Here is a 55,054-nt window from a genome sequence, read left to right on the forward strand (position 1 = left end):
TCCCGCGGCGGCCGGCCGGGAGCCCGCGTCCGGGGCGGCTACCGGAGCGGGCTTCGTTCCGGCCCCCGCCGCAGCAGCAGCGGCGCGGCGGGTCGGCGAAGGCCCCGTCCCGTCCCGCTGACCCCCCGCCCGCCCCCTGAGGATCCGTACCGCCCCGGAACGAGGAGCCCATGCGCAGACCCCGCAGAAGACCGGAAGCAGCGCCACCGCGGCGGCCCCCGCCGCGCGGCCGCCGCGCACACGCCGGTCCCCCCGCCGCGGAACCGCCGGAGCCCGGATCCCGCCGCCCCGCCCCGGCCGCGGGCGCCGGCACCGCCCGGGCCGGCGGGCCGTGGGAGCGGATGCGGCCCGCCACCGTCCGCGCGAAGATCGTCTCCCTGCTGATGGTCCCGGTCGTCTCCCTGCTCGCCCTCTGGGGCTTCGCCACCGTCAGCACCGCCCAGGACATAGCCCGGCTCAGCCGGGTCCGCCAGGCCGACGCCGAGATACGCACCCCCGTCGCCGCCGCCCTCACCGAGATCCAGGCCGAGCGCCGGGCCGTCGTACGCTTCCTCGCCGACCCCGCCTCCGGCGAGGCCTCCGCCCTCGAACAGCAGGCCCGCCGCACCGACGAAGCCGTACGCGCGCTGCGCCTCGGCGACCGGCACACCGTCGCCGACTCCGGCGACTACCGCACCGACACGGTCGCCCGCCTCGGGGCCTTCGTCGCCGCCGCGGAGGCGCTCGGCCCCGCCCGCACGGACATCGCCGCCCGCCGCGCCACCCCCGAGGGCGCCTACGAGACCTACACCCGCGTTGCCGACGCCGCCCTCGCCGCCGAGGGCGCCCTCTCCGGCGGTTCCGACCCCGAACTCGGCCCCGACGCGCGGGTGCTGCTGGAGTTCGCCCGGGCCGGCGAGCTGCTGTCCCGGGAGGACGCGCTGCTCGCCCTGCCCGGCCCCCGCACCGCCGACGCGGTGCGCCGCCTGGCCGGCGCCGTGGAGACCCGCCGCACCCTCACCGCCGCCACCGCGCGGGACCTGCCGGCGGCCCAGCGGTCCGTCTGGGAGGCCGTCTCGAAGGGAACCCCCTACGCCGAACTCACCGCCGCCGAGGACGGGGCCCTGGCGGCGGCCCCCGCGCCGGCCGCCGCGAACCCCGTCCCCGCCGCCGCGACCTCCGCCCCCGCGGCTTCGGCGGCCGCCTCGGCCGCGCGCGAGGTCCGCGGGGTGCCCGCCGGCTGGGACACCGCCTACGCGGCCGTGAGCGGCTCGATGCGCGAAGTGCGGCAGGCCGCGCACGCCCGGTCCGCCGGGCGCGCCGACCCGCTCGCCGAAGGCGCGTTCAGCCCGGCCGGCGCCGCGGTGCTGCTGGGCCTGGCGGCGGTGGCGGCCTCGCTGGTGATCTCCGTACGGATCGGCCGCGCCCTGGTGGTGGAGCTGGTGTCGCTGCGCAACACCGCGCTGGAGATCGCCCACCGCAAGCTCCCGCAGGCCATGGAACGGCTGCGGGCCGGGCGGGCCGCGGACATCGACGTCGAGGCCGAGGCCCCGTCCGGGCCGCCCGCCGAGGACGAGATCACCCAGGTCGGCGAGGCACTGTCCACCGTCCACCGGGCCGCCCTCAGCGCCGCCGTCGAACGCGCCGAACTCGCCAGCGGGGTGAGCGGCGTCTTCGTCAACCTCGCCCGGCGCAGCCAGGTCCTGGTGCACAAGCAGCTCGACCTGCTCGACTCGATGGAGCGCCGCGCCGACGACCCGGGCGAACTGGGCGACCTCTTCCGCCTCGACCACCTCACCACCCGGATGCGCCGCCACGCCGAGAGCCTGATCATCCTCTCGGGCGCGGCCCCGGGCCGGGCGTGGCGGATGCCGGTGCCGCTCACCAACGTCGTGCGGGCCGCCGTCTCGGAGATCGAGGACTACCCGCGCGTGGAGGTCCGCCGGCTCGCCGAGGCGGCCGTCAGCGGCGGATCCGTCGCCGACCTCACCCACCTGCTCGCCGAACTGATCGAGAACGCCACCCAGTTCTCCCCGCCGCACACCAGGGTCCGCGTCAGCGGCGAACCCGTCGGCGCCGGCTACGTCCTGGAGGTCGAGGACCGCGGACTCGGCATGGGCCGCGAGGCGCTCGCGGAGGCCAACCGCCGGATCGAGCACTGCGAGGACCTCGACCTCTTCGACAGCGACCGGCTCGGCCTGTTCGTGGTCAGCAGGCTCTCGGCGCGCCACGGGATCCAGGTGCACCTGCGGCCCTCGCCCTACGGGGGCACCACCGCCGTGGTGCTGCTGCCCAACTCCCTCCTCCAGGGGGCGATCGAGGCCCCGACCGCCGCCGAGCCGGAGCCTTCGCACGGGTCCGCGCCGGAGTCCGCGTCCGGGCCCGCGCGCGCAACCGGGCCCGGGTCCATGTCCGCGGCGGGGCCCGGTGCCGGACCGCGGCCGGCCCCGGTGCCCGTCCCCGTGGCGCCGCTGCGGCCGCGCGGCCCCGGCGGCACGGTCATCCGTACCGCACCGGCACCCGCGCCCGCGGCCGTACCGGAGCCGGTCGCTCCGGCCGCCTCGGTGACCGAACTGCCGCGCCGCGTACGCCAGGCCAGCCTGGTCCCGCAGCTGCGCGAGGCCCCCGCCGCCGCCCGGACCCCGGACGGTGCACCGCCCCCGGCGGACCCCCCGGACCGCAGCCCGGAGCAGGCGCGCGACCGGATGGCCGCCTACCGGGCCGGATGGGCGCGCGGCTCCCAGGACGATTCCCCCCACGCAGGCAGCGAAGGAGAAGTGTGATGACCGAACACCACAGGACCGCCCTCGACGGTGTCCGCAGATCCGGCGAACTGGACTGGCTGCTCGACGAGCTCGTCATGCGCGTCCGAGAGGTCCGCCACGCCGTGGTGCTGTCCAACGACGGGCTGGCGGTGGGCTCCTCCAGTGCCCTGGGCAGGGAGGACGCCGAGCACCTGGCGGCGGTCGCCTCCGGCTTCCACAGCCTCGCCAAGGGCGCCGGCCGGCACTTCCACGCCGGGAGCGTGCGGCAGACGATGGTCGAGATGGACGAGGGGTTCCTCTTCGTCGCGGCGGCCGGGGACGGCTCCTGCCTGGCCGTCCTCAGCACCGCGGGCGCCGACATCGGGCTGATCGCGTACGAGATGGCCCGGCTGGTCAAGCGGGTCGGCGAGCACCTCTACACGCCGCCCCGGTTCGCGGTCCGCCCCCCGGCAGCCGGGTGAGGACGGCGGTCCGGCACATGGACGGCCAGTGGTACGACGCCGAGGCGGGCCCGCTGGTCCGCCCGTACGCCATGACCGGAGGGCGTACGAAGCCGGGGCCGCACGGGGTCCGGTTCGACCTGATCGCCCTGGTCGTCGTGGACCCGGAGTCGGCCGGCGCGGGGGACGAGGCCCTGCTCGGCCCGGAGCACCGGACCCTGCTCGGGCTCTGCCGCTCCGAGACCCAGTCGGTCGCGGAGCTCTCCGCCGAGGCGGACCTGCCGGTGGGCGTGGTGCGGGTGCTGCTGGGCGACCTGCTGGAGGCGGGGCACGTGCGGGTCAGCCGGCCGGTGCCGCCCGCGCAGCTGCCGGACGAGCGGATTCTGCGGGAAGTCATCGAGGGATTGCGAGCACTGTGATGGGACTGCACGACAACGGCACGACGGGTCCCGGCGGTTCCGGCGCCGGCGCCGCGGCCGAGGAGGAACTCGCCGCGCTCGCCCTGAAGATCCTCGTGGCCGGCGGCTTCGGGGTCGGCAAGACCACGCTCGTGGGCGCGGTCAGCGAGATCAGGCCGCTGCGCACGGAGGAGCTGCTGAGCGAGGCGGGCGAACTGGTCGACGACACGGGCGGGGTGGACCAGAAGACCACGACCACCGTGGCCATGGACTTCGGCCGGATCACCATCCGGGCGGGTCTGTCCCTCTACCTGTTCGGGACGCCCGGCCAGGACCGGTTCTGGTTCCTGTGGGACGAGCTGTCGCAGGGCGCGCTCGGGGCGGTCGTCCTCGCCGACACCCGGCGGCTGGAGGACTGCTTCCCGGCGGTGGACTACTTCGAGCACCGGCGGATCCCCTTCGTGGTCGCCGTCAACTGCTTCAGCGGCGCGCGCAGTTACGCCTCGGACGAGGTGTCGCGGGCGCTGGACCTGGAGCAGGGGACACCGGTGGTGCTGTGTGACGCGAGGGACAAGGATTCGGGGAAGGAAGTGCTGATCAGGCTGGTGGAGTACGCCGGCCGGGTGCACACGGCCCGGCTGCTCGACGCCGTCGGGCCGTAGGCCGTGCCCTTCGGATCAGGCCGGGCCGTCAAGGGGCCGGATTCCTCCCCTTGACGGGCTTCTCGCCGGTGGTGAAGACGACGGGGCCGCGGTCGGGAACGGACCAGATGGGAGCGGTGTGCGGGCTTCCGTCCCCGCCGGGCGCGGACGGCGTCGGGGTGCGGACGGAGCGGCGGCCGAACGCCCGCCATTCCTCTTGAGTCATCTTCCGTGCCATGCGTCCATCTCCTTGCCGGAAAGCCCCTGGTGGGGAAGGCTTGCGGCACGACCAAGCGGGGTGGGGCGCGGCCGCGTCGGCCGGGTCAACGGGGAGGGGCTGGAAATGGCACTGGACAAGCAGCTCGACTGGCTGTTGGACGATCTGACGCGCAGGGTCCAGCAGGTCCGGCACGCGGTGGTCCTGTCGAACGACGGGCTGGTGACGGCCGCGAGCGCGGGTCTGGCGCGGGAGGACGCGGAGCACCTGGCGGCCGTCGCGGCCGGTTTGCAGAGCCTCGCGAAGGGCTCCGGCCGGCACTTCCGGGCGGGCGAGGTGCGTCAGACGATGGTCGAGTACGACGAGGGGTTCCTTTTCGTGGTGGCGGCCGGCTCCGGCAGCTGCCTGTGTGCGCTGAGTGCCGCGGAGGCCGACATCGTGCAGGTGGCGTACGAGATGACGCTGCTGGTCAACCGGGTCGGGGAGCACCTGGGCGTCGCGGAGCGGCGGATCACCGGGGGCTGACGGCCGCCGGGTCCGGTCCGGGGTTATCCACAGGCCTCGCGCGTCGCCGTCACCCCCGGTTACGGTCTTCACACAGAGTGATCGCCACTCGTGGGGGAGGACCGTGATGAAGACGAAGGTGGAGATGCCGGCGTGCGCGCCGCTCAGCGGGCTCCGCGCGGCCGGGGAACTGGGGCTGAGCCGGGGCGAGTTCGCCCGGGCCGTCCAGCTGGGGCTGGTCCGGCCGGGCCTCCGGTCGGCGAGCGGGGCCGTCCGTTTCACCCGGGCCGAGCTGGACCGGGTCAGGGCGGGGGAGGGCTTCCCGCGGGAGCTGCGCGCGCGGGTCGAGACCACGGCCGGCGCCGACGCGGGGGCGCGGGTGCTGGAGGTGGGGCCCAGCCGGTTCACCCGGCTCGCGCGCTGCGGGCACCTGACGCCCGTCGGCTACCGGATCAACCGCTACCGGGCCGTCGTCTGGCTCTACCTGGCCGCCGAACTGCGGGAGTTCGCCGCCCGGGAGCCGGGGATGCTGCGCGGGGCCGCGCCCCCGCGGGACCGGGAGCTGATGGCGGCCGGGGCGGACCTGCGCCCGCGCCGGTGGCGCGGGCGGCACGTGGGGCTGCTGCTGAGACGGACCGCCGACCCCTGGGAGCGGGCGGCCGTACTGGCCTCCGTGCTCCCGGAGGAGGAGGTGCGGGCGGCCGTGCCCGACCCGGCGGAGCGGATCGTGCTCGCCGCCCTCGCACCGCCCCCGCCCTACGGCCACCCCCGGGTTCCGGCGGCCGAGGCGGTGGCCCGGCGGCTGCTGCTGGCGGAGCCGGCGGAGGAGGTCCGCCACTACCGGGCCGGCCTGGACTCGGCCCTGGCCGGCGCGCGGGGTCAGTCGAACTCGACGGGGGAGAGGGGGCCGACGTAGACCCAGGCCCCGCCCTCGCGGGAGAAGGAGCTGTGCTCGTGCAGCGAGCCGGTGTGACCGCCCTCGCGGTAGTGGGCGCGGAACTCCACCGACCCCTCCGTCTCGAACATCCCGCCGCGCTCGGTGGCGAGGATCTCCAGGCGCTCCCAGCGCTGGTCCGGATCCAGGTCGAGCCGGCCCGGGCGGGTCGAGGGGTGCCAGGAGCGCATGAGGTAGGCGGTGTCGCCGACCGCGAAGGCGCTGAAGCGGGACCGCATCAGCAGCTCGGCGGTGGGCGCCTGCCCGGCGCCCGAGTGGAAGCGGCCGCAGCAGTCCGCGTAGGAGGCGGGCAGCCCGCAGGGGCAGGGGAGGGCCGGGGTGGGCATCGGTGCGATCAGCTCTTCGGTGAGGAGGGCGGGCGGTCAGGAGGGGTCGGGCGCCCGGGACGTCGCGGGCGCCCCGGATGTCACTGGGGCGAAACGGCGGGCCTGGCCTTCTCGGCCGGGTACGGGCGGAAGAGGCCCTCCTGCACCACGGACACCAGCAGCCTGCCCCGCACGTCGTAGATGCGGCCGCGGGCCAGCCCTCGGCCGCCGTGGGCGATGGGCGACTCCTGGTCGTACAGGAACCACTCGTCGGCCCGGAACGGCCGGTGGAACCACATGGCGTGGTCCAGCGAGGCCATGTCGAAACCGCGCATGCCCCACAGCGGCTCCACGGGGATGCGCACGGCGTCGAGGAGGGTCATGTCACTGGCGTAGGTGAGGGCGCAGGTGTGCACGAGCGGGTCGTCGCCCAGCGGGCCGACCGCGCGCATCCACACCGCGCTGCGCGGATCGGCGTCCTTGAGCTCGTCCGGAGTCCAGCGGAGCCGGTCCACGTACCGGATGTCGAAGGGCTGGCGGCGGGCCATCCGCTCCAGCGCCTCGGGCAGGGTGCCCAGGTGCTCGCGGATCTCGTCCGCGACCTTCGGGAGGGTGTCCGGGTGCGGGAAGTCGAGGCGGGGAGGCAGCTGGTGCTCGATGCTGCCCTCCTCCGGGTGATGGAAGGAGGCGGTCAGGTTGAAGATGGTCTTGCCCTGCTGGACGGCGGTGACCCGGCGGGTGGTGAAGGAGCGCCCGTCACGCACCCGCTCCACCTGGTACACGATCGGGACCCCGGGGATGCCCGGGCGCAGGAAGTACGAGTGCAGCGAGTGGACCGGCCGGTCGCTCTCGGTGGTGCGGCCGGCGGCCACCAGCGCCTGGCCGGCGACCTGCCCGCCGAACACGCGCTGGAGGGACTCCTGGGGGCTCGCCCCACGGAAGATGTTGACCTCGATCTGCTCCAGGTCGAGCAGATCGACCAGTCTCTCGGCGGGGTTCGTCATCAGAGGTTCTCCACTGTCGGGTCCGGCGGGCCGGGCGGGGCCGCCCGCGGTGGCTTGCGTATTCCGGTCAGAGCTGGCCGAGCTCGCCGACCGAGGTGACCCGGATGACGGCCCGGCCCTCCTCGTCGGACGCGGCGAGGTCGACCTCGGCGCTGATGCCCCAGCCATGGTCGCCGTTCGGGTCGGCGAAGGTCTGGCGGACGCGCCACAGGCCGTGCGCGGGGTCCTCCTCGATCTGGAGGAGCTTCGGGCCGCGCGCGTCGGGACCGGTGCCGAGGTCGTCGTACTCGTCCCAGTACGCGTCCATGGCCTCGCCCCAGGCGTCGGCGTCCCAGCCGGACTCGGCGTCCAGCTCGCCCAGCTGGTCGACGTGGTCCAGGGCCGCCAGCTCGACCCGGCGGAACATCGCGTTGCGGACCAGCACGCGGAAGGCGCGGGGATTGGCCGTGACCGGCTTGACCTGGTCGGCCTTCTCCTGGGCCTGCTCCGCCGTCTCCACCTCCGGGTTCGCCAGCTGCTCCCACTCGTCGAGGAGGCTGGAGTCGACCTGGCGGACCAGCTCGCCCAGCCAGGCGATGAGGTCCTCGAGGTCCTCGGACTTCAGGTCGTCGGGGATGGTGTGGTCCAGCGCCTTGTACGCGCTCGCCAGGTAGCGCAGCACGATGCCCTCGGTACGGGCCAGCTCGTAGAAGGAGGTGAACTCGGTGAAGGTCATCGCGCGCTCGTACATGTCGCGGATGATCGACTTCGGGGAGACGGGGTGGTCCCGCACCCACGGGTGGCTCTTGCTGTAGACGTCGTAGGCGTGGACGAGCAGCTCTTCGAGGGGCTTGGGATAGGTCACCTCCTGGAGGCGCTCCATCCGCTCCTCGTACTCGATCCCGTCGGCCTTCATCGCGCCGACCGCGATGCCCCGCTCCTTGTTCTGCTGGGCCGCCAGGATCTGGCGCGGGTCGTCCAGCGTGGACTCGACGACGGAGACCATGTCCAGGGCGTAGGAGGGGGACTCGGGGTCCAGCAGGTCGAACGCGGCCAGCGCGAAGGTGGACAGCGGCTGGTTCAGCGCGAAGTCCTGCTGGAGGTCGACGGTGAGCCGGATCGTGCGGCCCTCGGCGTCCGGGGTGTCGAGCTTCTCGACGACACCGCCGTCCAGCAGCGAGCGGTAGATCGCGATGGCCCGGCGGATGTGGCGCAGCTGGGCCTTGCGCGGCTCGTGGTTGTCCTCCAGCAGGTGGCGCATCGCCTGGAACGCGTCGCCCGGCCGGGCGATCACCGAGAGCAGCATGATGTTGGTGACCTTGAAGCGCGAGGTCAGCGGCTCCGGGTCGGCGGAGATCAGCTTCTCGAAAGTGGTGTCCGACCAGGCCACGAAGCCCTCGGGGGCCTTCTTGCGGACCACCTTGCGGCGCTTCTTCGGGTCGTCGCCGGCCTTCGCGAGGGCCTTCTCGTTCTCGATGACGTGCTCGGGAGCCTGCGCGACCACGAAACCGGCGGTGTCGAAGCCGGCCCGGCCGGCCCGGCCGGCGATCTGGTGGAACTCCCGCGCGCGCAGCGTGCGGACGCGGTTGCCGTCGTACTTGGTGAGCGCGGTGAACAGCACCGTGCGGATCGGGACGTTGACGCCGACGCCGAGGGTGTCGGTGCCGCAGATGACCTTCAGCAGGCCGGCCTGGGCCAGCTTCTCGACGAGGCGCCGGTACTTGGGCAGCATGCCCGCGTGGTGGACGCCGATGCCGTGCCGGACGTAGCGGGAGAGGTTCTGGCCGAACTTGGTGGTGAAGCGGAAGTTGCCGATCAGCTCCGCGATCTTGTCCTTCTCCTCGCGGGTGCACATGTTGATGCTCATCAGCGACTGCGCCCGCTCGACCGCCTGGGCCTGCGTGAAGTGCACGATGTAGACCGGCGCCTGCCGGGTCTCCAGCAGCTCGGTGATGGTGTCGGTGATCGGCGTGGTCACGTACTCGTAGGAGAGCGGGACGGGCCGGGTCGCGGAGCGGACCACCGAGGTCGGGCGGCCGGTCCGGCGGGTCAGGTCGTCCTCGAACCGCTTCACGTCGCCGAGGGTCGCCGACATCAGGACGAACTGCGCCTGGGGCAGTTCGAGCAGCGGGATCTGCCAGGCCCAGCCGCGGTCCGGCTCCGCGTAGAAGTGGAACTCGTCCATCACGACCTGGCCGATGTCGGCGTACTTGCCGTCGCGCAGGGCGATGGAGGCCAGCACCTCGGCGGTGCAGCAGATCACCGGGGCGTCGGCGTTCACCGACGCGTCGCCGGTGAGCATGCCGACGTTCTCGGTGCCGAAGAGCTTGCACAGGTCGAAGAACTTCTCCGACACCAGCGCCTTGATGGGCGCGGTGTAGAAGGTGACCTTGTCCTGGGCCAGGGCGGTGAAGTGCGCGCCGGCGGCGACGAGGCTCTTGCCCGAGCCGGTCGGGGTGGACAGGATCACGTTCGCGCCGGAGACGACCTCGATCAGCGCCTCCTCCTGTGCCGGGTACAGGGTGATGCCCTGGTCCTCCGCCCACGAGGAGAAGGCCTCGAAGAGGGCGTCGGGGTCGGCGGTCGGCGGGAGCTGATCAATGAGGGTCACGCCCCCCATCTTGCCTGGATTCCCCCCGGAAGAGGGAACCGGCGGACGGAGCGAAGATCATCACGGGTACGCTGGGCCGTCGAGGCGGCCCGACCGAATCCCTCCACAGGGCCCCACCACGACAGGACCGGGGCGGGAAACGACCATGATGGGTCCGGCGCACTCACTGTCCGGGGCGGCGGCCTGGCTGGGGGTGGGCGCGGCCGTGGCGGCGTTCGGACACCCGATGCCGTGGCCCGTGCTGGTCGTCGGCGCCCTCATCTGCGCCGGAGCGGCCCTCGCCCCCGACCTCGACCACAAGTCGGCGACGATCTCGCGCGCCTTCGGCCCCCTTTCCCGGGGCCTGTGCGAGGTGGTCGACAAGATCTCCTACGCCGTCTACAAGGCGACCCGCTCCCCGCGCGACGCCCGCCGCAGCGGGGGCCACCGCACCCTGACCCACACCTGGCTCTGGGCCGTCCTCATAGGCGCCGGATCCTCGGCCGTCGCGGTCGGCTTCGACCGCTGGGGCGTGCTGGCACTGCTCTTCGTACACCTGGTACTGGCCGTCGAGGGACTGCTGTGGCGGGCGGCCCGGATGTCCAGCGACATCCTGGTCTGGCTGCTCGGCGCGACCAGCGCGTGGATCCTGGCCGGGGTGCTCGACGAGCCGGGCAACGGCGCGGGCTGGCTGTTCACCGGCCCGGGCCAGGAATACCTGTGGCTCGGCCTGCCGATCATGCTCGGCGCGCTGGTCCACGACATCGGCGACGCGCTGACGGTCTCCGGCTGCCCGATCCTGTGGCCCCTGCCCATCGCCGGGAAGCGCTGGTACGCGGTGGGACCCCCGAAGATGATGCGCTTCCGGGCCGGCAGCTGGGTCGAGCTCAAGGTGCTCATGCCGGTCTTCATGCTCCTCGGCGGCATGGGCGGCGCGGCGGCCCTCGGCTTCATCTGAGCCCGCCCGCCCCGCCCGCCGCCCGCCCGCCGCCCTCCCCTGCCGCCCGCCCCGCCCGGACCCGGCGCGTCAGCCGTGCCAGGACCGCCACAGGGCCGCGTACGCCCCCTCGGCCGCCACCAGCTCGTCGTGCGAGCCGAGTTCGCTGATCCGGCCGTCCTCGACCACCGCGATCACGTCCGCGTCGTGCGCGGTGTGCAGCCGGTGCGCGATCGCGATGACCGTACGGCCGTCCAGCACCCGCGCCAGCGAACGCTCCAGGTGCCGGGCCGCACGCGGGTCCAGCAGCGAGGTCGCCTCGTCCAGCACCAGCGTGTGCGGATCCGCCAGCACCAGCCGGGCCAGCGCGACCTGCTGGGCCTGCGCCGGGGTCAGCGCGCTCCCGCCGGAGCCCACCTCCGTGTCCAGCCCCGACTCCAGGGCCCGCGCCCAGCCGTCGGCGTCCACCGCACCCAGCGCCGCCCACAGCTCGGCGTCGGCCGCACTCGTCCGGGCCAGGCGCAGGTTGTCCCGCAGGGTGCCCACGAACACGTGGTGCTCCTGGTTGACCAGCGCCACGTGCTCGCGCACCCGCTCCGCGGGCATGTGCGACAGCCGGGCCCCGCCGAGCGTGACCTCGCCCGTCCGGGGCGCGTAGATGCCCGCCAGCAGCCGGCCCAGCGTGGACTTGCCCGCCCCCGAAGGCCCCACCAGCGCCATCCGGGTGCCCGGCGGCACGGACATCGACACCCGGTGCAGGACGTCCACGCCCTCCCGGTAGCCGAAGCGGACCTCCTGCGCCCGGACGTCCCGGCCCTCCGGGGCGACCGCCCGGTCCCCCGCGTCCGGCTCGATCTCCCGCACGCCCACCAGCCGCGCCAGCGACACCTGGGCGATCTGCAGCTCGTCGTACCAGCGCAGGATCAGGCCGATCGGGTCGACCATCATCTGCGCCAGCAGCGCCCCCGTGGTCAGCTGGCCCACCGACATCCAGCCCCGCAGCACGCAGTAGCCGCCGATCATCAGCACCGCGCCGAGGATCGTCACAAAGGTGACGTTGACGACGGGGAACAGGACCGTCCGCAGGAACAGCGTGTACCGCTCCCACGCCGTCCACTCCTTGATCCGCCGCTCCGACAGCTCGATCCGGCGCCCGCCCAGACGGTGCGCCTCGACCGTGCGCCCCGCGTCGACCGTCTCGGTCAGCACGGCCGCGACCGCCGCGTACCCGGCGGCCTCCGAACGGTAGGCCGCGGGAGCCCGCCGGAAGTACCAGCGGCACCCGATGACCAGCACTGGCAGCGCCACCAGCGCGGCCAGCGCCAGCGGCGGCGCGGTGACCGCGAGGGCGCCGTAGAGCAGCCCGGCCCACACCACGCCGATCGCCAGCTGCGGCACGGCCTCGCGCATCGCGTTGGCCAGCCGGTCGATGTCGGTGGTGATCCGCGACAGCAGGTCGCCGGTGCCGGCCCGCTCCAGGACGCCCGGCGGCAGGCCGACCGACCGCACCAGGAAGTCCTCGCGCAGATCGGCCAGCATCTCCTCGCCGAGCATCGCCCCGCGCAGCCGCACCAGCCGCACGAAGCAGGTCTGCACGGCCAGCGCCAGAGCGAACAGCAGCGCCACGCGCCCGAGACGGAGTTCGCGCGCCCCCGTCGAGAGCCCGTCCACGACCTGCCCCAGCAGGTACGGGCCGGCCATGGAGGCGACCACCGCCACCGCGTTGACCGCCACCAGCACCACGAAGGCCCGCCGGTGCCGCCGCAGCAGCCCGCGCACATAGCCCCGTACGGTCGCCGGCGTGCCCACCGGCAGGGTGGCGGCCGTCTCGGGGGCCGCCGGATCGTATTGCGGCGGAGCCACGCCGATCATGCGGATTCCTCGATCCCTGTGAGTTCCTCGGCCGGCCCGGCCGCGCCGGACGCGGCCGACCGCTGTTCTTCTTCCGTCTCCCGGGTGACGACCGCCCGGTAGCGGGGTTCGCCGCGCATCAGCTCCCGGTGGGTGCCCGCCGCCAGCGCCCGGCCCTCGTGGACCAGGACGACCCGGTCCGCGCGGTCCAGCAGCAGCGGCGAGGAGGCCAGTACCACCGTCGTGCGCCCGGCGCGCAGCTCCGCGATCCCCTGGGCGATCCGCGCCTCGGTGTGCGAGTCCACCGCCGACGTCGGCTCGTCCAGCACGAGCACCTCCGGGTCGGTGAACAGGGACCTGGCCAGCGCGAGCCGCTGGCGCTGCCCGCCCGACAGGGACCGGCCGCGCTCGGTGATCCGCGCGTCCATCGGGTCCTCCACACCGTCGGGAGCCGACTGGAGCAGGGCGTCCAGGACGTCCCCGCACCGGGCGGCGGCCAGCGCGGCCCCCGCCGTGACCGACCCGGAGGCCGGTACGCCGAACAGCTCCCGCAGCGTCCCGGACAGCAGCACCGGATCCTTGTCCTGTACGAGGACCAGCCCGCGCGCCGCGTCCAGCGCGAGCTCGTCCAGCGCGACCCCGCCCAGCAGCACCGGGGGCGCCCCGCCCGCGCCGTCCACGGGGTGCCCGCCGAGCCGCTCCGCGAGCCGTCCCGCCAGGTCCGGGTCCCCGCACACGACCGCCGTGAACCGCCCGGCCGGGGCCAGCAGCCCCGTGGCGGGGTCGTACAGGTCCCCGCCCGGCGCCGGCGCGGCGGCCGGCGCGGCCGCGGAACCCTCCGCCCCGTCCTCCGTCCGCGTCAGCGACAGCACGCGGGCCGCGCGCGCGGCGGAGGGCCGCGAGAAGGAGTACGCCTGCGCGATCTCCTCGAAGTGCCGCAGCGGGTACAGCATCGTGGCCACGGCGCTGAATGCCGCGACGAGTTCGCCGACCGTCAGCCGGCCGTCCCGCACGAGCAGCGCGCCGTACCAGACCACGGTGATCAGCAGGGCGCCCGGCAGCAGCACCTGGATCGCGGAGATCAGGGCCCACATCCGAGCGCTGCGCACGGCCGCCTCGCGGACCTCCTGGGAGGCCTCCCGGTAGCGGCCCAGGAAGAGTTCCTCACCGCCGATGCCGCGCAGCACCCGCAGGCCCGCCACGGTGTCCGAGGCCAGCTCGGTGGCCTTGCCGGCCTTCTCGCGCTGGAGGTCCGCGCGGCGCGTGGCACGCGGCAGCAGCGGCAGCACCGACAGGGCGAGCACCGGCACGCCCGCCGCGACGACCACGCCGATGGACGGCGCGTAGAAGAGCAGGCCCACGCAGATGGCGACGACCGCGAAGGCGGCGGCGAGGAATCGGGACACCGCCTCGACGAACCAGCCGATCTTCTCGACGTCACCCGTCGAAACCGTCGTGACTTCTCCCGCCGCGACCCGCCGGGTCAGCGCGGAGCCCAGCTCGGCGGTCTTCCGGGCGAGGAGCTGCTGCACCCGGGCGGCCGCGGTGATCCAGTTGGTGACGGCGGTGCGGTGGAGCATGGCGTCGCCGGCCGAGATGGCCGCGCCGAACAGCAACAGCACTCCGCCGGCCAGCAGCAGCCCGGCGCCGTCGCGGTCCACGGCGGCCTCGACGCCCAGGCCGACCGTGTACGGGAGCCCGGCGACCCCGCAGAAGTGGACGAGGCCCCAGGCCAGGCTCCGGGCCTGGCCGCCGAGCTGCCCCCGGCCCAGCCACCAGAGGAAACGGGGCCCGGAGCGGGCGTCGGGTACCCCGGGATCCGGATAGGGAAGATCGCTGATCTGCATGACGCCCCACGAACTGGTCGATGACTGCAACCCGCGCAAGGTTCGTCCTCCGGACCGGACTCCGGCAATCGATTTTCCGGCCCGGGGGCGCGCGTACGGCGCCTGTTCCGGCGTACGCGCCTTCGTGCGCGCCGGGCGTGTTCAGGGGCGCGTCGCGCGCTCCAGCTCGATCAGCACCGAGTGGTAGTGGCGGCCCGTGGCCCGGTCCATGCCCACCTCGCACATCCGGTTCGCCGACAGGTGCGCGTCGAACTGGCGTGCCGTCACTTCCGCGGCCTCCCGCGCCGTCGCGGCGGCCGTCAGCTCCGGGTGCAGCATCCCCCGGTCGCCCGCGAAGGCGCAGCAGCCCGCGTCGTCCGGGACCACCACCTCCGCGGCGCAGGCCTCGGCCACGGCCCGCAGCTGCGGCTCGTCGCCCAGGTGCCGTGCCGAGCAGGTCGGGTGGAGGACCGCGGAGCCGACGGTGTGCCGGACCTCCAGGTGCGGCAGCAGCTCCTCCGCCGCCCACACGACGGAGTCGACGATCCGCAGCTCGGCGTGGAGGACGAGGTTGTCCGCGGTCAGGAACGGGACCACCTCCCGCGCGAGGCCCAGGGTGCAGGACGACGCGTCGACCACCAGCGGGAGCCGGCCCCCGGCCGTCCAGCCCCAGGCGGCCTCGACGATCCGGTTGGCCATCAGCCGGTTGCCGGCCTCGTAGCCCTTGGAGTGCCAGATCGTCGCGCAGCAGGTCCCGGCCACGTCGCGGGGGATCCACACCGGCTTCCCGGCCCGCTCCGACACGGCCACCACCGCCTCCGGCAGCGACGGACCGGGGTCCCCCGGGGGCCCGCCGAAGATCCGGTTGACGCAGGCCGGGTAGTACACGGCGGCCGCGCCCACCCGGCGGGTCGCGGGCAGCCGCCGCGCGGCGGCCCCGGGGACCTGCGGCAGCCACTCCGGCACCAGGTCGGGGCGTACGGCCTTGCGCGCCGCCCCCGTGACCGCGCCCAGCACCCGGTCCCCGAGGGTGTGCGCGATCTTCTCGGAGGCGGCCACGGCCAGCCGGGCACCGGCCTCGACGGTACGGAACCGCCGGGCGGCCAGCTCGGCGGCCCGCTCCTCGCGCGCGCCGTGCCGGCGGTGGCGGAAGTCCCGCATGAGCGCGCCGGTGTCGATCCCGACCGGGCAGGCGAGCTTGCAGGTGGAGTCGCCCGCGCAGGTGTCGACGGCGTCGTAGCCGTAGGCGTCGAGCAGTTCGGCGAGCACGGGGGAGCCCGGCTGCTGGCGCGTCATCTCGCGGCGCAGCACGATCCGCTGGCGCGGAGTGGTCGTCAGGTCCCCGCTGGGGCAGGTCGGTTCGCAGAACCCGCACTCGATGCAGGGGTCGGCCACGTCCTCCACCCTCGGGATCGTCTTCAGGCCGCGCAGGTGGGCCAGCGGGTCGCGGTCGAGGAGGACGCGCGGGGCCAGCACCGAGTCCGGGTCGAGGAGCCGCTTGGTGCGCCACATGAGGTCGGCCGCCACGGGCCCCCACTCCAGTTCCAGAAAGGGGGCCATGTTGCGGCCGGTGGAGTGCTCGGCCTTCAGGGAGCCGTCGAACCGCTCCACCGTGAGGTGGCAGAAGGCGTCCATGAAGGCCGCGTACCGGTCGACGTCGGCGGGCTCGGCGGCGTCGAAGGCGAGCAGGAAGTGCAGGTTGCCGTGGGCCGCGTGACCGGCCACGGCCGCGTCGAAGCCGTGCTCCGCCTGGAGCGCGAGCAGAGCCTCGCAGGCCTCCGCCAGACGCGACGGCGGCACCGCGAAGTCCTCGGTGATCAGGGTGGTGCCGGGCGGGCGGGCCCCGCCGACGGCGGTGACGAAGGCCTTGCGGGCCTTCCAGTACCCGGCGATGGCGGCCGGGTCGCTCGTGAAGGCGTTGGTGACCGAGGCGACGGGCGCGACCAGCTCCAGCGCGGGCAGCACCGCGGCCGCGCGGCGCTCGTACTCGGCGCGGCCCGCCGCGTCCGGCGCCCGGAACTCCACCAGCAGCGCGGCGGTGTCCTTCGGCAGCTCCGCCCAGTCGGCGGGCACGCCCGCGACGCTGACCGAGGCGCGCAGGGTGTTGCCGTCCATCAGCTCGACGGCGAGGGCGCCCGCGTCGTTGAAGAGCGGTACGGCGGCGGCCGCGGCGGGCAGGGACGGGAAGAAGAGCAGCGCGGTCGTGAGCTCGCGGTCCAGGGGGAGCGTGTCGAAGACGACCTCGGCGATGAAGCCGAGCGTGCCCTCCGAGCCGACCATCAGCCCGCGCAGGATCTCGACGGGCGTGGTGCCGTCCAGGTAGGCGTCGAGACGGTAGCCGGTGGTGTTCTTGATCTCGTACTTGGCCCGGATCCGGGCGACCAGGGCCGGATCCGCCTCGATCTCCCGCTTGAGCTCCATCAGCCCGTGGCACAGGCCCGGTTCCGCGCGGGCCAGCTCCTCGTCCGCGAGCGGGTCGGCGGTGTCCACGACGGTGCCGGTCGGCAGGACCAGGGTGAGGGAGGACAGGGTGCGGTACGAGTTCCTCGTGGTCCCGGCCGTCATGCCGGAGGAGTTGTTGGCGACGACCCCGCCGAGGGTGCAGGCGACGGCGCTGGCCGGGTCGGGGCCGAGGATCCTGCCGTGCCGGGCCAGGGCTGCGTTGGCCCGGAACACGGTGGTGCCGGGCCGGATCCGGGCGCGCCGGCCCTCCTCCAGGACCTCGATGCCGGCCCAGTGGCGGCGTACGTCGACGAGGATGTCCTCGCCCTGCGCCTGGCCGTTCAGGGAGGTCCCGGCGGCGCGGAAGACCACCTCGCGCTGCTTGCCGTGGGCGTACGAGAGGACCGCGGAGACGTCGTCGATGTCCTCGGCGACCACGACGACCTGCGGGACGAACCGGTACGGGGAGGCGTCGGTGGCGTAGCGGACCAGGTCGGAGACCTTCCACAGCACCTTCTCGGCGCCGAGCAGCTCGCTCAGCTCGGCGCGCAGGGCCGGCGGGGTGCCCCCGGCCAGCCGGTCGGGGACCCGGTCGGGGGCGGGGGCGCGCATGCCGCGCGGGCGCAGGGCTCCCGGCTTCGGTTCGAGCAGCGGCATGAGCAGCCCCTTCGTCCGTCGCGGTCCGGCACGGGCGCCGGGGCCGGCGCCCGTGCCGCCCGTCTCAGCAGCGGCGCTCCGCGGGAGCGTCCGCCAGCGCGTTCAGCAGGCCGCCGAGCACCTCGCGCTGTCCGGCGGTCAATGGAGCAAGGATCTCCTCTGCGGCGTCGGTCCGCGCGTTGCGCAGACGGCGCAGCGTGGCGCGACCGGTTTCGGTGAGCTCGATCCGGATCACGCGGCGGTTCGCGGGGTCGGGCACGCGGCGCACGCAGTCGGCGGTCTCCAGCCCGTCCACCAGGGTGGTCACGGCTCGCGGTACGACCTCAAGGCGCGTTGCCAGGTCGGCCATCCGGGGCGGCTGGTCCCCGCCGTAGTGCGAGACGAGGCGCAGCAGCCGGCCCTGGGCGGGGGTGATCCCGAGCGGCTCCATGTGGCGCTTCTGGATGCGGTGGAGCCGGCGCGTGAGGCGCAGCAGCTGCTCGGCGAGGACGCCGTCGGTGGAATCGCGGGTGTCGGTCTCGGAACCGGTGCTCATACTGGGAACAGTATCAGGACCGGATTCATTGTGAGCGTAGGTAACAATGAGCTAAGCTCATCACAGTCCCGCCTGAAGGAGGCACATGCCCCACGACGAACCGAAGTGGACCCCATCGAACGAAGCCCTCGACCCCACCCGCCCGGCCCCGGCGGACCGCCCCCGCGAGCTGCGCCGCATCGTCGGCCTGTTCCGCCCCTACCGCGGCCGGCTCGCCGTGGTCGGAGCGCTCGTCGGCGCGTCCTCCCTGGTCGGCGTGGCATCGCCGTTCCTGCTCAAGGAGATCCTGGACGTCGCGATCCCCCAGGGTCGGACCGGACTGCTCAGCCTGCTCGCGCTCGGCATGATCCTCACGGCGGTCGTGACCAGCGTCTTCGGCGTCCTCCAGACGCTGATCTCCACCACCGTCGGCCAGCGCGTCATGCACGACCTGCGCACCGCCGTCTACGCACAGCTCCAGCGGATGCCGCTGGCCTTCTTCACCCGCACCCGCACCGGCGAGGTGCAGTCCCGGATAGCCAACGACATCGGCGGCATGCAGGCCACCGTCACCTCGACCGCGACCTCGCTCGTGTCGAACCTGACCGCCGTGATCGCCTCCGTGGTCGCGATGCTCGCGCTCGACTGGCGGCTGACCGTGGTCTCCCTCCTGCTGCTGCCCGTGTTCGTGTGGATCAGCCGCCGGGTCGGCCGCGAGCGCAAGAGGATCACCACGCAGCGGCAGAAGCAGATGGCCGCGATGGCCGCGACCGTCACCGAGTCCCTCTCGGTCAGCGGCATCCTGCTCGGCCGCACCATGGGCCGCTCGCAGTCCCTCACCGATGCCTTCTCCGAGGAGTCCGAGAAGCTCGTCGGCCTGGAGGTGCGCTCCAGCATGGCCGGGCGCTGGCGGATGTCCACGATCGGCATCGTCATGGCCGCCATGCCCGCGCTGATCTACTGGGCCGCGGGCATCGCCCTGCAGACCGGCGCCCCCTCGCTCTCCGTCGGCACCCTCGTCGCCTTCGTCACCCTCCAGCAGGGCCTGTTCCGGCCCGCCGTGAGCCTGCTGTCGACCGGTGTGCAGATCCAGACCTCGCTCGCGCTGTTCGCCCGGATCTTCGAGTACCTCGACCTGCCGGTGGACATCACCGAGCGGGAGGAGCCCGTGCGGCTGGACCGCGCCAGGGGCGAGGTCCGCCTGGAAAACGTGCACTTCGCCTACGAGGCCAAGACCGGCCCCACCCTCACCGGCATCGACATCACCGTCCCGGCCGGCGGTTCCCTCGCCGTGGTCGGCCCCACCGGCTCCGGCAAGAGCACCCTCAGCTACCTGGTGCCGCGGCTCTACGACGTGACCGGCGGCCGGGTCGCCCTCGACGGGGTGGACGTACGCGACCTCGACTTCGACTCGCTGGCCCGGTCCATAGGCGTCGTCTCCCAGGAGACCTACCTCTTCCACGCCTCGGTCGCCGACAACCTGCGCTTCGCCAAGCCGGACGCCACGCAGGAGGAGATCGTCGAGGCCGCCCGCGCGGCGCAGATCCACGACCACATCGAGTCCCTGCCCGACGGCTACGACACCCTGGTCGGCGAGCGCGGCTACCGCTTCTCCGGCGGCGAGAAGCAGCGCCTGGCCATCGCGCGCACGATCCTGCGCGACCCGCCGGTACTCATCCTCGACGAGGCCACCAGCGCCCTCGACACCCGTACCGAGCACGCCGTGCAGCGGGCCATCGACAACCTCTCCAGGGGCCGCACCACCATCACCATCGCCCACCGCCTCTCCACCGTCCGCGACGCCGACCAGATCGTGGTCCTGGACTCCGGCCGGATAGCCGAGCGCGGGACGCACGAGGAACTGCTGGGGGCCGGCGGCCGCTACGCCGCGCTGGTCCGCCGGGACCGGGACGCCGCCCAGGCGCCCGACCGTGAGCGGGGCGACTCGGGGAGGGGGCCCGCGGGGGAGCCCGTACCCACTCCGGTGAACGTGTGATCGTACGACCGGGGCGGGGTGGGATGTCCGAAAGGTTCTGGTTCTGGGGTTAACGTGCCCGCATGTCTGACGAGTACCAGCCGCAGCAGCCCCATCAGCCGCCGCCGCGCCGCTCCCGGCTGACCCGTCGAGGCCGCCTGGTGCTCCTCTTCGGCGCGCTCCTCGGCATCGGGCTCGCCACAGTGGTGATCGAACCCATGCTGCCCGAGGAGGAAGCGCCCGAGAAGCCGCGCCAGTTGCTGATCCCCGAAGGCTGGCGGGCCGCACAGGTCTACGCCGCCGTCGACCGCGAACTGCGGCTTCCCGCCGGCACCACCAAATCGGCCGTCGCCACGACGGCCCTGGGCCTGCCGGCGGAGGCGAAGGGCAACCCGGAGGGCTACCTCTTCCCGGCGACCTACCCGGTGACGAAGGAGTCCACCCCGGCCGCGCTGCTGTCGTTCATGGTGCGGACGGCCAACCAGAAGCTCGCCACCAAGGCCATCGCCGACGGCGGCAAGGCGCACGGGATGACCCCGTACCAGACGGCCACCCTCGCCAGCGTCATCGAGGCGGAGGCCGACAACCCGGCCGACATGGGCAAGGTCTCCCGGGTGGTCCACAACCGGCTGGCGAAGTCGATGCCGCTCCAGATGGACTCCACCATCAACTACGCCCTGGGCCGCAACACGGTGGACACCACGCTCGGCGACACCCGCATCGACCACCCCTTCAACTCCTACGCGCGCCAGGGCCTGCCGCCGACCCCCATCGACAGCCCCGGCCTGCGGGCCATGGCCGCCGCGGTCGCGCCGACGCCCGGCGACTGGCTGTTCTTCGTCACCGTCAAGCCCGGTGACACCCGCTTCTCGGCGACCTATGAGGAACACAAGAAGCACGTCGCGGAGTTCAACCGGCTGCGCGCCGCCGCCGGTCCGCCCCCGGCCGCCGGCGGGTCCGCCCGCGACCGGGCCGGTCCGCCCGCGAAGGCCCCCGCCGTGAAATGAGCAGGCGCCACCGCCGCGCCCCGGCCTACCATCTGCCGCCTGGCGGACGGGCGGACAGGGGGGCGGCGAAGCATGAGACGGCCATGGATCACACGTCGTACGAGGACCGGCGCGCCCGCGCCGCCCGCGGCGGACGGTACCGCACCGCAGGCGGAGGAAGCGGACGAGGACCCGGACGCGATCGCCGCCCGCAAGCACCTGGAGGAGCTCTGGGGCAGTGACGTGGCGGACTGGCAGGAGTGGCTGGCCCGTTCCCCGGAAGGGGTCGACCTGCTCCTGTGGTGGTACCGGGAGGGTGAGCTCACCGCCCTCGTCGGCCCGGACCGCTACCGCGAACGCCTCGCGCGGCTGCTCTCCCGGGCCGCGCCGCGTGACGTCGCCGCCATGGGCCTGGGCTGCAGCCGCCGGGTCGACCGGCGCTGCCGCGCGCCGCGGGTCTGCGGCCAGGACCCCGCCCCGCGCACCCCCGACGGCCCGGTCCGCCTCCGCTCCGGGCCGGTACCCGGAGCGTGCAGCCGCTTCATCGACTGCTTCACGAGGCACGGGATCAGGGTCCACTTCACCGGCGACGACCGGCACAGCACGGTGCTCCTGCTCCGGGGCGGCCCGGAGGCGGCCCGCATGTGGGTGGACGGAGTCCCCGTCGGCGAGGGCCGGTGGCTGGACGACGGCGGCTGGTGGCAGGACGGCCGGTTCTACGTGATCCGCGTCGGCGGCCCCGCCGGCCATCCGCTCCAGGGCCTCGGCGACATCGGGGAGTGGCTCGACAGGATCGTTTCCCTCCTGGTGTACGACGCCGAGCGGGCCGTGGCGCACGTGTTCGTCCCCGAGCCCGCCGAGGAGTGGACGGACCCGGTGCTGGAGGTCCGCGACGGCGTCGGCTACGTCTACGCGACCGAGGAGGCCCGCGAGGCCGGAACCGCCGACCGGGAGTTCCCGGTGGACGTCCCGACCCCGGCCCCGACCCCGGACCCGGACCCGGCCCCGGCCCCGGACCCCGACCCGGCCCCGGCCCCGGACCCCGACCCGGCCCCGGCCCCCGACCCGGCCCCGGCCGGGGTCCCCGGCCCGGCCGCGGGCTGAGCCGCCGCCGGGCCCCGGGCCAGCAGGCGGCGTATCTCGCGCACAGCGGCGCCGCCGGCCCGGTTGGCGCCGATGGTCGAGGCCGACGGGCCGTAGCCCACCAGGTGGACCCGCTCGTCGCGCACCGCCCTGGTCCCCTCGACCCGGATCCCGCCGCCCGGCTCGCGCAGCCGCAGCGGTGCCAGGTGGTCGACGGCGGCCCGGAAGCCGGTGGCCCACAGGATCACGTCGGCGTCCACGCTCCGCCCGTCCGCCCATGCGACGCCGGTCGGGGTGATCCGGTCGAAGACGGGCAGCCGCTCCAGCACCCCGGAGTCCAGCCCCGCCCGCACGGCATCCGTCAGGGCCAGCCCGGTCACGCTGACCACGCTCCGCGGGGGCAGTCCCCGCCGGACCCGCTCCTCCACCAGCGCCACCGCCGCCCGGCCCTCCGCCTCCCCGAAGGCCCCCTCGCGGAACACGGGCGGCCGCCGGGTGACCCAGGTGGTCCCCGCCGCCACCTCGGAGACCTCCAGCAGGTGCTGCACCGCCGAGGTGCCGCCGCCCACCACGACCACCCGGGCCCCGGCGAACGCCCCCGGCCCGGGGTAGTCCGCGGTGTGCAGTTGGCGGCCCCGGAACAGCTCCTGGCCGGGGTAGCGCGGCCAGAACGGCCGGTCCCAGGTGCCGGTGGCGTTGACCAGCGCCCGTGCCGACCAGCTCCCGGACGCCGACTCGACGAGCAGCCGGCCCCCGGCCCCCTCGCGCACCGCCGAGACGTCCACGGGACGGCGTACGCGCAGGCCGAAGCGCTCCTCGTACGCCGCGAAGTACTCCCCGATCACCTCGGACGAGGGCCGCAGCGGATCGGCGCCGGTCAGCTCCATGCCGGGCAGCGCGTGCATCCCGTGCACCCTGCCGTAGGTCAGCGAGGGCCAGCGGAACTGCCAGGCCCCGCCGGGGCGGGGCGAATGGTCCAGCACCACGTGCTCGATGCCCGCCCGGGCCAGGTGGTAGGCGCTGGACAGCCCCGCCTGACCGGCCCCGACGACCACCACGTCCACGTCCGCCGCGCCCCTCAGCATTTCGTTCACGGTTCTACCAACTCGCCGGGGTGGCGGGATCTTCCCCCGCTCCGGCGGACCACGCTCAGGCCAGGGCGGGCGAGAGGGCGTGCAGGCGTACGAGACGCCGGCGGGTCTCCTCGTCCAGCGGGACGAAGGTCGTCAGCCGCGCACCCGACGCCGGGCCCAGCCACAGGCTGGTGTGCTCCAGGCGCAGCAGCCCCACGTGGGCGTTGCGGATGTACTTGGTGTTGCCGCCCGCCGCGACCACCTCGTGCCGGGCCCAGATCTCCCGGAACTCCGGCGAGGCCGCCTCCAGCCGGGCCAGCAGCGTCTTCCACGCGGGCTCCGCCAGGTGCCCGGCCATGGAGGCCCGGAACTTGGCCGCCAGCAGCCGGTTCACCTCCGGCATGTCGACGAGGGAGGCCCGCCAGTCCGCGTTGGTGAACGCCAGCCACATGCAATTGCGGTCTTCGGGGGGCAGTGCGTCCAGATCGCACAGCAGGCGCCCGTACGTGCTGTTGTAGGCACGGATGTCGTACCGGCTGTTCTGCACGCACGCCGGGATCGGGTCCAGCTGGTCGAGCATGGCCCGCAGGGCCGGGGTGACGCTCGGGCAGCGGGTGTTCGGCGCCGGGTCGGTGCCGCCCGCCAGCGCGAACAGGTGCGCCCGCTCACTGGAGTCCAGCAGCAGGGCCCGCGCCAGCGCGTCCAGGACCTGGGGGGACACCTGGATCTCGCGTGCCTGCTCCAGCCAGGTGTACCAGGTGACGCCGACGGCGGAGAGCTGCGCGACCTCCTCGCGGCGCAGCCCCGGGGTGCGCCGGCGCGGGCCCCGGACCAGCCCGACCTGCTCGGGGGTGATCCGCTCGCGGCGGCTGCGCAGGAAGTCGGCGAGCTCGTGACGGCGCAGGTCGCTCTCCGGGGCAACAGTGGTCATGGCACCAGGGTGCCGCACCGCCCATCCTGTTGCCAGGTACTCCTGGTACCAGGATGAGGAGACTCTGGTACCAGGCTGAGCGGCGGTGGATCGTTCCTTCCGTGAGCGAAACAACCGTACGCACGACCCACCCGTCCCCGTCTGTCCCCGCGGCCCCCACCGCCGCCCCGGCCACCGCCGGGTCCGTGTCCGCGGGGCCCGCCGTCCTCACGCCGCTCGGGCTGTTCACCGTGCTGCTGGGCGCCGCCCTCCCCCTGATCGACTTCTTCATCGTCAACGTGGCCCTGCCCGCCATCGACGCCGACCTCGCCGCCGGTCCGGCCATGCTGGAACTGGTCGTCGGCGGCTACGGGGTCGCGTACTCGGTGCTGCTGGTGCTGGGCGGGCGGATCGGCGACACGGTCGGCCGGCGACGGCTCTTCGTCGTCGGGATGGCCGCCTTCGGGCTGACCTCCCTGGCCTGCGGCCTGGCGCCCACCGCCTGGACCCTGGTCGGGGCGCGGGTGGCGCAGGGCGCGGCGGCGGCGCTGATGCTGCCCCAGGTGCTGGCCACCATCCAGGCCACCACCCAGGGCCCGCGCCGGGCCCGCGCGATGAGCCTGTACGGGGCCACCGCCGGCCTGTCCATGGTCGCCGGGCAGATCCTGGGCGGGGTGCTGGTCGCCGCCGATGTGGCCGGGTCCGGCTGGCGCTCGGTGTTCCTCGTCAACGTGCCCGTGGTGGTGGCCGGGCTGGTGCTCGCCGTCCGGGCCGTCCCGGAGACCCGCTCGGACCGTCCGGCGTCGGTCGACGTCCCCGGGACGCTGCTGCTCGGCCTCACCCTGGTGTCCCTGCTGCTGCCGCTGACCGAGGGGCGGGCGGCCGGCTGGCCGCTGTGGACCTGGGCGGCGCTGGCCGTGTCCCCCTTCGCGGCCCTGGCCTTCTACCTGACGGAGCGCCGCGCCGACCGGCTCGGGCGCACCCCGCTGGTGCCGCCGAGCCTGCTGCGGCTGGTGTCCCTGCGCCGCGGGCTGGTGATGATGCTGCCGTTCTCGATGGGCTTCAGCGGCTTCATGTTCGTGGTCGCCGTCGCACTGCAGCAGGGCCTGCGCATGGGTCCGGTGGCCGCGGGGCTCGCGCTGGTGCCGATGGCCCTGGCCTTCTTCGGCGCCTCCCTCGCCGGACCCCGGCTGGTCGGCCGGTTCGGCAGCCGGGTCGTCACCGCCGGCGGGCTGATCCAGGCCCTCGGCATCGCCCTGGTGCTTGGGGCCGTCTGGTACGGCTGGCCGGACGTCGGTCTCGCCGGACTGGCTCCGGGCGTCGCCGTCGCGGGCCTCGGCCAGGGCCTCCAGCTGCCGGTGCTGATGCGGCTGATGCTCTCGGACGTCCCGGCGGACCGGGCCGGGGTGGGCAGCGGGGTCATGGTCACCACCCAGCAGTCCTCGCTGGCCCTGGGCGTGGCGACCGTCGGCACCCTGTTCCTCGCCCTGGCCGAATCGATGGGGATGCGCGACGCGCTCGCCGTGGTCCTGCTGGTCCAGCTCGGCCTGATCGTGGTGACGGTGGCCCTCAGCCTGCGCCTGCCGCGCGCTATGCGCTGAACGGGGCGCCCGGGCCGTGACACCCCGTCGGTCCGGCGCGCACCGGCCGCCGTCAGGCGCGGGCGGCCGCCCCGCGCGAGAACAGCCACTCCTCGGCGGCGTCCGCGTCGAACTCCCGCTGGCCGCCCGCGAAGAGCAGCCCCGCCGCCGCGAACGCCGGATCGCCGGCGGTGCCCGCCACGTACGGGACCGCCACGCAGCCCATCCCGGCGGCGTGCGCGGCCAGCGCCCCCGGCGCCGCGTCCTCGACCACCACGCAGTCGGCGGGCCGGGCGCCGAGCCGGCGGGCCGCCTCCAGGAACACGTCCGGGGCGGGCTTGCCCCGCTCGACCTCCTCGGCGGAGACGGCCGTGGTCAGCAGCGCGGCCAGCCCGGTGCCCTCCAGCACGGCGTCGATCGCCTCCCGCGAGGAGCCCGAGGCCACCGCCATCGGCACGCCCCGCGCGTGCAGCCGCTCCACGAAGGTCCGCATCCGGGGGAAGGCCTCCGTGCGGGTGCGGGCCAGCTCCAGGTAGGCGGCGTTCTGCTCCGCCAGCAGTTGTTCGACCGGGGGCCGCAGGCCGTAGCGGCCCTTGAGGACCTCCAGGGTCTCCAGCGTGCCGATGCCGATGAAGCGGGAGTGCTGTTCCCACGTGAAATCGGGGACGCCGTGCCGCTCCAGGGTGAGGCGCCCCGACTCGTAGTAGTTCGGCTCGCTGTCCACGAGGGTGCCGTCGAGATCGAATATGACGGAGATCATCCGTTGTGCCCGTCCTGCCGGTCCTGTGCCTGTCCCAGCCATCCTGTCAGGATTTGCGCGCCGCCCGCCCCACGGACTCCACCAGCGGCAGCAGCCGGTGCGCGACCCGCTCGCGCAGGGCGACCTCCGTCCGCGTGCGGACCACGCCCGGAAGCCGGATCAGCCGCTGGATCACGTCCTCCAGATGCCCGGCGTCCCGGGCCACCACCCGCGTCAGCAGGTCCCCGCCACCGGTGATCGAGAAGGCCTCGACGATCTCCGGCACGGTCGCCAGCGCGTCCCCGACCTCGTCCAGGCGCCCCTGGGTGACCTCGATGTGCACGAACGCCAGCACCGGGTGCCCCAGCGCGGCGGGGGAGAGCACCGGACCGGAACCGGTGATCACCCCGGTCCGCTCCAGCCGGTCCAGGCGGGCCTGGAGGGTGCCGCGGGCCACGCCGAGGATCCGGGCGTACTCGCGGACGCTGGTGCGCGGCTGCTCGATCAGCAGGCGCAGGATCCGGGTGTCGAGCTCGTCCACCGCCATGTCAGGACTGTACCAATGGCCCGGATCGTCCCGCCGCCGGGAAGCGACCGCATCCGATCACGCCCCCGGCACCGAAGAACAGGGTGACAGCCGCCGCCCACAGCCCCCACCCCCCGACACGGAGCCGAGCGCATGAACACCGCAGTGGTCCTGTACACCTCCGACCTGCGCCTGCACGACCATCCGCCGCTGCGCGCCGCCCTCTCCTCCTGCGACCGGATCGTCCCGCTCTTCGTCCGCGACCGGGTCATCGAGGGCTCCGGCTTCGCCGCCCCCAACCGGCTGGCCTTCCTCGCCGACTGCCTCGCCGACCTCGACGCGGGCCTGCGCGAACGCGGCGGCCGCCTCGTACTGCGCTCCGGGGACGCCGTCGCCGAGGTCTGCGCAGTCGTCCAGGAGGCCGACGCCGACGAGGTGCACATGGCCGCGGGCGTCAGCGGCTACGCCCGCACCCGCGAGGAACGGCTGCGCGAGGCACTGGAGGCGCAGGGCCGCCGGCTGTACACCCACGACGCGGTGGTCACGGCGGTGGCCCCCGGAGCGGTCCTGCCCACCGGCTCGGGCGCCGACCACTTCTCCGTCTTCACCCCCTACCTGCGCCGCTGGACGGAACTGCCGCAGCGGGCCGTGGCCGCCGCCCCGCGCCGCGTACGCGTCCCCGAGGACATCGGATCCGAGGAGCTGCCCCGCCGCGCGGCCGTCACCGGAACCTCCCCGGCCCTCGCTCGCGGCGGCGAACGCGAGGCCAGGCGGCTGCTGGCCAACTGGCTGCGCTCCGGCATCGACCGCTACGGGGACACCCACGACGACCTCGCCGCCGACGCCACCTCCCGGCTCTCCCCGCACCTGCACTTCGGCACCCTCTCGCCCGCCGAGGCCGTCCAGCGCTCCGCCGCGGCCGGCGGCGCCGGAGCCGAGGCCTTCGTCCGGCAGCTGTGCTGGCGCGACTTCCACCACCAGGTCCTCGCCGCCCGCCCCGACGCCGCGGCCGAGGACTACCGGCCCCGCCACGACCGCTGGCGCACCGGCCCGGCCGCCGAGGAGGAGCTCCAGGCCTGGAAGGACGGCCGCACCGGCTACCCGGTGGTCGACGCCGCCATGCGGCAACTGCGCCACGAGGGCTGGATGCCGGGCCGCGCCCGGCTGCTGGCGGCCGGCTTCCTCGCCAAGAGCCTCTACGTGGACTGGCGCACCGGCGCCGGGCACTTCCTCGCCCTCCTCGTGGACGGGGACCTGGCCAACAACCAGCTCAACTGGCAGTGGGTGGCCGGCACCGGCACCGACACCCGGCCCAACCGGGTGCTCAACCCCGTCCGCCAGGGCATCAAGTACGACCCCGAAGGCCGCTACGTCCACCGCTGGGTGCCCGAGCTCGCCGCACTGCCCGCGCCCAGGGTCCACGAACCCTGGCGGCTGCCCGGGACCGAGCGGGCCCGGTACGACTACCCGCCGCCGCTGGTGGAACTCGCCGACGCCCTCGGCCGCTTCCGCCGGGCGCGGCCCGGCGCCGGACCGGGCGGCGTACCGTAGGCCGGTGGACCCCGAACCCGCCCTGAGCACCGGTGCCGTCGCCCGCCGCCTCGGGGTCTCCCCGACCACGCTGCGCTCCTGGGAGCGCCGCTACGCCATCGGCCCGGCCCACCGCGAGGACGGCCGGCACCGCCGCTGGACGCCCCGGGACATCGCCCTCCTGGAGGAGATGTGCCGGCTCACCGCACGGGGCGTTCCCCCGTCCGAGGCGGCGCGGGCCGCGCTCGGCGCAGCACCCGCCGCCCGCGCGGGCGGGAGGGCGGCGGCCGTGGTGCCGGGCGGGCCCGGCGCCCTCCCCCTCGGGGAGGCGCGGCCGGAGGGACGGGGGCTCGCGCGGGCCGCCGTACGCCTGGACGCGCCGGCGGTGGCGGAACTGCTGGAGGCCGCCCTGGCGGAACACGGCCTGGTCGCGGCGTGGGAGGAGGTCATCGCGCCGACCCTGCACGCCGTCGGCCGCAAGTGGGCCTCGGCGGGGGAGCGTTACATCGAGGTGGAACACCTGCTGTCGTGGCAGGTCTCCGCCGCCCTGCACCGGATCCGCCCCGCCCCGGACCGGGCGCGGGTGCCCCCGGTGCTGCTCGCGTGCGTGCCGGGGGAGCTGCACAGCCTGCCCGTCGAGGCCCTGGCCGCGGCCCTCGGCGAACGGGGCGTGCCGGTAAGGATGTTCGGCGCCGCCCTGCCCGCCGGGGCACTGTGCGACGCGGTACGGCGTACGGGTCCCCGTGCCGCCGTCCTCTGGTCGCAGTCCCGCACCACCGCGGACCGGGCCCTGGCCCGCTCGGTCGCCGGCATCGAGTGGGGGCTGCGCGGCGCGCGCGGCCACCCGGCGCTCCTGCTCGCCGGACCCGGCTGGGGCCCGGAGGCCCAGGGGCCGCGCACCGGCCGGCTCTTCGCACTGCGCTCCGGCCTCGGCCTCATCGAGGAACTGGCGGCCGGGCAGGCTCCAGCGACCGCCGCAGGGCGCGCAGGGCCCGCCGCATATGGCTCTTGACGGTCCCCAGCGGGAGTCCGGTGCGCTCCGCGATCTGGCTCTGGCTCAGATCGGCGTAGAAGGCCAGGCACAGCACCTGCCGCTGGGCCGGGGGAAGCCGGGCCAGCTCCCCGAGGACCAGCACCCGGTCCAGGGCCTGCTCCGCCGGCCCCTGCGGCCCCTGCGGCCCCTCGCGCGGCTCCCCGGCGCGCTGCGCGGCGGCCCGCGCCACCCGGGCCAGCCGCCCCCGGGCCTCCAGCGCGTCGGCCACCTTGTGCCGGGTGATGCCGGCCAGCCAGGCCCCGATCCCGCCGGGCCCCGGACGGTACCCGGCCCGGCCGCGCCAGGCGGCGAGGAACACCTGCTGGGTGACGTCCTCGGCCTCGCGCGGATCGCCCAGGGCACGCCGGGCCAGGGCGTGCACGACGGGCCGCCAGCGCCGGCAGACGGCCTCCGCGCAGGCCTCGTCGCCCGCGGCGAATCCGGCGGCGAAGCCGGACTCCGCGGCGGGGCCGGGGGCGGTGGCGGGGGCGTCGTCCTGCGGGCGGGAGCCCTGCGGGGGAACGGTGTCCATGCGACGAGCCTCCCGAGGCGGTGGGGGCCGCCTCCACTTGCACCGTTTCCGCATCGATTACGTCGGCTCGGCTCCGGCTCGGCAGCGACACCCCCGACGCCGGCGCGGGCAGGCTTCCCCGATGGGCCGTGCCGAAGGCGAGGAACAGGACCTTCCCGGTCTGCACGGCGGTGAACACCGGCCCCAGGGCCGGCGGGCTGACGGCCTCGATCAGCCCGGTCACCCAGGCCGGCACCAGCAGCAGGACGGTCAGCCGCCCGCCCGCACTCACGCACGTCCACGACGCCCGACAGTGACACGACCGCCCGGCTCCGGCGGCCCGGCAGGCCGGGCGCGGGCGCACCGCCGTAGGGTCCGGGCATGAGTGAACTGCTACTGGTGAGGCACGGAGAGACGGCGTGGAGCGCGGACGGGCGCCACACGGGACTGACCGACGTGCCGCTGACCGCGCGGGGAGCCGACGAAGCCCTCTCGCTGGCCCCCTTCTTCCGCGACCGGGAGCCCGCCCTGGTGCTGACCAGCCCGCTGAGCCGGGCCGTCGCCACGGCCGAACTCGCCGGGCTCACCGGCGGGATCCCCGAACCCGACCTCCACGAGTGGGACTACGGCGGCTACGAGGGGGTCACCACCGCCGAGATCCGGCGCACCCGGCCCGACTGGTCGCTGTGGACCGACGGCGTCCCGCCGGGCGACGCCCCGCACCCGGGCGAACAGGCCGCCCAGGTCGGGGTCCGCGCGGACCGGGTCCTCGCCCGCGTTGCCGGGACCCTGAGCGCCGGCCGGGGCGACGTCGTACTCGTCGCCCACGGCCACTTCCTGCGCGTCCTGACCGCCCGCTACCTCGGCCTGCCCCCGCAGGAAGGCCGGCTCTTCCTGCTGCGCACCGGCACCGTCAGCACGCTGTCCACCGAGCACGGGCTCCCGGTCATCGCGGGCTGGAACACCCGCCCCTGACCCTCCCCCAGGCCGGGTCCGGCCCCGACGGCGACGGTTCGGGCAGGGCCAGGCACAGGGCGTCGAGCGCCGCCGCGAACGCGTGCTCGGGCGGGGTGCCGTAGCCCAGCACCAGCCCGTCCCGCGGGGCCATGGCACTGTCCGGGTGCAGGTACGGCCCCAGCCCGTCCAGCGCCAGTCCCGCCCGCCGCGCCGCGCGCAGGGCGGCCGCCTCGGTCCCCGGCGGCAGCTCCAGCACGGCGTGCAGCCCGGCCGCGACGCCGCTCACCCGGACGTGCGGGGCCTCGGCCGCGAGCCGCGCCGCCAGCAGGTCCCGGCGGCGCCGGTAGACCTGCCGCATCCGGCGCAGGTGGCGGTCGTAGCCGCCCGAGGAGACGAACTCGGCCAGGGTGAGCTGGTCCGTCACCCCCGACCACATCTCGCGCGGCCCCTTCGCCTCCAGGACCGCGTCCACCAGCCGCTCCGGCAGCACCATCCAGCCCATCCGAAGCGCGGGGGACAGGCTCTTGCTGACGGAGCCGATGTACACGATCCGCTCCGGGTCCAGGCCCTGCACGGCGCCGACCGGCTGGCGGTCGTAGCGGAACTCCCCGTCGTAGTCGTCCTCGACGACCACCCCGCCGCGGGCCCGCGCCCAGTCCACCACCGCCGCCCGCCGCTCGGGGTGCAGCGGCCCGCCCGTCGGGAACTGGTGCGCAGGCGTGAGCAGCACGGCCCGCGCCCCCGTCCCGGCGAGCTCCCCGACCCGGGCGCCCCGGCCGTCCACGGTCAGCGGCACCGTCGCCCTCCCGGCCCGCTCCAGGACCTCCCGGTGGAACGGCAGCCCGTACGACTCGACGGCGACCGGGCCCGTCAGGACCCCGCCCAGCAGTTCCAGCCCGTGCGCGAACCCGGAGCAGAGCACGATCCGGTCGGGGGAGGTCCGTACGCCCCGCGCCCGCGCGAGGTACTCCGTCAGCGTGCGCCGCAGCTCGATCCGGCCGCGCGGGTCGCCCACCCCGAAGGCGTCGTGCGGGGCGGCGGCCAGGGCCCGGCGGGCCGCGGCCAGCCAGGCCGTACGGGGGAAGGCCGAGGCGTCCGGGGAGCTGGGCAGCAGATCGTGGACGGTACGCCGCCGCGCGGGCCGGGCCGGACCGCGCGGCCGCTCGGGCTCCAGCGGGACGGCCCGCTCCGCGACCCGGGTGCCCGACCCCTGGCGGGCCGACAGCCAGCCCTCCTCGACCAGTTCGGCGTACGCGTCGGCGACGGTGTTGCGGGCGATCCCCAGGTCGGCGGCGAGCGTCCGGTAGGGCGGCAGCCGGGTCCCCGGCGCCAGCCGCCCCGAGTGCACCGCCTCCCGCAGGGCGCGCATCAGCCGGGCGCGCAGGCTGCCCCCGCCGCTCAGGTCCAGGTGCAGATCGCCGCCGTTGCCGGGGGCGGGCTCCTCCGCCGGGGCAGGCTCCTCCGCCGAATTGACCCAAGATCTCCGCATGGAAATGAACCCTACGCCCGGTCGATCACGCCCATAGGTTCTTCACATGACAACTTTTCAGGTTCCCGAACGCATGAACTTCTCCGCCGTCGCCCCCCGGGTCTTCAAGGCCGTCCTCGCCCTCGACGCCGCCGCCCGCAAGGGCCTGGACCCCGTCCTGCTGGAACTGGTCCAGATCCGAGCCTCGCAGATCAACCGCTGCGCGTACTGCATCGACTACCACACCGGCGACGCCCGCAAGGGCGGCGAGTCGGAGGAGCGGATCTACCAGCTCTCCGCCTGGCACGACTCAAGCCTGTTCACCGAGAAGGAACGCGCGGCCCTCGCCCTGACCGAGGAGATCACCCTGCTGCCCGGCGGCGTCTCGGACGCCGTCTACGACGAGGCCGCACGGCACTTCGGCGAGGAGGAACTGGCCCACCTGATCGCGCTCGTCTTCACCGTGAACACCTGGAACCGGATGAACGTCACCACCCGCAAGACCCCCGGCACCGAGTAACCCGGCCCGCCCGGCCCGCCCGGCCCGCCCGGCCCGCCCGCCTCGCGCGCGGCCGTCCCGTGCGTGACGATGCGTACATGAACGACGGCGACCGCGCCGAGGCGGGCGGCACGGCCGGGGACACCCGCTCCGAGGACCGCCTCCAGGCCAACGCGATCGGCTTCCTCGACGCCCTCGTCATCGGCTTGAACTCCACCTCGCCGGCCTACTCCCTGGCCGCCGTGATCGGCCCCATCGTGGCCCTGGCCGGGATCTACGCGCCGGGCGTGATGCTGGCCTCGTTCGTGCCGATGCTGCTCATCGCCGCCGCCTTCTACTACCTCAACAAGGTCGACCAGGACTGCGGCACCACCTTCTCCTGGGTGACCCGCGCCATGGGCCCCTGGGCCGGCTGGCTCGGCGGCTGGGCCATCACCATGACCGGGGTGCTCGTCATCGGCTCCCTCGCCGACGTCGCCGTCCACTTCGGACTCCTCGCCGCGGGCCTCGACGAATGGGCCGCCAACCAGGTCGTCCGCCAGACGCTCACCGTGGCCGTCATCCTCGCGATGACGGCCGTCTGCGTCATCGGCACCGAGCTCTCCGCCCACCTCCAGGACGTCCTGATCCTCGCCCAGGTCTTCTTCCTGCTGGTCTTCGCCGTCGTCGCCATCTACCGCGTGTACGCGGGCACCAGCACCCTGGACGAGATCGAGCCCTCACTCACCTGGCTCAACCCCTTCGGGGCGGGCGGCGCCGCCCTCACCGGCGGACTGCTGCTCGGCGTGTTCATCTACTGGGGCTGGGAGTCCGCCGTGAACCTCACCGAGGAGGTCGAGGACTCCGCCACCGCCCCCGGCAAGGCCGGCATCTGGTCCACCCTGGTGCTCCTCGTCACCTACCTGTCCGTCGGCTTCGCCATCGTCGCCTACGCCGGGACCGAGTTCCTCGCGAAGAACGCCGGCGAGGAAGAGGCGGTCTTCGCCGTCCTCGCGCACGAGGTGATGGGCGGCTGGGACTGGATGGTGCTCCTCGCCGTCTGCACCTCCGCCCTGGCCTCCACCCAGACGACGATCATCCCCGCCTCCCGGACCGCCCTGTCCATGGCCCGCCGGCACGCCCTGCCGCCGCGCCTCGCCCACATCCACCACAGGTTCCACACCCCGGAGGTGAGCACCTGGTGGGTGGCCGGCATCGCCATCGCCTGGTACCTCGTCGTCAACCAGATCAGCGAGAACGCCCTCCTGGACTCCCTCACCGCGCTCTCCCTGCTGATCGCCTTCTACTACGCGCTCACCGGCGTCGCCTGCGCCGTCTACTACCGCCGCCACCTGCTGGAGAACGCCCACAACTTCTTCCTCATCGGAGTGGGCCCCCTGGTCGGAGCCGGCCTGCTGTCGTGGCTGCTGGTGGAATCGGTCATCGACATGTCCGACCCCGGGAACTCGGCGGGCGGCGTCTCCTGGTTCGGCCTGGGTCCGCCGCTGGTCATCGGGATCGGCATCGCGGCCCTCGGCGTGCTCCTGATGTGCTTCTGGCGGGTCCGCGACGGCCGGTTCTGGCAGGAGCGCCGCGGCGTGGTCGACCCTGCCCTCGTGCCCGGCGGGAAGGGCTGAGGAGGCCGGATGTCCGTGGTCCTTGGTTACGACGAGTCCCCCGGTGCCGAGCGGGCCCTGCGGGTGGCGCTGGAGGTGGCCACCGCCTTCGGGGAACCCCTGGTCCTCGTCTACGGAGCCGCCGCGCCCGGAGCCACCGGGGAGGAGTACCGCGCCCACCGCGAGGCCGTCCTCCAGGCCGGCCGCACCGCGCTCGCCCGGGCCGTCGAGGCCGCCGACGAGGCCGGCGTCCCCTCGACGGTAGAGGTGGTGGACGACAGGCCGGCCCAGGCCCTGCTCGCCGCCGCCGAACGCCACCACGCCCGGGTCATCATCGTCGGCAGCTGGGGCGACAGCCCGATCCGGGGCGCCCTCCTCGGCTCCACCCCGCACAAGCTGCTCCACCTCTCGCCGGTCCCGGTGCTGTGCGTGCCGACCGAGGACGGCCCCTGACCCGACCGGGGCTCAGCCGCGGAACACTCCCGCCAGGTACCCGGCCGGCCCCTCGGCCGTCGGCGCGCAGAGCCGGGCCCCGGGGGAGCCGTCGGGCCGCACCACGAGGCCGTCGGTTCCCGCACCCCGTACAGCCGGGCGAACTCGCCCCGCGCGTCGCGGTACACGGGCCGCGCAGCCCCGGCGGGCGCGGTCCCGCCCTCGGAGAGGACCGCGTACGCCGTGAGCCGCCCCGCGGGCAACCCGTCCGCCAGCGCGGCGGGTGCGGGGACGTGCGAGTCGGGTGCGCCGTCCGTGTGGAGCAGCAGCCCCGCGACGAGCACGTCCGCCGCATCGCCTCGCACCCCTCCATCGTGGGCTCCCCGTCCCCGCTCCGCGCGACGGGAGCCCGGCGCCCGGCACGGTCCGGACCGCCCGGTCCGTTGGCCCCGCGGTGGCCGGAAATGGCGCCTCTGGGCTGTGCCAACGGCCCAGCGTGACGGACGTCGCTTGAGCCAATGCCCCTGCGGATGCTTATCTGTGTCATATCCATGTACTTTCGGCGCCGCGCAGCGCCGGACGGCAACGAGGCCGGTCCGGAGCGCGGCGCCTTCGCCGTGCCCGTCCGCCGCCCACCACCCCCGGGCGGACGCCGGGCCGGCGCGCTTCACTCCGAGGGGGGCGGCACACCGCCATGAAGAGGATGTTCGTGGCTCCGGATCCGGGGCGCACCAGACTGCGGAACTCACTCCGTGCGGTGATCGGCACCGGGCTCGCCGTCGCCGTCGCCGAACTGGCGGGGCTCTCGCTCACCGCCTCCATCACCGGCGGGCTCGCGGCGCTGCTCGCGCTGTTCACCGTCCTCGACGCGAACGTCCGCGCCCAGCGGGTGACCACCGCCCTGCTGCCCGCCACCGGCTTCCCCGTCCTGGTCCTGGCCACCGGACTGCACGCGATGCCGCCCGCCCGCGACGCGGCCTTCCTCGCCGTCGTCTTCGCCGGGGTCTACGCCCGCCGCTGGGGGCCGCGCGGGCACGCCCTCGGGATCTTCGGCTTCATGATGTTCTTCGTCACCCAGTTCCTGCACGCCCGGCCCGCCCAGCTGCCCGAGCTGTTCGCCGCCGTCGCCCTGGCGCTCCTGTCGGCGGGGGCCGTGCGGTTCGTGCTGTGGCCCATCGAGCGCCGCACGCCCCCCGCCGCCGCTCCGCCGCCGCTGCCCGGCACCGGCCTGGCCCGGCCCACCACCCGCCAGGCCTTCCAGGCCACCGCCGCCTGCGCCTTCGCCCTCGCCATCGGCCAGGTGCTGTCCGAGGACCGCTGGTACTGGGCCGTCGGCACCGCCTGGTGGATCTTCGTCAACACCGCCTCGCGCGGCGAGACCCTGGTCCGCGGCTTCCGCCGGGTCCTGGGCACGGTGGCCGGCATCGCCGCCGGCCTGCTGATCGCCGTACCGCTGCACGGCGCGCCCGCGCCCACCGCCGCCCTCGTGGCCGTCTGCGTCTTCGGCATCTTCTACACGGCGGCGCCCTCGTACTCCTGGATGATGTTCTTCGTCACCGTCATGGCCGGACTGCTCTACGGGCTCCTCGGCGTGCTGCACCCCGGACTGCTGCTCCTGCGCTTCGAGGAGACCGCCGTCGGCGCCCTCGGCGCCGCCCTCGCCGTGGTCCTGATCCTCCCCGTGACCACCCACGGCGCCAACGACGCCTGGATCCAGCGCGCCCTGCACTGCGTACGGGCCGCCACCGCGGCCTCCCTCGACCGCCTCGCCGGAGACCCCGCGGCCGACCCCGCCCCACACGCCGCCGAGCTGGAACTGCTGCTGGTACGCGCCCGCGTCGCCCTCGCGCCGCTCGTCCACCCGCTGAGCCCGCTGCGCGCCCGCAAGGCCCGGGCCCGGCAGGTCATGGCACTGCTCGACGACTGCGCCCGCGAGGTGCGCGGGCTCGTGGCCGTCGCCGCCGACCCGCAGGCCTCCCACGACGCCCGGCTCGCCGCCGCCTGCTGGCGGGTGGAGGCGGCCGTCGAGGCCCTCACCGCCCCCGGGGGAGCCACGGAGCCCGCCGCTCCGCGCACCGCGGCCCGGGAGCCCGGCGCCGAACCGGCCCTGGCCCACCTGCACGGCCTGGAAGAGGCCCTCACCGCCCTGGCCACCCCGCTGCGCACGGACCCCCGCGCCCCGCTGGTCATCACCGCCTGAACCGCCCGAACCACCCGAACCGCCCGGACCGAGCCCGGACCGCCCGGCCGGCGCGGGCGGTCGACTCAACCGGAATGCCGCGGATGGTACGCCCAACTGCGGCCTCCCGGAGGGTCATTGGGGCGATGTCACCCGGAGGGGTGTTCCGGGCGCTCCATCCCCGCCGGGCTGACCTGCGCCGTGTACAACGGGTGATTGTTCATTGCACATTCATCCGGCATGTACAGGGTGGATCTGGCCGGACAGGGGGTAACCGCCCGGAATGGAAATTCTGCAGAAGCACTCGAGCGCCGCTCAGGTGTGGGAGGAAGCCGAGGAGTTCATCCGGCTCTTCCACCGGGAGAATCCGCAGGCCGGTGATCCGCGTGCCCGGCTCGCCGCCGTACGGGCCGAGCTCGCGGAGACCGGCACCTACCGGCACACGGCTCAGGAGCTGGTCCACGGCGCCCGCGTGGCCTGGCGCAACAGCAACCGCTGCATAGGCCGGCTCTACTGGAACTCCCTCCGGGTCCGCGACCGGCGCGGGCTGACCGATGCCGAGGGCATCGCCGCCGAGTGTTTCGAGCACCTGCGCGAGGCGACCAACGGCGGCCGGGTCCGGCCCACGATCACCGTCTTCGCCCCCGACGCCCCGGACCGCCCGGGCCCGCTGATCTGGAGCGAGCAGCTGGTGCGCTACGCCGGCTACGGGGACCACCACTCCATAACCGTCGGCGACGCCCGCAACGCGCCGCTCACCGAGGCCCTGCTCGGACTCGGCTGGTCCGGTGGGGCAGGCACCCCCTTCGACCTCCTCCCACTGGTCGTGCAGGGCGTCGACGACAAGCCGCGCTGGTTCGACACCCCCGCGGACGCCGTGCTGGAGGTCCCGATCCGGCACCCCGACGACCGCGATGACTGGAGCGACTGGGGGCTGCGCTGGCACGCCGTGCCCGCCATCTCCAACATGTGCCTGGAGATCGGCGGCATCCACTACCCGGCCGCCCCGTTCAACGGCTGGTACATGGGCACCGAGATCGGCGCCCGCAACCTCGCCGACACCGACCGCTACAACCTCCTCCCGGCCGTCGCCCGCAGACTCGGCCTGGACACCTCCAGCGAGCGCTCGCTGTGGAAGGACCGGGCGCTGGTCGAGCTGAACCGCGCGGTGCTGGACTCCTTCGACCGGGCCGGGGTCACCATCGCCGACCACCACACCGAGTCCCGGCGGTTCCTCTCGCACCTGGAGCGCGAGGAGCGCAAGGGCCGCGAGGTGGGCGCGGACTGGTCCTGGATCGTCCCGCCGATCTCCGGGGCCGCCACGCCCGTCTTCCACCGGACCTACGAGGACCGGCCGAGCTCCACGGCGTACGTCCACCACCCCGGCGCCCAGGAACGGGCCAGAGGGCGGGACTTGGTCTAGACCTTCTGTTACCGTCGGCTCCGGAGACGGATCCGGGACGGCGGAAAGAGGCACCAGTGGGCGGCGCGCACAGCACGGACCAGGGCGGCGGACACCGGGCCTACATCGGCTCGTTCACCTCGGGGGGCGGCCGCGGTGTCACCACCGCGGCCGTGGATCCGGCCACCGGAGCGCTGACCCCGCTCTCGTCCGCGGACTCCCTGGCCGACCCCTCGTACCTCACCGTGGACCCGGATTCCGGCGTGCTCTACGCGGTGAGCGAGACCGGCCGGGGAGCCGTGGGCGCCTTCCGCGCCACCGCCGGAGGGCTCGCCCCGCTGGGCGGCCCCGTCCCCGTCGACGGCTCGGGACCCACCCACCTCAGCCTGGCCGGAGGCCGGCTGCTCACCGCCAACTACGGCTCCGGCAGCGTCAGCAGCCTGCCCCTCGCCGCCGACGGCAGCGTCGCCGGCCCGGCCGCCGTGCTCACCCACAGCGGCTCCGGCCCCGACACCGAGCGGCAGGCCGGTCCGCACGCCCACCAGGTGCTCCCCGACCCCACCGGCCGCTGGGTGCTGACCGTGGACCTCGGCGGCGACGCCGTACGCGTCCTCGCGCTCGACCCGGCCACCGGCGCGCCCCGCGAGCACGCGAAGGCCGTCCTGCGCGCCGGGACCGGGCCGCGGCACCTCGCCTTCCACCCGGCGGGAGAAGTGGTCTACGTATTGCACGAGCTGGAGCCGCAGCTGACCGTCTGCCGCTGGAACGCGGCCGCCGGGCACCTCGAAGCCGCGGGCGAGGTCCCGGTCGCCCCCGGGGCCGCTCCGGACGGCGCACGGGCGTACCCCTCGGCGGTCGCGGTCTCGCCCGACGGCCGCTTCCTCTGGGCCGCCGTCCGCGGGGCCGACACCCTGGTGACCTTCTCCCTCGCCGGCGGCCCCGAGGAGCCGCGGCTCACCGGGACGACCGGATGCGGCGGCCACTGGCCGCGCGACCTGGCCGCCGACCCCTCCGGGCGCCGCCTCTACGCGGCCAACGAGCGCTCCGGGGACGTCACGTGGTTCGACGTGGACCCGCTGACCGGGCACCCGCGCCGGGCCGGCTCGGTGGCCGCCCCCGCCGCTTCCTGCGTGGTCTTCGGCTAGGGGCCGTCCGCCGGCACGGCGAGGGGCCCGTCCGGAACGGATTCCGGACGGGCCCCTCGCCACATGTGCGGGCGGTCCTACTGCGCGGCGGCGCCCAGCTGGATGCCCAGGGCGGCGCTGTACTGCGCCACGGCCAGCTTGCCGAGCGCCGGGTAGGCCCCGAGCACCTCGGCGGCCGAGCAGTCGGCCTCCTTGCAGGCGGTGTCCAGCAGGCCCTCGGCCGCTTCCGGGCCGATCAGGTACGGCGCCAGCGCCAGCTGGACCGAACCGGAACCGCGCAGTTCGGCGGCGACCGCCGCCACCGAGCCCTCCTGGTCCAGCGCGGCGGCGATCACGGGCACCGCGAGCCGGGCGGCCAGCAGCATGCCGGTGATCCCGGCCGCCTGGACGGCCTCCTCGCCGCCGGTGGTGGCCAGGATGATGCCGTCGGCGGCGGTGGCCACGGTGAACAGCCGGGCCCGGTCGGCGCGGGCCAGCCCGGCCTCCGAGAGCCGGACGTGCAGGCCCTCGGCGAGCAGCGGGTGGGGGCCGAGTACGTCGGCCAGCTCGGCGGCGGCCGAGGAGTCCATCAGCGCCTGGCGCATCCGGCGCAGCAGGTCCGCGTCGGGACCGGCCAGCAGGGGCACGACCACGGCGTCGGGGCCGGTCGGCGCGGGCACGTCCAGACCGGCGGCGCGGGCGAACTCCGCGCGCGCGGTCCGCTCCTGCGCGACGGCGTCCAGGACGCCGGACAGCGACGGGAACTCGCTCTCCTCGCCGTCCTCGCCCTCGAGGTAACCGATCCGGGCGTCCAGGCCCGGCAGCTCGGAGCGGCCGATGCTGATGACCTCTTCGGCCAGCCCCCGCGAGGCGGCCGAGGGGGCACCGGGCACGGCGAGCACCAGCGCGGGCGCGCCCTCGGGCGCCACCGCGGGCTCGGGCCGGCGGTGCCGTCCGGTCTGGCGGGGTCGCGGCATTCGTACGGGCAGGCCGTTTGCGGGCCCAGTGGGGGAGCTCATGGCGCCGCATGCTACTGGTTTATCGGAACCACGTGTTCGGGCAGGGCCCGCTCAGGCGGCATCTGTCCGTATTTATCCATTGAATGTCGTAGTTCAATGTCATATAAGGTTCAACTGACTTCCGGCAGGCGCCAGTCGACGGGCGCCGCCCCCTGCCCGGCCAGCAGCTCGTTGGTCCGGCTGAACGGCCGGGATCCGAAGAAGCCCCGGTCGGCGGACATGGGGGAGGGGTGGACCGACTCCACGGCCGGCAGGTTCCCCAGCAGCGGCCGCAGACGGCGGGCGTCGCTGCCCCACAGGATGGAGACCAGCGGCTTGCCGCGCGCGGCGAGGGCCCGGATCGCCTGCTCGGTGACCGCCTCCCAGCCCTTGCCCCGGTGCGCGTTCGGCTTGCGGGGGGCGGTGGTGAGCGAGCGGTTCAGCAGCAGCACGCCCTGCCGGGTCCACGGCGTCAGGTCGCCGTTGAGCGGCTTGCCCGTGCCGATGTCCGCGTGCATCTCGCGGAAGATGTTGTCCAGGCTGGGCGGCCACGGGCTCACCTCGGGGGCGACCGAGAAGGAGAGGCCCATGGCGTGCCCGGGGGTCGGGTAGGGGTCCTGCCCGACGATCAGCACCTTCACCTCGTCGAAGGGCTGCTGGAACGCGCGCAGCACGTTCGCCCCTGCCGGTACGTACGTTCTGCCTGCCGCGATCTCGGCGCGGAGGAAGTCGCCCATGGCGGCGATCTGCCCCGCCACCGGCTCCAGAGCACGGGCCCAGCCCGGCTCGACGATCTCGTTCAACGGTCGTGCTGCCATGGGTGATCACTCTACTGGCCCACACCGACAACGGGTCCCGCTCGCGGGCTCAGGGCAGCACGGCCGCCCGTACGCAGAGCACGTCCGGCAGGTGCTCGGCGAGCAGCTGCCAGCTGTCCCCGTCGTCGTGACTGGCGTACAGCTCGCCGTTGCGGTTGCCGAAGTAGACGCCCGCCGGGTCGGCGTCGTCGGTGCACAGGGCGTCGCGCAGGACGGTGCCGTAGTGGTCGCCGGCCGGCAGCCCCTTGGAGAGGGGCTCCCAGGTGGCGCCCGCGTCCCGGGTGCGGAAGACCCGGCAGCGGTGCTCCGCCGGGACCCGGTCGGAGTCGGCGTTCAGCGGGAAGACGTACGCGGTGTCCGGGCGGTGCGGGTGGGCGGCCACCGCGAAGCCGAAGTCGGAGGGCAGTCCGGAGCCGATGTCGGTCCACGCGGCGCCCGCGTCGTCGCTGCGGTAGACCCCCCAGTGGTTCTGGAGGTAGAGCCGGCCCGGGTCCCCGGCGTCCTGGGCGATCTTGTGGACGCACTGGCCGAACTCCGGGTCCGGGTCCGGCAGGAACACGGCCGAGACCCCGTGGTTGGACGGCTCCCAGCTCGCCCCGCCGTCCCGGGTGCGGAACACCCCGGCGGTGGAGACCGCCACGGTCACGGCGTCCGCGTCGGCCGGGTCGGTGATCACCGTGTGCAGGCCCTCACCGCCGCCGCCCGGCACCCACGCCGAGCGGGTCGGGTGCTCCCACAGCGGCCGGACCAGCTCGAAGGACTCGCCCCGGTCGGCCGAGCGGAAGAGCGCGGCGGGCTCGGTCCCGGCGTAGACCACGTCCGGGGCCTCCGGGCCGGCCGGGTGCAGCTGCCAGACCCGTTCCAGCGAGGCCCCGGTGTCCTGCGGGAACTTCACGGCGGGCGCGGCGGGCTCGTGCCAGGTCGCGCCCAGGTCGTCCGAGCTGAAGACGGACGGCCCCCAGTGCGAGCTGTCCCCGCCGGCCAGCAGCCGGGGCCGGGGCCCCCGGGTGTCCACGGCCACGGCCGACACGGCCTGGGCGTTGAAGTGCGGCCCGTCGAACTCCCAGGGGCCCTCGCCCCGGCGGCGGCCGATGAAGAGGCCCTTGCGGGTCCCCGCGAGCAGTACCACGTCGGTCATGGCCGACACCTCCGGACGTCGTTGTCCTTCACGGCAGCTTTTCAGCCAGTCTGCACCCGACCGCCGACAGCGGTCGGGCAGGCCGGGCCGTCGAAGACCCGTTCGACAGGGTCCCGGAGCGGTTATACGAAAGGGTTCGTACTACGGGAGTTTTCGTAGTACGGTGTTTCTCGTACTTAGCGCCGACCCCGGTGCGTGTCCGGTGACATCTGGAGAGCCCCATGAGTGCTGCACCCGCTGCCTTCGCCGCCCTGTTCCAGCCCTACACCCTGCGTTCGGTCACCATCCCGAACCGCGTCTGGATGGCCCCGATGTGCCAGTACAGCGCCGAGGCCTTCGGCCCGAACGCGGGAGTGGCCCTGGAGTGGCACTTCGCGCACTACGCGGCCCGCGCCACCGGCGGCACCGGCCTGATCATCCAGGAGGCCACCGCCGTCGCGCCGGAGGGCCGCATCAGCCCCTACGACCTCGGCATCTGGAACGACACCCAGGTCGAGGCCCTCCGCCGGATCACCGCCTTCATCAAGTCCCAGGGCTCCGTCCCCGGCATCCAGATCGGCCACGCCGGGCGCAAGGCCTCCACCGAGCGCACCTGGAAGGGCGGCCGCCCCGTCGGCCCCGAGGGCCACGGCTGGCAGCCCGTCGCCCCGAGCGCCGTACCGTTCGACGAGGGGTACCAGGTGCCCCACGAGCTCACGACCGAGCGGATCCACGAGATCACCGGCCAGTTCGCGGCCGCCGCCGGACGCGCCCTCGTGGCCGGCTACGAGGTCCTGGAGATCCACGGCGCCCACGGCTACCTCATCGGGGAGTTCCTCTCCCCGCACAGCAACAGGCGCACCGACTCCTACGGCGGCTCCTTCGAGAACCGGGCCCGATTCGCCCTCGAAGTCGTCGACGCCGTACGGGCGGTGTGGCCCGAGGAGCTGCCCCTGTTCTTCCGGATCTCCGCCACCGACTGGCTGGAGGAGGACGGCTGGACCGCCGACGAGACCGTCCGGCTGGCCGGGCTGCTCCAGGAACACGGCGTGGACCTCCTCGACGTCTCCACCGGCGGGCTCGCCCCGCACGTGCAGATCCCGGTCGGCCCCGGCTACCAGGTGCCCTTCGCCGCCCGGGTCAAGGCCGAGACCACCCTCCCGGTCGCCACCGTCGGCCTGATCACCGAGCCGGAGCAGGCGGAGAAGGTCCTCGCCAACGGCGAGGCGGACGCGGTCCTCCTCGGCCGCGAGCTGCTGCGCGACCCGTACTGGGCCCGCCGCGCGGCCGCCGAGCTGGGCGCGGAGATCCCCACGCCCGACCAGTACCACCGCAGCTGGTGACCCGGTGCGGCGCCGGCCGTCCCGGCGCCGCACCCGCCTCCTTCCTACGACGTTTCTCGTACGATGGGATCCGTAGCCGAGCCGAACGAGTGGAGCAGGACATGACGGAACGCGACACGGCCCGCGCCCTCGCCCACCCCGAGCAGTGCGAGATCCGGCTGGAGGGCGTCCTGCACGCCCTCTCCGATCCGATGCGGCTGTCCATCGTCCGCGAACTCGCCTCCACGGACACCGAACTGGCCTGCTCCGACTTCGTCCTGCCGGTCACCAAGTCCACGACCACCCACCACTTCCGCGTCCTGCGCGAGAGCGGCGTCGTACGCCAGACCTACCGCGGCACGGCCAAGATGAACGGCTTGCGCCGCGAGGACCTCCAGTCCCGCTTCCCGGGCCTCCTGGACAGCATCCTGACGGCCGCCACGGCCGACGAGGACCGGACCGGGGACACCCCCGGCACTACGTGAGCCCCGCCGCCGCGCGGAGGCCCGCCCAGTCGGGGATCTTCACCGAGCGGCGGCCCAGGGAGCGGCCCAGGGCCTCCTCGGCCGCCTCGATCGAAAGCCAGCCGGGCCACTCCACCGGGTGCAGGCCGGCCGCCCGCAGCGCGTCCAGCGGGTCCGCGGGCAGGTCGCGCCGGGCCAGCGCGCCCGCGTCCTGGAGCAGCGAGGACACCGTCTCCTTGGCGCACGGCCGGTTGGTGCCGATCACCCCGGTCGGGCCGCGCTTGATCCAGCCCGCCACGTACTCGCCCACCGAGGCCCGGCCCTCGCGCACCACCCGGCCCGCCGCGTGCGGCACGGTCCCGGCGGCCGCGTCGAAGGGCAGCCCGGGCAGCGGCACGCCCAGGTACCCCACGGAGCGCAGCACCAGCTCGGCCTCGACGTCCTCGTACGCACCCGTACCGGTCACCCCGCCCCGGCCGTCCGGGGCGGTCCGCTCGAAGCGGAGCCCGCGGACCCGGCCGTCGGGCCCGCCCAGCACCTCCACCGGCCGCAGGTAGAAGCGCAGCCGGATGTACCGGGCCACCGCCGCGTCGCCGCCGCCCGCTCCGGCTCCGGCTGCGGACCAGCCGCGCAGCACGTCCAGGTTGCGCCGGACCGCCGCGGGGAGCGCCGCCGCGCCCTGGCCGTCGTACGCCGGGTCGAGGGCCAGCTCGGCGGGGTCCACCCGGGTGCCGACCCCGGGCAGCGTGCCCAGCTCGCGGAGCTCCTTGGTGGTGAACTTGGCCTGGGAGGGGCCGCGCCGGGCCACCATCGACACCGTGCGCACCCCGCTGTCCGCCAGCACGCCCAGCGCGGGCTGGGGCATGTCGGTCGGCTCCAGCTCGGGCACGCCCCGGGCCAGGATCCGCGTCACGTCCACCGCGACGTTGCCGGCCCCGACCACCACCGCCGAGCGGACCCCGCCCAGGTCGAAGGAGCCGGCGTCCGGGTGGCCGCTGTACCAGGACACGAAGGCCGTCGCGGAGTGCACCCCGGCCAGTTCCTCGCCGGGGATGCCGAGCATCCGGTCGCGGGCGGCGCCCACGCAATACACCACCGCGTGGTACAGCTCCAGCAGCCGCGCGGTCGACGGCCCCGCGCCGCCGACCTCCACGTTGCCGAGGAAGCGGATCCGCTCGTCCTCCAGTACCGACCGTAGATTTCCGGTCAGCGATTTGATCTTCTCGTGATCGGGGGCCACCCCGTAGCGCACGAGGCCGTAGGGGGCCGGCAGCCGGTCCAGTACGTCGACCCGTACCCCCGGCACCTCCTGCTGCTGGACCAGCGTCTGGGCGGCGTAGACCCCGCTGGGGCCCGAACCGACGACGGCGACACGAAGCACGGCGGTACTCCTCCCGCAGGTGCTCCCAGCATGCCACCGGCCCCCGGACCCGTCAGCCCATCGCGCGCATCCGCTCGATCTCGGCGCTCTGGGTGGCCACGACCTCGTTCGCCATCTCCTCCACGGCGACGTTGTTGCCCTGGGCGAGGGCCTCCCCGGCCATCTTCAGCGCTCCCTGGTGGTGGGCGGTCATCAGCCGGAGGAAGAGCCGGTCGAAGTCGGCCCCCTGGGCGGCGGTCAGCTCCGCCAGCTGCTGTTCGGTCGCCATGCCGGGCATCGCGGCGTGGTCGTGGCCGCCGGAGTCGCCGCCCGGCGCCGGGTACCGGGAGAGCCACTTCTCCATGGCGCCGATCTCGGGCCCCTGCGCGGCCGAGATCCGCTCCGCGAGGCGTTTCACCCCTTCCGCCGAGGCCCGCCCGGGGGCGAGGGCGCTCATCGCGAGGGCCTGCCGGTGGTGTTCGACCATGTGCCGCACGTACGCGTGGTCGGCCGCGTTGGGGCTGTCGTCGGGGCGTTCCTTCGCGGCCTGTCCGGGCGTGAGGGTGCGGGCGGGGGCGCCGGGTTTGCCCGGGGCCACGACCACCGGCGAGCCGTCGTCGGCGGACCGTGGGCCGCCGTCGGAGTCCTGGCAGCCGGTGAGGGTGAGGAGGAGGCCGGCGGCCAGCGCCGCCCCCAGGAATCGGCCGAGTAATGCGTTTGCCATGTCCATGAAAAGCAAGATACTGCCGGGGTCCAGGTTCCGTTCCCGCGAGGAGCGAAACGTACGGGCCCCCACAGGAGGCACAGTGACCTCGCAACGCAGCGTCAGAGTGCGCCACCGGAGTCTGGGGGCGGCCCTGGCCGCCGCCGGACTCCTCACCACGCTCCTGGCCACCGCCGGACCGGCGGCCGCCACACCGGACCCGGGTGACCTGACCCCGGGCCATGGCTCACGGCAGAGCGCCGGCCCCGTACAGGGCCGCGAACTCGCCCCGGGGGAGATCCCCGGCAAGGACGAGATCGTGCACAGCGCCAACATCAAACCCCTGGCCAACATCCCCAGCGCCAACTCGGCCGGGATCAACTCCGACCTGGCCTTCCAGGGCGACTACGCCTACGCGGGCAGCTACGACGGCTTCACCATCTACGACATCGCCAACCCCAAGTCGCCCAAGGTCGTCACCCAGGTCCTGTGCCCGGGCGGCCAGAACGACGTCTCGGTCTCCGGCGACCTGCTCTTCCTCTCCACCGACTCCTCCCGCAGCGACGACTCCTGCAACAGCGTCTCGCAGCCCGCGACGGAGAAGTCCTCGTGGGAGGGCATCAAGATCTTCGACATCAAGGACAAGCGGAACCCCAAGTACATCAAGTCCGTCGAGACCGCCTGCGGATCCCACACCCACACCGTGGTGCCGGGCGGCCGTGACATCTACCTCTACGTCTCCTCGTACTCGCCCAACGAGGCCTTCCCGGACTGCAAGCCGCCGCACGACGGCATCTCCGTGGTCAAGGTCCCGAAGAAGGCCCCGACCCAGGCCGCCGTCGTCGGCTTCCCGGTGCTCTTCCCGGACGGCGGCAACCCGGGCGCGCCGGCCAACCCCGGGGTCTCCAAGACCACCGGCTGCCACGACATCACCGTGCTGCCGTCCAAGAAGCTGGCCGCGGGCGCCTGCATGGGCGACGGCATCCTCTTCGACATCAGCGAGCCGGAGCGGCCGAGGGTCATCGACCGCGTCCAGGACAACGTCAACTTCGCGTTCTGGCACTCGGCGACCTTCAACGAACGGGCCGACAAAGTGGTGTTCACGGACGAGCTCGGCGGCGGTGGCGGCGCCACCTGCAACGAGGCCACCGGCCCGAACCGGGGCGCCGACGGGATCTACGACATCACCGGCCGCGGCGACCAGCGCAAGCTGGTCTTCAAGGGCTACTTCAAGATCCCGCGGCACCAGGCCGACACCGAGAACTGCGTCGCCCACAACGGCTCGCTGATCCCGGTCGGCGGCGGCCGCGACATCATGGTCCAGGCCTGGTACCAGGGTGGCGTCTCGGTCTGGGACTTCACCGACTCCACCGCCCCCAAGGAGATCGGCTACTTCGAGCGCGGCCCGCTGACCACCGACAAGCTGGGCCTCGGCGGCTCGTGGTCGGCGTACTACTACAACGGGCACATCTACTCGAACGACATCGTCAAGGGCCTCGACGTGCTGCGGCTCGACGACTGGCGCACCGAGAGCGCCAAGTGGGTGCGGCTCGACCGGCTCAACGTGCAGAGCCAGCCCGAGTACCACTGACGGCGGTCGGCCCGCGCTAGCGGGGAAACGTTCCGCCGGGCGGCTCCCCGTCCGGCGGGACACCCAGCTCCCAGTCCAGCCCGTACCGCTGGAACAGCTCCGCCCGCAGCCGGGACGCGGGCATCGGCGCCCCCGGCAGCAGCACCGCGACCACCGCGCCCATCAGCAGCGCCCGCAGCAGCGGGTAGTCGGTGTCCACGTCCGCCGAGCCGTACGCGGCGACGGCCCCCCGCAGCAGCTCCGCCAGGCGCTGCTGCTCCGGACACCGGATGAACCCCTCCGCCTGGAGGATGCCCGCCATGTGCGTGCGCATCAGCCGGGGCTGGTCCCGGGCCAGCCCGAGGATCGCGTCGATCGCCCGGGCCAGCAGCTCCCGCCCGTCGTCGGTGCGGGGCTCGCGCTCCAGGGCCGCTTCCAGGGTCAGGTGCATCAGCCGGTGCACGGCCGACTGGAGCAGCTGGCGCTTGCCGGGGAAGTAGTACGAGACCAGGCCGCGCGCCGCGCCCGCCCGGTCGGCGATGTCACCGAGCTTCGTGGCCTCGTACCCCCGCTCGGCAACCAGTTCGACCGTAGCCTGCAGCAGCCGCTCCCGGGAACGTCTGCGCAATTCTTCATTGACCGATGCGCTGCGCGGGGACATGCTTACTCCTGCGTTGACTGGCTCCGAGCCAATATACTCAGCGCGCGGGACCGTCTGCTCGGGGCGACGCGGGGGATCGCCCCGGGCAGGCATGCCGAAACGCCGCGAGCGACACCACGGCCACGCCCAGGAGCCAGCCCGCGAGCACGTCCGAGAACCAGTGGACGCCCAGGTAGAGCCGGGTGAAGCCGACCCCGGCCACCGAAACGGCGGCCACCGCCCAGGCCGCGGCCACCGCCGCCCGCGGGGTCCTCGCGGGCAGCAGCCACAGCAGCAGTCCGCACACCACCGTGGCCGTCATCGCGTGCCCCGAGGGATAGGCCGCGAAATGCGCCGTCGCGACCGGATCCGGCCACTCCGGACGGGCCCGCCCGGTCAGCGCCTTCAGCCCCTGCTGCACCCCCGCGGCCGCCAGTGTCGCGGCCCCGACCCGCACCGCCCGCGAGCGGTCCCCGTGCCGCCAGAGCCACAGACAGGCCAGAGCGGCCAGGGCGCGCATCGTCCACGGGTCCCAGACCCAGTCGGAGAGCACCCGCACGGCGTGCGTGACCCCCGTACGAGTGACGGCGTACGGATGCAGGCCCCGCGCGATCCCGTCGTCGTACGAGATCAAGGGCGGCCAGCCCGCCACCACCAGCACGGTCAGCACGGCCGCGAGCAGCGCGCAGCCCACCCCGGCCCTCGAAAGCCACGTGTTCCGCATGCCCTTGATCCTGTCAGCACGCGCCCCGCGTGTTTCAGGCCAGCGCGCTCAGACCCGGTACGAAGGCCACCAGCAGCGGAACCGCCGGAACCAGCGCGGCCAGCCCCGCCAGCCGCAGCCGGCGCGCCGGCGACAGCCGCGGCGCGGCCGACAGCAGCCGCCGCACCCGCTGCGGGACGTGCGCCTCCTCGGGCCCGCACGGGCCGAAGACGCCCCGGTCCTCGTTCAGTCCGACCAGGGCCAGGGCGATGGTCAGCCGCCCGTAGCGCCGCGAGGCCACGTCGTCGGCCGCCAGCTCCACCAGCCGGTGCATCTCCGCCTCGAACGCCGAGAACACCGGTACCTGCGGGAACCCCCGCGCCAGCGCCCGCGAGCAGTGCAGCAGCCAGTCGTGCCGGGCCGCCACGTGCCCCTGCTCGTGCGCGAGCACCGCGTCGAGCTGGCTGCCCTTGAGCCGGCCCAGCGCCGCCGTGGTCACCACCAGCCGTGGCGCCGCCCCGGGCTGCCACCAGGCCTCCGGACGCGGCCCCTCCAGTACCACCAGCCGTGCCGCGGCCGGGTCCTCGCCGGGCAGCAGCGGTGCCCGGACCAGGAGTTCGGCCCCCCGCGCGCGCCGCCGGGCCCGCGCCCGCAGCACCTCGCGCGCCAGCATCGCCCCGGTCCACAGCCCGCCGCAGGCCAGCGCCAGCGCCGTACCCGTGGCCCAGGGACCGCCCTCCGCCCCCAGCGCGTACGCGTCGACCACCCCGTGCGGGGCCACGGCGAACAGCCGGCCCCGTACCGCCTGCCAGGCGGCGGCCGCGCTCAGCAGCATCGACAGCGCCAGGCACAGCAGGGTCGCGGCCACCACGCACTGCCACGCCCACAGCGCCACCACCGGTTCGCGCTCGGGCCATTCGGCCCGGGCCAGCAGACGGGGCGCGAGCACAGCGGTCAGTGCGCCGAGCAGCAGGAGAACGGCGGGGACCATCATGTCCGCCAGCCTATGAGCGCGGCCCCGCCCACCGGTACGGGCTCGGGGCATTGGTGACGCAGGACACGTCGGCCCCGCGCCCCGACACCCGGGCCGGGGGCCTCACATGGCCAGCAGCATCGCCAACATCCCCGTCCCCATGGCCAGTCGGCACGCCCGCGTCAGGTCCCCGGCTCCCCCGAAGGCCCCTCCCGCCGCCGCGGGCACCGGCTGCGGAGCGCCGCCCGCCGTCACCAGCCGGGCCCCGCCCAGCAGCACGTACCCCGCGTAGTAGAGGAGCAGTGCCCCCGTCACCGCGGGCAGCCCGGCCCGGCCGTGCCCGTGCCCGGCGGTCATGGCGAGGGCCATGTACGCCATCGCCAGCGAGCCGACCAGGTGGTGCGCGTGGTGCACCCCGCCGCGCAGCAGCCACAGCGCGTGCAGCGCCGCCCCGCAGAAGACGGCCAGCAGGACCGGCGGGCCCCACGGGCCGGTGTCCGCCGGCAGGGCCATCGCCGCCATCCCCAGCCCCATCACCGCCTCGCCGGCGGCCGCCCCGCGCGTGCGCCGGTCCGCTCTGCTCGCCCGCAGCAGGCAGTACCCGCCGCTCGCCGCGCACAGCGCCACGAGCATCCAGGCCAGGGTGAGGGGCATCGCGGATCCGTGCACGGCGGAACCTCCCGGTTCGTCGGCGTCAGCAGAAGGGATTCCCTGATCACGCCGCCCTCACGCCGACCCGGGTTAGGCTCTGCGTGCCGTACCAGGCATGTCATATGCCGCCGCGAAGAACGGAGCCCCCGATGCCGACCGCCCAGCCCGCCGCCCTGAGCTTCCGCAGCGCCGTGGAGGCGGACGTACCGGCTCTGGTGGCCCTCGTCGAGTCCGCCTACCGGGGCGACGCCAGCCGGGCCGGCTGGACGACGGAGGCCGACTTCCTCGACGGGCAGCGCACCGACCCGCAGGGCGTGGGCGCGATCATCGCCGACCCGGAGGGCATCCTGCTGGTGGTCGAGCGGGCGGGCGAGCTCGTCGCCTGCTGCCAGCTCGAACACCGCGGGGACCACGCCTACTTCGGCATGTTCGCCGTGCGTCCCGGGCTCCAGGGCGCCGGCCTCGGCAAGGAGGTCCTGGCCGAGGCCGAGCGCCGGGCCCGCGAGACCTGGGGCGCCGAGCAGATGCGGATGACCGTGGTGAACGTACGGGAGGAGCTCATCGCCTACTACGTGCGCCGCGGCTACGAGCGCACGGGCGAGCTGAGCCCCTTCCCCTACGGCGACGAGCGCTTCGGCGTCCCGCTCCGCGACGACCTGGCCTTCGAGCTCCTCGTCAAGGCCCTGTAGGCCCCTGGGAGGCCCCTGGGAACCGGCCGCTCAGGCGGTGAACCGGCCGGTGCTGCGGATCTCCGGGAAGTCGGTGGCCGCGCCGTCCAGTTGCAGGGCCCGCGCCAGCCGCAGCCGGTCCAGGGTGTTGACCGTCCGGCCCGTCACCCGCAGCCCCGCCGCGTGGGCCGCCTCCACCGTCTCCAGGGTGAGCCGGCGGATGTCCAGGGCCACGGTGCGCGCCCCCGCCGCCAGCGCCAGGTCCACGAGGTCCTCGGCGGCCGCGCCGGGCCGCTCCGGGTGCAGGGCCGTACGGACGCCGGGGGCGTGCCGGACGACCGCCGCGAGCACCTCCCCGTCACCGGAGGCCACCTCCACCCGGGAGGCCAGGTCGCGGCGCACGATCAGCTCCGCGAGCGCGGTGGCGGCCGCCCGGTCCTGCACCGACACCTGGAGCGGGACCCGGACGGCGTCCAGGACCTCCTCCAGGACCGGGATGCGCTCGCCCTGGCCGGCGTCCAGTTCGCGCAGCTCGGCGAGGGTCAGGTCGGCGACGGCGCCCGCGCCGTCGGTGGTGCGGTCGACCTCGGCGTCGTGCAGTACGACCAGGGCGCCGTCCTTGCTGAGGCGGACGTCCAGCGCGATGACGTCCATCCCGCAGCGTTCCGCGCGGACGAACGACCGCAGGGTGTTCTCCGGCTCGACACCCATGACCCCGCGGTGACCGATGGTGAGGAAAGTCAAGGTTCTCTCGCTTCCGTCGAGGGCGGCTCCCCGCGCGGTCGCGGTGTCCCGACCGGCCGCGCGCGGTGAGGACGCATGCTAGTGCGCTCCGGCCGCGATGGGACCGGTCGTGCAAGGGCCCGCGGAAGCCCTCCGGCCGCTTCCCGCCAGGGGTGTGCGCCGCCCGGCGGGCCGGGGGCGCCGTGTCGCGTCACCCCTGGGTGGGCGCGTCCCCGCCGGCTTGACGGACGGCCGTCACGGGCGGCGGAGCCCCGGCGCCGGCGCTCCGTGAGGCGGCCTCGCGGAGGTCGTCGAGCAGGGCCCCGGCCAGGTCCAGCTCGGCCAGGTGCTGCCGCTCGCTCCAGCGCAGCGCGAGCACCGGGAAGGCCCATTCCGGGACGTCCGCCGCGTGTGCCATGGCCTCCCGTACGGCGGCCAGCTCGCCCCGGGTCCGCTCCATGTGGTCCTCGACCATCGAGCGCAGCCGCTCCGGCTCGGCCAGGTGCCCCAGCCAGATCCGCAGCAGCAGCCCGTGCTTGAGCACCGGCGGTCCGGCGTCCGCGGTCTCGGAGGCCCAGCCCGCGAGGGCCTCGCGGCCCGCCTCCGTGATGGCGTAGCGGCGCTTGGCGCGGACCTCCTCGGGCCCCGAGCGTACGGAGGCCGCGTAGCCCAGTTCCTCCAGGCGCCGCAGTTCGGCGTAGATCTGGCTGATCGCGGGCGACCAGTAGAAGAAGCGCAGGGAGGAGTCCGCCCACTTCTTCAGCTCGTAGCCCGTGCGCTCGCCGGGGAACGACAGCAGGCCGAGCACCGCCCACGCGGTCGGCGGGAGGTCTTGCTTCTTCGAGACCTGACTACTAGTCATATTCCTAATCGAAGCAAGACCGGGCACGGGACGCATCCCTGGAGGCATCGTGAAATTCTCCGTGATCTTCGAGGCTCAGCTGGCCGATCCGACCGTGGAACGGGAACACCAGGTCATCCGGGACTGCGTCGAGCAGGCGGTCCTCGCCGAACGCATGGGATTCGACCGGATCTGGGCCGTCGAGCACCACTCCTTGAAGTGGTACGCGCACATGAGCGCGCCCGAAGTCTTCCTGAGCTTCGTCGCGGCCCGGACGGACACGATACGCATCGGCCATGGCGTCGTGTGCATGCCCTTCAACTTCAACCACCCGGTGCGCGTGGCGGAACGGGCCGCGATGCTCGACCTGCTCTCCGGCGGGCGGCTCGACCTGGGCGCCGGGCGCGGCGGCACGGAGCAGGAGACCTCGCTGTGCGGGGTGGACCGGGAGCGCACCACCGCCGAGGTGGAGGAGGCGCTGCGGATCATCGGGAAGGCCTGGCAGGAGGAGGAGCTGGAGTACCACGGCGAGCTGCTGGACATCGGTCCGCACCCGATCCTGCCGCGCCCGGCGCAGCGGCCGCATCCGCCGCTGTTCCTGGCGTGCAGCCGGGGCGAGACCCTGGTGCAGGCCGCCGAACTGGGCGTCGGGGCCCTGGTCATGGGCTTCGCCGGGCCGGAGTCCATTGCGGGCATGAGGGCCGTGTACGACGCCGCGCTCGCGGCGCGCGACGGCAGCCGGTTCGTCTCCACGGCCGTCAACGACCACTTCTCCGTGCTCTGCCCGACCATCGTGCTCGACGACCCCGAGGAGGCCCGGCGGATCGGGGTCCGGGGGCAGCGGTTCTTCGCGCAGTCCATCGGGCACTGGTACGGCGGTGCGGGGATCCCGGACGAGGCGGTGGTGGCCGGCGCCGACGAGGCGGCGGAGATGCGCCGGGCCGCCGAGCAGGTGGTGGCCCGGCTGCACGAGCTGGACATCCCGGTCCGGCCGGCCTCCACGGCCACCTTCAACGCCGACCACGCCTACGGGAGCGCGGACGAGGCCATCGCGTACGTGGAGCGGCTGCGGGCGGCCGGCGCGGACGAGGTGATGTGCCTGGTCCAGATGGGCACGGTGCCGCAGGAGGCCTGTCTGGAGACCCTGCGGCAGTGGGGGGAGAAGGTGATCCCGCACTTCCGGGGGGAGCGCGGCGGAGCGGACCGCGCCTGAGTGGGGGAGTCCCCTCTTTCTTTTCGCCGTGCCGCCGGTGGAGCCGAACGGGTCAACTACTAGGCGGAGTGGTGGATTCCACCGTGAGTTACGGGAAGACTTCCGGTGGAGTGGGGGGTCCCACAGGATAATTTCCTTAGTTTCCTCTTGAGCAGGGGAGCCTCGCATGCATACGCTGTCTTAACGCGAGGTTCTCCTGTGGAGGAAGTGACATGACGGAAACTCTTGTGCCGGGCTCCGGCGGTGCCGTGATAACCGCTGGCGCGCGGGTGGTCGACCACCCCGCCTGGCCCGTGCTCAAGGCCGCCGTGGAGGAGATCCGCCCCTGGCAGGCCAAGGACGGATCGATCGACTTCGACGCCGAGGGCGCCCCCGCCCACGCCGATGTCGAGGCCGCCGTGGAGCGGGTCGTCGGCGCCGTCGAGGAGCTGTCCCCGCTGCTGCCGCACGCCACCGCGTACCACGCCGCGCTCGTCGCCGACCTGCGCAAGTGGGTCGCCGGGGGCTTCGGCGTGCCGGACTTCCTGGACTCCCTGCTGGCCTTCCACCCGGCCGCGCAGCGCGCCGACGGGCTCCAGCACCTCGTGGTCTTCCCGATGTACACGCAGAACGGCAACCCGGACCGCAACTTCGAGGCCGTCGTCCTGAAGATGGTGTGGCCCGAGTGGCTCTCCGAGCTGGAGC

General features: G+C 74.4%; 52 protein-coding genes (2 of these 52 cut by a window edge). 27 read left to right on the forward strand and 25 right to left on the reverse strand.

The genetic code is table 11. The annotated features are described in order from the left end of the window. The 5 genes in view from ACZ518_RS10225 to ACZ518_RS10245 are tightly spaced (at most 49 nt apart) and all read left to right on the forward strand, a layout consistent with a single transcriptional unit that may run on beyond the window. A protein-coding gene (locus ACZ518_RS10225) for an MHYT domain-containing protein (protein WP_469112576.1) crosses the window boundary here: on the forward strand, positions 1-121 show its end. It extends 758 nt beyond the left edge of the window; 121 of the gene's 879 nt are visible here — the last part of the coding sequence; the start codon falls outside the window, past its left edge; the stop codon is at positions 119-121. A 49-nt stretch (positions 122-170) separates the two neighbouring features. Then, positions 171-2,762, forward strand: a complete 2,592-nt coding sequence (locus ACZ518_RS10230) for a sensor histidine kinase (RefSeq protein ID WP_469112577.1) — start codon at positions 171-173, stop codon at positions 2,760-2,762. Beyond that, a complete protein-coding gene (locus tag ACZ518_RS10235; RefSeq protein ID WP_469112578.1) occupies positions 2,762-3,205 on the forward strand; it encodes a roadblock/LC7 domain-containing protein in 444 nt (147 codons plus the stop codon). Before ACZ518_RS10230 ends, ACZ518_RS10235 begins: the two co-directional genes overlap by 1 nt. A 17-nt stretch (positions 3,206-3,222) precedes the next feature. Further along, positions 3,223-3,603 (forward strand): DUF742 domain-containing protein, encoded by a 381-nt coding sequence (locus ACZ518_RS10240; RefSeq protein ID WP_469112579.1) that lies wholly within the window; start codon positions 3,223-3,225, stop codon positions 3,601-3,603. Beyond that, positions 3,603-4,244, forward strand: a complete 642-nt coding sequence (locus tag ACZ518_RS10245; RefSeq protein WP_469112580.1) for a GTP-binding protein — start codon at positions 3,603-3,605, stop codon at positions 4,242-4,244. Before ACZ518_RS10240 ends, ACZ518_RS10245 begins: the two co-directional genes overlap by 1 nt. A gap of 28 nt (positions 4,245-4,272) precedes the next feature. On the opposite strand, the gene ACZ518_RS10250 is transcribed toward ACZ518_RS10245, so the two are convergent. Next, a complete protein-coding gene (locus ACZ518_RS10250; protein WP_469112581.1) occupies positions 4,273-4,461 on the reverse strand; it encodes a pyridoxamine 5'-phosphate oxidase family protein in 189 nt (62 codons plus the stop codon). 105 nt (positions 4,462-4,566) lie between these two features. Here ACZ518_RS10250 and ACZ518_RS10255 point away from each other — a divergent pair, with 105 nt between their 5' ends. Beyond that, on the forward strand, positions 4,567-4,965 hold the full coding sequence (locus tag ACZ518_RS10255) for a roadblock/LC7 domain-containing protein (RefSeq protein WP_042800536.1): 399 nt from the start codon (positions 4,567-4,569) through the stop codon (positions 4,963-4,965). A 106-nt stretch (positions 4,966-5,071) separates the two neighbouring features. Further along, positions 5,072-5,860, forward strand: a complete 789-nt coding sequence (locus ACZ518_RS10260; RefSeq protein WP_469112582.1) for a DUF6397 family protein — start codon at positions 5,072-5,074, stop codon at positions 5,858-5,860. On the opposite strand, the gene ACZ518_RS10265 is transcribed toward ACZ518_RS10260, so the two are convergent. The 3 genes from ACZ518_RS10265 to ACZ518_RS10275 all read right to left on the reverse strand — a co-directional run bounded on the left by ACZ518_RS10265 (position 5,824) and on the right by ACZ518_RS10275 (position 9,798). Then, complete coding sequence (locus ACZ518_RS10265) at positions 5,824-6,225, reverse strand: YchJ family protein (RefSeq protein ID WP_469112583.1); 402 nt, start codon at positions 6,223-6,225, stop codon at positions 5,824-5,826. The genes ACZ518_RS10260 and ACZ518_RS10265 overlap by 37 nt on opposite strands. Positions 6,226-6,305: 80 nt before the next feature. Beyond that, positions 6,306-7,208: an acyl-CoA thioesterase gene (locus ACZ518_RS10270; protein WP_469112584.1), complete on the reverse strand. Its 903-nt coding sequence runs from the start codon at positions 7,206-7,208 to the stop codon at positions 6,306-6,308. A 67-nt stretch (positions 7,209-7,275) separates the two neighbouring features. Then, complete coding sequence (locus ACZ518_RS10275) at positions 7,276-9,798, reverse strand: DEAD/DEAH box helicase (protein ID WP_469112585.1); 2,523 nt, start codon at positions 9,796-9,798, stop codon at positions 7,276-7,278. A 145-nt stretch (positions 9,799-9,943) separates the two neighbouring features. Here ACZ518_RS10275 and ACZ518_RS10280 point away from each other — a divergent pair, with 145 nt between their 5' ends. Next, complete coding sequence (locus ACZ518_RS10280; protein ID WP_469112586.1) at positions 9,944-10,735, forward strand: metal-dependent hydrolase; 792 nt, start codon at positions 9,944-9,946, stop codon at positions 10,733-10,735. A gap of 69 nt (positions 10,736-10,804) precedes the next feature. Here ACZ518_RS10280 and ACZ518_RS10285 read toward each other — a convergent pair whose 3' ends face one another. From ACZ518_RS10285 to ACZ518_RS10300, 4 genes are all read right to left on the reverse strand, one after another. Further along, positions 10,805-12,586 (reverse strand): ABC transporter ATP-binding protein, encoded by a 1,782-nt coding sequence (locus tag ACZ518_RS10285; RefSeq protein WP_469112587.1) that lies wholly within the window; start codon positions 12,584-12,586, stop codon positions 10,805-10,807. Continuing rightward, entirely contained in the window at positions 12,583-14,412 is a 1,830-nt protein-coding gene (locus tag ACZ518_RS10290) for an ABC transporter transmembrane domain-containing protein (protein WP_469112588.1), read from the reverse strand. Before ACZ518_RS10290 ends, ACZ518_RS10285 begins: the two co-directional genes overlap by 4 nt. A gap of 141 nt (positions 14,413-14,553) precedes the next feature. After that, positions 14,554-17,490, reverse strand: a complete 2,937-nt coding sequence (locus ACZ518_RS10295; protein WP_469112589.1) for an FAD-binding and (Fe-S)-binding domain-containing protein — start codon at positions 17,488-17,490, stop codon at positions 14,554-14,556. A 64-nt stretch (positions 17,491-17,554) separates the two neighbouring features. Then, positions 17,555-18,025: a MarR family winged helix-turn-helix transcriptional regulator gene (locus tag ACZ518_RS10300; RefSeq protein WP_469112590.1), complete on the reverse strand. Its 471-nt coding sequence runs from the start codon at positions 18,023-18,025 to the stop codon at positions 17,555-17,557. A gap of 85 nt (positions 18,026-18,110) precedes the next feature. Here ACZ518_RS10300 and ACZ518_RS10305 point away from each other — a divergent pair, with 85 nt between their 5' ends. Beyond that, entirely contained in the window at positions 18,111-20,000 is a 1,890-nt protein-coding gene (locus ACZ518_RS10305; protein ID WP_469112591.1) for an ABC transporter ATP-binding protein, read from the forward strand. Positions 20,001-20,062: 62 nt separating this feature from the next. Further along, the gene (gene mltG / locus ACZ518_RS10310; protein WP_469112592.1) at positions 20,063-20,986 is read left to right on the forward strand and encodes an endolytic transglycosylase MltG; all 924 of its coding nucleotides are present in this window, start codon (positions 20,063-20,065) and stop codon (positions 20,984-20,986) included. 887 nt (positions 20,987-21,873) lie between these two features. Here mltG and ACZ518_RS10315 read toward each other — a convergent pair. Together ACZ518_RS10315 and ACZ518_RS10320 are read right to left on the reverse strand one after the other, a co-directional pair. Then, a complete protein-coding gene (locus tag ACZ518_RS10315; RefSeq protein WP_469112944.1) occupies positions 21,874-23,133 on the reverse strand; it encodes an FAD-dependent oxidoreductase in 1,260 nt (419 codons plus the stop codon). Between the two features lie 64 nt (positions 23,134-23,197). Further along, a complete protein-coding gene (locus tag ACZ518_RS10320; protein WP_469112593.1) occupies positions 23,198-24,052 on the reverse strand; it encodes a helix-turn-helix transcriptional regulator in 855 nt (284 codons plus the stop codon). Between the two features lie 101 nt (positions 24,053-24,153). Between ACZ518_RS10320 and ACZ518_RS10325 the strand changes: the two genes are divergently transcribed. After that, complete coding sequence (locus tag ACZ518_RS10325; protein WP_469112594.1) at positions 24,154-25,632, forward strand: MFS transporter; 1,479 nt, start codon at positions 24,154-24,156, stop codon at positions 25,630-25,632. Between the two features lie 52 nt (positions 25,633-25,684). On the opposite strand, the gene ACZ518_RS10330 is transcribed toward ACZ518_RS10325, so the two are convergent. Further along, on the reverse strand, positions 25,685-26,371 hold the full coding sequence (locus ACZ518_RS10330) for an HAD family hydrolase (RefSeq protein WP_469112595.1): 687 nt from the start codon (positions 26,369-26,371) through the stop codon (positions 25,685-25,687). Between the two features lie 46 nt (positions 26,372-26,417). Further along, complete coding sequence (locus ACZ518_RS10335; RefSeq protein WP_469112596.1) at positions 26,418-26,897, reverse strand: Lrp/AsnC family transcriptional regulator; 480 nt, start codon at positions 26,895-26,897, stop codon at positions 26,418-26,420. A gap of 132 nt (positions 26,898-27,029) precedes the next feature. Here ACZ518_RS10335 and ACZ518_RS10340 point away from each other — a divergent pair, with 132 nt between their 5' ends. Together ACZ518_RS10340 and ACZ518_RS10345 are read left to right on the forward strand one after the other, a co-directional pair. Further along, positions 27,030-28,427 (forward strand): cryptochrome/photolyase family protein, encoded by a 1,398-nt coding sequence (locus ACZ518_RS10340; protein WP_469112597.1) that lies wholly within the window; start codon positions 27,030-27,032, stop codon positions 28,425-28,427. Between the two features lie 4 nt (positions 28,428-28,431). Next, the gene (locus ACZ518_RS10345; RefSeq protein ID WP_469112598.1) at positions 28,432-29,418 is read left to right on the forward strand and encodes a MerR family transcriptional regulator; all 987 of its coding nucleotides are present in this window, start codon (positions 28,432-28,434) and stop codon (positions 29,416-29,418) included. On the opposite strand, the gene ACZ518_RS10350 is transcribed toward ACZ518_RS10345, so the two are convergent. Continuing rightward, complete coding sequence (locus tag ACZ518_RS10350) at positions 29,342-29,971, reverse strand: RNA polymerase sigma factor (protein WP_469112599.1); 630 nt, start codon at positions 29,969-29,971, stop codon at positions 29,342-29,344. The two genes, ACZ518_RS10345 and ACZ518_RS10350, sit on opposite strands and share 77 nt — an antisense overlap. A gap of 128 nt (positions 29,972-30,099) precedes the next feature. Between ACZ518_RS10350 and ACZ518_RS10355 the strand changes: the two genes are divergently transcribed. Continuing rightward, positions 30,100-30,267, forward strand: coding sequence for a hypothetical protein (locus tag ACZ518_RS10355; RefSeq protein WP_469112600.1), 168 nt, complete (start codon positions 30,100-30,102; stop codon positions 30,265-30,267). 64 nt (positions 30,268-30,331) lie between these two features. Then, positions 30,332-30,925, forward strand: coding sequence for a histidine phosphatase family protein (locus tag ACZ518_RS10360; RefSeq protein ID WP_469112601.1), 594 nt, complete (start codon positions 30,332-30,334; stop codon positions 30,923-30,925). Here ACZ518_RS10360 and pdxR read toward each other — a convergent pair. After that, on the reverse strand, positions 30,897-32,396 hold the full coding sequence (pdxR, locus tag ACZ518_RS10365; RefSeq protein ID WP_469112602.1) for a MocR-like pyridoxine biosynthesis transcription factor PdxR: 1,500 nt from the start codon (positions 32,394-32,396) through the stop codon (positions 30,897-30,899). The genes ACZ518_RS10360 and pdxR overlap by 29 nt on opposite strands. 46 nt (positions 32,397-32,442) lie before the next feature. Between pdxR and ACZ518_RS10370 the strand changes: the two genes are divergently transcribed. The 6 genes from ACZ518_RS10370 (at position 32,443) to ACZ518_RS10395 (ending at position 39,627) form a co-directional block, all read left to right on the forward strand. Then, complete coding sequence (locus ACZ518_RS10370) at positions 32,443-32,895, forward strand: carboxymuconolactone decarboxylase family protein (protein WP_007262599.1); 453 nt, start codon at positions 32,443-32,445, stop codon at positions 32,893-32,895. A gap of 77 nt (positions 32,896-32,972) precedes the next feature. Then, positions 32,973-34,490: an APC family permease gene (locus ACZ518_RS10375; protein ID WP_469112603.1), complete on the forward strand. Its 1,518-nt coding sequence runs from the start codon at positions 32,973-32,975 to the stop codon at positions 34,488-34,490. A gap of 9 nt (positions 34,491-34,499) precedes the next feature. Continuing rightward, the gene (locus ACZ518_RS10380) at positions 34,500-34,922 is read left to right on the forward strand and encodes a universal stress protein (RefSeq protein WP_469112604.1); all 423 of its coding nucleotides are present in this window, start codon (positions 34,500-34,502) and stop codon (positions 34,920-34,922) included. Positions 34,923-35,595: 673 nt separating this feature from the next. Beyond that, on the forward strand, positions 35,596-37,101 hold the full coding sequence (locus ACZ518_RS10385; RefSeq protein ID WP_469112605.1) for an FUSC family protein: 1,506 nt from the start codon (positions 35,596-35,598) through the stop codon (positions 37,099-37,101). A gap of 262 nt (positions 37,102-37,363) precedes the next feature. After that, positions 37,364-38,503: a nitric oxide synthase oxygenase gene (locus ACZ518_RS10390; RefSeq protein WP_469112606.1), complete on the forward strand. Its 1,140-nt coding sequence runs from the start codon at positions 37,364-37,366 to the stop codon at positions 38,501-38,503. 56 nt (positions 38,504-38,559) lie between these two features. Further along, entirely contained in the window at positions 38,560-39,627 is a 1,068-nt protein-coding gene (locus ACZ518_RS10395) for a lactonase family protein (protein ID WP_469112607.1), read from the forward strand. A gap of 77 nt (positions 39,628-39,704) precedes the next feature. Here the strand turns inward: ACZ518_RS10395 and ACZ518_RS10400 are convergent, their stop codons facing one another. From ACZ518_RS10400 to ACZ518_RS10410, 3 genes are all read right to left on the reverse strand, one after another. Then, complete coding sequence (locus ACZ518_RS10400) at positions 39,705-40,625, reverse strand: sirohydrochlorin chelatase (RefSeq protein ID WP_469112608.1); 921 nt, start codon at positions 40,623-40,625, stop codon at positions 39,705-39,707. Between the two features lie 110 nt (positions 40,626-40,735). Then, positions 40,736-41,422 carry a uracil-DNA glycosylase gene (locus ACZ518_RS10405; RefSeq protein WP_469112609.1) on the reverse strand — a complete coding sequence of 229 codons (687 nt, stop codon included), beginning with the start codon at positions 41,420-41,422 and terminating at the stop codon, positions 40,736-40,738. 49 nt (positions 41,423-41,471) lie between these two features. Continuing rightward, positions 41,472-42,560: a WD40/YVTN/BNR-like repeat-containing protein gene (locus tag ACZ518_RS10410; protein WP_469112610.1), complete on the reverse strand. Its 1,089-nt coding sequence runs from the start codon at positions 42,558-42,560 to the stop codon at positions 41,472-41,474. A 221-nt stretch (positions 42,561-42,781) separates the two neighbouring features. Here ACZ518_RS10410 and ACZ518_RS10415 point away from each other — a divergent pair, with 221 nt between their 5' ends. Together ACZ518_RS10415 and ACZ518_RS10420 are read left to right on the forward strand one after the other, a co-directional pair. After that, positions 42,782-43,882, forward strand: a complete 1,101-nt coding sequence (locus ACZ518_RS10415) for an NADH:flavin oxidoreductase/NADH oxidase (RefSeq protein ID WP_469112611.1) — start codon at positions 42,782-42,784, stop codon at positions 43,880-43,882. A gap of 101 nt (positions 43,883-43,983) precedes the next feature. After that, entirely contained in the window at positions 43,984-44,346 is a 363-nt protein-coding gene (locus tag ACZ518_RS10420; protein ID WP_469112612.1) for an ArsR/SmtB family transcription factor, read from the forward strand. On the opposite strand, the gene ACZ518_RS10425 is transcribed toward ACZ518_RS10420, so the two are convergent. Together ACZ518_RS10425 and ACZ518_RS10430 are read right to left on the reverse strand one after the other, a co-directional pair. Further along, positions 44,339-45,706 (reverse strand): FAD-dependent oxidoreductase, encoded by a 1,368-nt coding sequence (locus tag ACZ518_RS10425; protein WP_469112613.1) that lies wholly within the window; start codon positions 45,704-45,706, stop codon positions 44,339-44,341. The genes ACZ518_RS10420 and ACZ518_RS10425 overlap by 8 nt on opposite strands. 52 nt (positions 45,707-45,758) lie before the next feature. Beyond that, positions 45,759-46,415, reverse strand: a complete 657-nt coding sequence (locus ACZ518_RS10430) for a DUF305 domain-containing protein (RefSeq protein WP_469112614.1) — start codon at positions 46,413-46,415, stop codon at positions 45,759-45,761. Between the two features lie 76 nt (positions 46,416-46,491). Between ACZ518_RS10430 and ACZ518_RS10435 the strand changes: the two genes are divergently transcribed. Further along, the gene (locus ACZ518_RS10435) at positions 46,492-47,979 is read left to right on the forward strand and encodes an LVIVD repeat-containing protein (RefSeq protein ID WP_469112615.1); all 1,488 of its coding nucleotides are present in this window, start codon (positions 46,492-46,494) and stop codon (positions 47,977-47,979) included. A gap of 16 nt (positions 47,980-47,995) precedes the next feature. Here ACZ518_RS10435 and ACZ518_RS10440 read toward each other — a convergent pair whose 3' ends face one another. The 4 genes from ACZ518_RS10440 to ACZ518_RS10455 all read right to left on the reverse strand — a co-directional run bounded on the left by ACZ518_RS10440 (position 47,996) and on the right by ACZ518_RS10455 (position 50,928). Continuing rightward, a complete protein-coding gene (locus ACZ518_RS10440) occupies positions 47,996-48,619 on the reverse strand; it encodes a TetR/AcrR family transcriptional regulator (RefSeq protein WP_469112616.1) in 624 nt (207 codons plus the stop codon). Positions 48,620-48,656: 37 nt separating this feature from the next. After that, positions 48,657-49,322: a phosphatase PAP2 family protein gene (locus ACZ518_RS10445; RefSeq protein WP_469112617.1), complete on the reverse strand. Its 666-nt coding sequence runs from the start codon at positions 49,320-49,322 to the stop codon at positions 48,657-48,659. A gap of 34 nt (positions 49,323-49,356) precedes the next feature. Continuing rightward, the gene (locus tag ACZ518_RS10450; protein ID WP_469112618.1) at positions 49,357-50,295 is read right to left on the reverse strand and encodes a M56 family metallopeptidase; all 939 of its coding nucleotides are present in this window, start codon (positions 50,293-50,295) and stop codon (positions 49,357-49,359) included. 102 nt (positions 50,296-50,397) lie between these two features. Continuing rightward, a complete protein-coding gene (locus ACZ518_RS10455) occupies positions 50,398-50,928 on the reverse strand; it encodes a DUF5134 domain-containing protein (RefSeq protein ID WP_469112619.1) in 531 nt (176 codons plus the stop codon). A 146-nt stretch (positions 50,929-51,074) separates the two neighbouring features. Between ACZ518_RS10455 and ACZ518_RS10460 the strand changes: the two genes are divergently transcribed. Then, complete coding sequence (locus ACZ518_RS10460) at positions 51,075-51,614, forward strand: GNAT family N-acetyltransferase (RefSeq protein ID WP_469112620.1); 540 nt, start codon at positions 51,075-51,077, stop codon at positions 51,612-51,614. A gap of 30 nt (positions 51,615-51,644) precedes the next feature. On the opposite strand, the gene ACZ518_RS10465 is transcribed toward ACZ518_RS10460, so the two are convergent. Together ACZ518_RS10465 and ACZ518_RS10470 are read right to left on the reverse strand one after the other, a co-directional pair. Further along, positions 51,645-52,337 carry a glycerophosphodiester phosphodiesterase gene (locus tag ACZ518_RS10465; RefSeq protein ID WP_469112621.1) on the reverse strand — a complete coding sequence of 231 codons (693 nt, stop codon included), beginning with the start codon at positions 52,335-52,337 and terminating at the stop codon, positions 51,645-51,647. Positions 52,338-52,527: 190 nt separating this feature from the next. After that, positions 52,528-53,178 (reverse strand): PadR family transcriptional regulator, encoded by a 651-nt coding sequence (locus ACZ518_RS10470; protein ID WP_469112622.1) that lies wholly within the window; start codon positions 53,176-53,178, stop codon positions 52,528-52,530. 49 nt (positions 53,179-53,227) lie between these two features. Between ACZ518_RS10470 and ACZ518_RS10475 the strand changes: the two genes are divergently transcribed. Together ACZ518_RS10475 and ACZ518_RS10480 are read left to right on the forward strand one after the other, a co-directional pair. Further along, on the forward strand, positions 53,228-54,370 hold the full coding sequence (locus tag ACZ518_RS10475; RefSeq protein WP_469112623.1) for an LLM class flavin-dependent oxidoreductase: 1,143 nt from the start codon (positions 53,228-53,230) through the stop codon (positions 54,368-54,370). A gap of 212 nt (positions 54,371-54,582) precedes the next feature. Continuing rightward, positions 54,583-55,054 carry the start of a DUF6421 family protein gene (locus tag ACZ518_RS10480; protein WP_469112624.1) on the forward strand. 935 nt of this gene lie beyond the right edge of the window, so 472 of the gene's 1,407 nt are visible here — the first part of the coding sequence; it begins with the start codon at positions 54,583-54,585; its stop codon lies off the right edge, out of view.

The sequence above is a fragment of the Streptomyces sp. NPDC033966 genome (assembly GCF_055575955.1).

What these genes read in the sequence shown, in the direction of transcription:
- ACZ518_RS10305 (WP_469112591.1), top strand. Translation starts at nt 18,111, where the DNA reads ATGCCCCACGACGAACCGAAGTGGACCCCATCGAACGAAGCCCTCGAC.
- ACZ518_RS10235 (WP_469112578.1), top strand. Translation starts at nt 2,762, where the DNA reads ATGACCGAACACCACAGGACCGCCCTCGACGGTGTCCGCAGATCCGGC.
- ACZ518_RS10360 (WP_469112601.1), top strand. Translation starts at nt 30,332, where the DNA reads ATGAGTGAACTGCTACTGGTGAGGCACGGAGAGACGGCGTGGAGCGCG.
- ACZ518_RS10240 (WP_469112579.1), top strand. Translation starts at nt 3,223, where the DNA reads ATGGACGGCCAGTGGTACGACGCCGAGGCGGGCCCGCTGGTCCGCCCG.
- ACZ518_RS10455 (WP_469112619.1), bottom strand. Translation starts at nt 50,928, where the DNA reads ATGCCCCTCACCCTGGCCTGGATGCTCGTGGCGCTGTGCGCGGCGAGC.
- ACZ518_RS10430 (WP_469112614.1), bottom strand. Translation starts at nt 46,415, where the DNA reads ATGGACATGGCAAACGCATTACTCGGCCGATTCCTGGGGGCGGCGCTG.
- ACZ518_RS10350 (WP_469112599.1), bottom strand. Translation starts at nt 29,971, where the DNA reads ATGGACACCGTTCCCCCGCAGGGCTCCCGCCCGCAGGACGACGCCCCC.
- ACZ518_RS10470 (WP_469112622.1), bottom strand. Translation starts at nt 53,178, where the DNA reads ATGACTAGTAGTCAGGTCTCGAAGAAGCAAGACCTCCCGCCGACCGCG.
- ACZ518_RS10320 (WP_469112593.1), bottom strand. Translation starts at nt 24,052, where the DNA reads ATGACCACTGTTGCCCCGGAGAGCGACCTGCGCCGTCACGAGCTCGCC.
- ACZ518_RS10340 (WP_469112597.1), top strand. Translation starts at nt 27,030, where the DNA reads ATGAACACCGCAGTGGTCCTGTACACCTCCGACCTGCGCCTGCACGAC.
- ACZ518_RS10400 (WP_469112608.1), bottom strand. Translation starts at nt 40,625, where the DNA reads ATGAGCTCCCCCACTGGGCCCGCAAACGGCCTGCCCGTACGAATGCCG.
- ACZ518_RS10375 (WP_469112603.1), top strand. Translation starts at nt 32,973, where the DNA reads ATGAACGACGGCGACCGCGCCGAGGCGGGCGGCACGGCCGGGGACACC.
- ACZ518_RS10460 (WP_469112620.1), top strand. Translation starts at nt 51,075, where the DNA reads ATGCCGACCGCCCAGCCCGCCGCCCTGAGCTTCCGCAGCGCCGTGGAG.
- ACZ518_RS10250 (WP_469112581.1), bottom strand. Translation starts at nt 4,461, where the DNA reads ATGGCACGGAAGATGACTCAAGAGGAATGGCGGGCGTTCGGCCGCCGC.
- ACZ518_RS10390 (WP_469112606.1), top strand. Translation starts at nt 37,364, where the DNA reads ATGGAAATTCTGCAGAAGCACTCGAGCGCCGCTCAGGTGTGGGAGGAA.
- ACZ518_RS10290 (WP_469112588.1), bottom strand. Translation starts at nt 14,412, where the DNA reads ATGCAGATCAGCGATCTTCCCTATCCGGATCCCGGGGTACCCGACGCC.
- ACZ518_RS10410 (WP_469112610.1), bottom strand. Translation starts at nt 42,560, where the DNA reads ATGACCGACGTGGTACTGCTCGCGGGGACCCGCAAGGGCCTCTTCATC.
- ACZ518_RS10315 (WP_469112944.1), bottom strand. Translation starts at nt 23,133, where the DNA reads ATGCTGAGGGGCGCGGCGGACGTGGACGTGGTGGTCGTCGGGGCCGGT.
- ACZ518_RS10330 (WP_469112595.1), bottom strand. Translation starts at nt 26,371, where the DNA reads ATGATCTCCGTCATATTCGATCTCGACGGCACCCTCGTGGACAGCGAG.
- ACZ518_RS10295 (WP_469112589.1), bottom strand. Translation starts at nt 17,490, where the DNA reads ATGCCGCTGCTCGAACCGAAGCCGGGAGCCCTGCGCCCGCGCGGCATG.
- ACZ518_RS10385 (WP_469112605.1), top strand. Translation starts at nt 35,596, where the DNA reads ATGAAGAGGATGTTCGTGGCTCCGGATCCGGGGCGCACCAGACTGCGG.
- ACZ518_RS10450 (WP_469112618.1), bottom strand. Translation starts at nt 50,295, where the DNA reads ATGATGGTCCCCGCCGTTCTCCTGCTGCTCGGCGCACTGACCGCTGTG.
- ACZ518_RS10370 (WP_007262599.1), top strand. Translation starts at nt 32,443, where the DNA reads ATGACAACTTTTCAGGTTCCCGAACGCATGAACTTCTCCGCCGTCGCC.
- ACZ518_RS10255 (WP_042800536.1), top strand. Translation starts at nt 4,567, where the DNA reads ATGGCACTGGACAAGCAGCTCGACTGGCTGTTGGACGATCTGACGCGC.
- ACZ518_RS10420 (WP_469112612.1), top strand. Translation starts at nt 43,984, where the DNA reads ATGACGGAACGCGACACGGCCCGCGCCCTCGCCCACCCCGAGCAGTGC.
- ACZ518_RS10335 (WP_469112596.1), bottom strand. Translation starts at nt 26,897, where the DNA reads ATGGCGGTGGACGAGCTCGACACCCGGATCCTGCGCCTGCTGATCGAG.
- ACZ518_RS10260 (WP_469112582.1), top strand. Translation starts at nt 5,072, where the DNA reads ATGAAGACGAAGGTGGAGATGCCGGCGTGCGCGCCGCTCAGCGGGCTC.
- pdxR (WP_469112602.1), bottom strand. Translation starts at nt 32,396, where the DNA reads ATGCGGAGATCTTGGGTCAATTCGGCGGAGGAGCCTGCCCCGGCGGAG.
- ACZ518_RS10230 (WP_469112577.1), top strand. Translation starts at nt 171, where the DNA reads ATGCGCAGACCCCGCAGAAGACCGGAAGCAGCGCCACCGCGGCGGCCC.
- ACZ518_RS10380 (WP_469112604.1), top strand. Translation starts at nt 34,500, where the DNA reads ATGTCCGTGGTCCTTGGTTACGACGAGTCCCCCGGTGCCGAGCGGGCC.
- ACZ518_RS10405 (WP_469112609.1), bottom strand. Translation starts at nt 41,422, where the DNA reads ATGGCAGCACGACCGTTGAACGAGATCGTCGAGCCGGGCTGGGCCCGT.
- ACZ518_RS10270 (WP_469112584.1), bottom strand. Translation starts at nt 7,208, where the DNA reads ATGACGAACCCCGCCGAGAGACTGGTCGATCTGCTCGACCTGGAGCAG.
- ACZ518_RS10415 (WP_469112611.1), top strand. Translation starts at nt 42,782, where the DNA reads ATGAGTGCTGCACCCGCTGCCTTCGCCGCCCTGTTCCAGCCCTACACC.
- ACZ518_RS10300 (WP_469112590.1), bottom strand. Translation starts at nt 18,025, where the DNA reads ATGAGCACCGGTTCCGAGACCGACACCCGCGATTCCACCGACGGCGTC.
- ACZ518_RS10280 (WP_469112586.1), top strand. Translation starts at nt 9,944, where the DNA reads ATGATGGGTCCGGCGCACTCACTGTCCGGGGCGGCGGCCTGGCTGGGG.
- ACZ518_RS10440 (WP_469112616.1), bottom strand. Translation starts at nt 48,619, where the DNA reads ATGTCCCCGCGCAGCGCATCGGTCAATGAAGAATTGCGCAGACGTTCC.
- ACZ518_RS10285 (WP_469112587.1), bottom strand. Translation starts at nt 12,586, where the DNA reads ATGATCGGCGTGGCTCCGCCGCAATACGATCCGGCGGCCCCCGAGACG.
- ACZ518_RS10445 (WP_469112617.1), bottom strand. Translation starts at nt 49,322, where the DNA reads ATGCGGAACACGTGGCTTTCGAGGGCCGGGGTGGGCTGCGCGCTGCTC.
- ACZ518_RS10245 (WP_469112580.1), top strand. Translation starts at nt 3,603, where the DNA reads ATGGGACTGCACGACAACGGCACGACGGGTCCCGGCGGTTCCGGCGCC.
- ACZ518_RS10265 (WP_469112583.1), bottom strand. Translation starts at nt 6,225, where the DNA reads ATGCCCACCCCGGCCCTCCCCTGCCCCTGCGGGCTGCCCGCCTCCTAC.
- mltG (WP_469112592.1), top strand. Translation starts at nt 20,063, where the DNA reads ATGTCTGACGAGTACCAGCCGCAGCAGCCCCATCAGCCGCCGCCGCGC.